Annotated in this window: 48 protein-coding genes and 1 pseudogene (1 of these 49 running past the window's edge); 24 read left to right on the forward strand and 25 right to left on the reverse strand. The window is 73.9% G+C overall.

Annotated elements, in window-relative coordinates; all coding sequences use genetic code 11:
• Positions 1 to 85: 85 nt before the first annotated feature.
• Positions 86 to 1960, reverse strand: coding sequence for a flavin monoamine oxidase family protein (locus ACZ3IL_RS15505; RefSeq protein ID WP_467391330.1), 1875 nt, complete (start codon positions 1958 to 1960; stop codon positions 86 to 88).
• Positions 1961 to 2270: 310 nt separating this feature from the next.
• On the opposite strand from ACZ3IL_RS15505, the gene ACZ3IL_RS15510 reads away from it, so the two are divergent.
• Positions 2271 to 2879: a response regulator transcription factor gene (locus ACZ3IL_RS15510; RefSeq protein WP_467390550.1), complete on the forward strand. Its 609-nt coding sequence runs from the start codon at positions 2271 to 2273 to the stop codon at positions 2877 to 2879.
• Here ACZ3IL_RS15510 and ACZ3IL_RS15515 read toward each other — a convergent pair.
• Positions 2812 to 4767, reverse strand: a complete 1956-nt coding sequence (locus ACZ3IL_RS15515; protein WP_467390552.1) for a histidine kinase — start codon at positions 4765 to 4767, stop codon at positions 2812 to 2814. The two genes, ACZ3IL_RS15510 and ACZ3IL_RS15515, sit on opposite strands and share 68 nt — an antisense overlap.
• Before the next feature lie 115 nt (positions 4768 to 4882).
• Between ACZ3IL_RS15515 and ACZ3IL_RS15520 the strand changes: the two genes are divergently transcribed.
• The 3 genes from ACZ3IL_RS15520 to tpg all read left to right on the forward strand — a co-directional run bounded on the left by ACZ3IL_RS15520 (position 4883) and on the right by tpg (position 9974).
• Positions 4883 to 6829, forward strand: a complete 1947-nt coding sequence (locus tag ACZ3IL_RS15520; protein ID WP_467390554.1) for a serine hydrolase domain-containing protein — start codon at positions 4883 to 4885, stop codon at positions 6827 to 6829.
• Positions 6830 to 7146: 317 nt separating this feature from the next.
• Entirely contained in the window at positions 7147 to 9405 is a 2259-nt protein-coding gene (gene tap / locus ACZ3IL_RS15525; protein WP_467390556.1) for a telomere-associated protein Tap, read from the forward strand.
• 11 nt (positions 9406 to 9416) lie between these two features.
• Positions 9417 to 9974 carry a telomere-protecting terminal protein Tpg gene (tpg, locus tag ACZ3IL_RS15530; RefSeq protein ID WP_467390558.1) on the forward strand — a complete coding sequence of 186 codons (558 nt, stop codon included), beginning with the start codon at positions 9417 to 9419 and terminating at the stop codon, positions 9972 to 9974.
• An 85-nt stretch (positions 9975 to 10059) separates the two neighbouring features.
• On the opposite strand, the gene iolD is transcribed toward tpg, so the two are convergent.
• The 11 genes from iolD to ACZ3IL_RS15585 all read right to left on the reverse strand — a co-directional run bounded on the left by iolD (position 10060) and on the right by ACZ3IL_RS15585 (position 23019).
• On the reverse strand, positions 10060 to 12045 hold the full coding sequence (iolD, locus tag ACZ3IL_RS15535) for a 3D-(3,5/4)-trihydroxycyclohexane-1,2-dione acylhydrolase (decyclizing) (protein ID WP_467390560.1): 1986 nt from the start codon (positions 12043 to 12045) through the stop codon (positions 10060 to 10062).
• Complete coding sequence (gene iolB / locus ACZ3IL_RS15540) at positions 12042 to 13007, reverse strand: 5-deoxy-glucuronate isomerase (RefSeq protein ID WP_467390562.1); 966 nt, start codon at positions 13005 to 13007, stop codon at positions 12042 to 12044. Before iolB ends, iolD begins: the two co-directional genes overlap by 4 nt.
• Positions 13004 to 13882: a Cgl0159 family (beta/alpha)8-fold protein gene (locus ACZ3IL_RS15545; protein ID WP_467391331.1), complete on the reverse strand. Its 879-nt coding sequence runs from the start codon at positions 13880 to 13882 to the stop codon at positions 13004 to 13006. The genes iolB and ACZ3IL_RS15545 overlap by 4 nt, the downstream gene beginning before the upstream one ends.
• Positions 13882 to 14856 (reverse strand): 5-dehydro-2-deoxygluconokinase, encoded by a 975-nt coding sequence (gene iolC, locus ACZ3IL_RS15550; protein WP_467390564.1) that lies wholly within the window; start codon positions 14854 to 14856, stop codon positions 13882 to 13884. Before iolC ends, ACZ3IL_RS15545 begins: the two co-directional genes overlap by 1 nt.
• Positions 14857 to 14860: 4 nt before the next feature.
• Positions 14861 to 15802: a TIM barrel protein gene (locus tag ACZ3IL_RS15555; RefSeq protein ID WP_467390566.1), complete on the reverse strand. Its 942-nt coding sequence runs from the start codon at positions 15800 to 15802 to the stop codon at positions 14861 to 14863.
• Between the two features lie 405 nt (positions 15803 to 16207).
• Positions 16208 to 17059 carry an HAD family hydrolase gene (locus ACZ3IL_RS15560; protein ID WP_467390568.1) on the reverse strand — a complete coding sequence of 284 codons (852 nt, stop codon included), beginning with the start codon at positions 17057 to 17059 and terminating at the stop codon, positions 16208 to 16210.
• The gene (locus tag ACZ3IL_RS15565) at positions 17056 to 17883 is read right to left on the reverse strand and encodes an inositol monophosphatase family protein (protein ID WP_467390570.1); all 828 of its coding nucleotides are present in this window, start codon (positions 17881 to 17883) and stop codon (positions 17056 to 17058) included. The genes ACZ3IL_RS15560 and ACZ3IL_RS15565 overlap by 4 nt, the downstream gene beginning before the upstream one ends.
• A gap of 82 nt (positions 17884 to 17965) precedes the next feature.
• Positions 17966 to 18751 (reverse strand): HAD family hydrolase, encoded by a 786-nt coding sequence (locus tag ACZ3IL_RS15570; RefSeq protein WP_467390572.1) that lies wholly within the window; start codon positions 18749 to 18751, stop codon positions 17966 to 17968.
• Complete coding sequence (locus tag ACZ3IL_RS15575) at positions 18739 to 19890, reverse strand: ABC transporter ATP-binding protein (protein ID WP_467390573.1); 1152 nt, start codon at positions 19888 to 19890, stop codon at positions 18739 to 18741. Before ACZ3IL_RS15575 ends, ACZ3IL_RS15570 begins: the two co-directional genes overlap by 13 nt.
• Before the next feature lie 6 nt (positions 19891 to 19896).
• Complete coding sequence (locus ACZ3IL_RS15580) at positions 19897 to 21753, reverse strand: ABC transporter permease (RefSeq protein ID WP_467390575.1); 1857 nt, start codon at positions 21751 to 21753, stop codon at positions 19897 to 19899.
• A gap of 66 nt (positions 21754 to 21819) precedes the next feature.
• Positions 21820 to 23019 carry an ABC transporter substrate-binding protein gene (locus ACZ3IL_RS15585; protein WP_467390577.1) on the reverse strand — a complete coding sequence of 400 codons (1200 nt, stop codon included), beginning with the start codon at positions 23017 to 23019 and terminating at the stop codon, positions 21820 to 21822.
• Positions 23020 to 23308: 289 nt separating this feature from the next.
• On the opposite strand from ACZ3IL_RS15585, the gene ACZ3IL_RS15590 reads away from it, so the two are divergent.
• From ACZ3IL_RS15590 to ACZ3IL_RS15600, 3 genes are all read left to right on the forward strand, one after another.
• Positions 23309 to 24586 (forward strand): phytase, encoded by a 1278-nt coding sequence (locus ACZ3IL_RS15590; RefSeq protein ID WP_467390579.1) that lies wholly within the window; start codon positions 23309 to 23311, stop codon positions 24584 to 24586.
• A 94-nt stretch (positions 24587 to 24680) separates the two neighbouring features.
• Entirely contained in the window at positions 24681 to 25655 is a 975-nt protein-coding gene (locus ACZ3IL_RS15595) for an inorganic phosphate transporter (RefSeq protein ID WP_467390581.1), read from the forward strand.
• Entirely contained in the window at positions 25643 to 26287 is a 645-nt protein-coding gene (locus ACZ3IL_RS15600) for a DUF47 domain-containing protein (protein WP_467390583.1), read from the forward strand. Before ACZ3IL_RS15595 ends, ACZ3IL_RS15600 begins: the two co-directional genes overlap by 13 nt.
• Positions 26288 to 26304: 17 nt before the next feature.
• On the opposite strand, the gene ACZ3IL_RS15605 is transcribed toward ACZ3IL_RS15600, so the two are convergent.
• The gene (locus ACZ3IL_RS15605; RefSeq protein WP_467390585.1) at positions 26305 to 27048 is read right to left on the reverse strand and encodes a GntR family transcriptional regulator; all 744 of its coding nucleotides are present in this window, start codon (positions 27046 to 27048) and stop codon (positions 26305 to 26307) included.
• Positions 27049 to 27213: 165 nt separating this feature from the next.
• Between ACZ3IL_RS15605 and ACZ3IL_RS15610 the strand changes: the two genes are divergently transcribed.
• A complete protein-coding gene (locus ACZ3IL_RS15610; protein ID WP_467390587.1) occupies positions 27214 to 28299 on the forward strand; it encodes a Gfo/Idh/MocA family protein in 1086 nt (361 codons plus the stop codon).
• A 174-nt stretch (positions 28300 to 28473) separates the two neighbouring features.
• On the opposite strand, the gene ACZ3IL_RS15615 is transcribed toward ACZ3IL_RS15610, so the two are convergent.
• The 3 genes from ACZ3IL_RS15615 to ACZ3IL_RS15625 form a co-directional block, all read right to left on the reverse strand.
• Entirely contained in the window at positions 28474 to 30138 is a 1665-nt protein-coding gene (locus ACZ3IL_RS15615) for a PP2C family protein-serine/threonine phosphatase (protein WP_467390589.1), read from the reverse strand.
• Positions 30139 to 30315: 177 nt separating this feature from the next.
• Positions 30316 to 31638 carry a PP2C family protein-serine/threonine phosphatase gene (locus ACZ3IL_RS15620; RefSeq protein ID WP_467390591.1) on the reverse strand — a complete coding sequence of 441 codons (1323 nt, stop codon included), beginning with the start codon at positions 31636 to 31638 and terminating at the stop codon, positions 30316 to 30318.
• Complete coding sequence (locus ACZ3IL_RS15625; protein WP_467390593.1) at positions 31638 to 32438, reverse strand: alpha/beta fold hydrolase; 801 nt, start codon at positions 32436 to 32438, stop codon at positions 31638 to 31640. The genes ACZ3IL_RS15620 and ACZ3IL_RS15625 overlap by 1 nt, the downstream gene beginning before the upstream one ends.
• A 131-nt stretch (positions 32439 to 32569) precedes the next feature.
• Here ACZ3IL_RS15625 and ACZ3IL_RS15630 point away from each other — a divergent pair, with 131 nt between their 5' ends.
• Positions 32570 to 32863: an ArsR/SmtB family transcription factor gene (locus tag ACZ3IL_RS15630; protein WP_467390595.1), complete on the forward strand. Its 294-nt coding sequence runs from the start codon at positions 32570 to 32572 to the stop codon at positions 32861 to 32863.
• Positions 32860 to 33252: a VOC family protein gene (locus ACZ3IL_RS15635; protein ID WP_467390597.1), complete on the forward strand. Its 393-nt coding sequence runs from the start codon at positions 32860 to 32862 to the stop codon at positions 33250 to 33252. Before ACZ3IL_RS15630 ends, ACZ3IL_RS15635 begins: the two co-directional genes overlap by 4 nt.
• A 112-nt stretch (positions 33253 to 33364) precedes the next feature.
• Here ACZ3IL_RS15635 and ACZ3IL_RS15640 read toward each other — a convergent pair whose 3' ends face one another.
• On the reverse strand, positions 33365 to 34132 hold the full coding sequence (locus ACZ3IL_RS15640) for a YqjF family protein (protein WP_467390599.1): 768 nt from the start codon (positions 34130 to 34132) through the stop codon (positions 33365 to 33367).
• A gap of 364 nt (positions 34133 to 34496) precedes the next feature.
• Here ACZ3IL_RS15640 and ACZ3IL_RS15645 point away from each other — a divergent pair, with 364 nt between their 5' ends.
• The 3 genes from ACZ3IL_RS15645 to ACZ3IL_RS15655 all read left to right on the forward strand — a co-directional run bounded on the left by ACZ3IL_RS15645 (position 34497) and on the right by ACZ3IL_RS15655 (position 37053).
• A complete protein-coding gene (locus ACZ3IL_RS15645; RefSeq protein ID WP_467390601.1) occupies positions 34497 to 34781 on the forward strand; it encodes a polyprenyl synthetase in 285 nt (94 codons plus the stop codon).
• The gene (locus tag ACZ3IL_RS15650) at positions 34774 to 35829 is read left to right on the forward strand and encodes a polyprenyl synthetase family protein (protein WP_467391332.1); all 1056 of its coding nucleotides are present in this window, start codon (positions 34774 to 34776) and stop codon (positions 35827 to 35829) included. The genes ACZ3IL_RS15645 and ACZ3IL_RS15650 overlap by 8 nt, the downstream gene beginning before the upstream one ends.
• A gap of 63 nt (positions 35830 to 35892) precedes the next feature.
• A complete protein-coding gene (locus ACZ3IL_RS15655; RefSeq protein WP_467390603.1) occupies positions 35893 to 37053 on the forward strand; it encodes an oxygenase MpaB family protein in 1161 nt (386 codons plus the stop codon).
• Positions 37054 to 37152: 99 nt separating this feature from the next.
• On the opposite strand, the gene ACZ3IL_RS15660 is transcribed toward ACZ3IL_RS15655, so the two are convergent.
• The 3 genes from ACZ3IL_RS15660 to ACZ3IL_RS15670 form a co-directional block, all read right to left on the reverse strand.
• Positions 37153 to 37431, reverse strand: a complete 279-nt coding sequence (locus tag ACZ3IL_RS15660) for a GlsB/YeaQ/YmgE family stress response membrane protein (RefSeq protein ID WP_467390605.1) — start codon at positions 37429 to 37431, stop codon at positions 37153 to 37155.
• Positions 37432 to 37586: 155 nt separating this feature from the next.
• Complete coding sequence (locus tag ACZ3IL_RS15665) at positions 37587 to 38450, reverse strand: DUF3592 domain-containing protein (RefSeq protein WP_467390607.1); 864 nt, start codon at positions 38448 to 38450, stop codon at positions 37587 to 37589.
• A gap of 28 nt (positions 38451 to 38478) precedes the next feature.
• A complete protein-coding gene (locus ACZ3IL_RS15670) occupies positions 38479 to 39582 on the reverse strand; it encodes a hypothetical protein (protein ID WP_467390609.1) in 1104 nt (367 codons plus the stop codon).
• A gap of 375 nt (positions 39583 to 39957) precedes the next feature.
• Here ACZ3IL_RS15670 and ACZ3IL_RS15675 point away from each other — a divergent pair, with 375 nt between their 5' ends.
• The 3 genes from ACZ3IL_RS15675 to ACZ3IL_RS15685 all read left to right on the forward strand — a co-directional run bounded on the left by ACZ3IL_RS15675 (position 39958) and on the right by ACZ3IL_RS15685 (position 43929).
• A complete protein-coding gene (locus ACZ3IL_RS15675; protein ID WP_467390611.1) occupies positions 39958 to 40932 on the forward strand; it encodes an ROK family protein in 975 nt (324 codons plus the stop codon).
• A gap of 145 nt (positions 40933 to 41077) precedes the next feature.
• Positions 41078 to 42262, forward strand: a complete 1185-nt coding sequence (gene manA / locus ACZ3IL_RS15680) for a mannose-6-phosphate isomerase, class I (RefSeq protein WP_467390613.1) — start codon at positions 41078 to 41080, stop codon at positions 42260 to 42262.
• A 347-nt stretch (positions 42263 to 42609) separates the two neighbouring features.
• On the forward strand, positions 42610 to 43929 hold the full coding sequence (locus ACZ3IL_RS15685) for a cellulase family glycosylhydrolase (RefSeq protein ID WP_467390615.1): 1320 nt from the start codon (positions 42610 to 42612) through the stop codon (positions 43927 to 43929).
• Between the two features lie 185 nt (positions 43930 to 44114).
• Here the strand turns inward: ACZ3IL_RS15685 and ACZ3IL_RS15690 are convergent, their stop codons facing one another.
• Both ACZ3IL_RS15690 and ACZ3IL_RS15695 read right to left on the reverse strand, forming a co-directional pair.
• Entirely contained in the window at positions 44115 to 45161 is a 1047-nt protein-coding gene (locus ACZ3IL_RS15690) for a LacI family DNA-binding transcriptional regulator (protein WP_467390617.1), read from the reverse strand.
• Positions 45158 to 47569, reverse strand: a complete 2412-nt coding sequence (locus ACZ3IL_RS15695; RefSeq protein WP_467390619.1) for a glycoside hydrolase family 2 protein — start codon at positions 47567 to 47569, stop codon at positions 45158 to 45160. The genes ACZ3IL_RS15690 and ACZ3IL_RS15695 overlap by 4 nt, the downstream gene beginning before the upstream one ends.
• Positions 47570 to 47839: 270 nt before the next feature.
• On the opposite strand from ACZ3IL_RS15695, the gene ACZ3IL_RS15700 reads away from it, so the two are divergent.
• From ACZ3IL_RS15700 to ACZ3IL_RS15710, 3 genes are all read left to right on the forward strand, one after another.
• Positions 47840 to 49162, forward strand: a complete 1323-nt coding sequence (locus ACZ3IL_RS15700) for an ABC transporter substrate-binding protein (RefSeq protein WP_467390621.1) — start codon at positions 47840 to 47842, stop codon at positions 49160 to 49162.
• A gap of 120 nt (positions 49163 to 49282) precedes the next feature.
• A complete protein-coding gene (locus ACZ3IL_RS15705) occupies positions 49283 to 50263 on the forward strand; it encodes a carbohydrate ABC transporter permease (protein ID WP_467391333.1) in 981 nt (326 codons plus the stop codon).
• On the forward strand, positions 50260 to 51135 hold the full coding sequence (locus ACZ3IL_RS15710) for a carbohydrate ABC transporter permease (protein ID WP_467390623.1): 876 nt from the start codon (positions 50260 to 50262) through the stop codon (positions 51133 to 51135). The genes ACZ3IL_RS15705 and ACZ3IL_RS15710 overlap by 4 nt, the downstream gene beginning before the upstream one ends.
• Positions 51136 to 51239: 104 nt before the next feature.
• Here ACZ3IL_RS15710 and ACZ3IL_RS15715 read toward each other — a convergent pair whose 3' ends face one another.
• Positions 51240 to 52280 carry a LacI family DNA-binding transcriptional regulator gene (locus ACZ3IL_RS15715; protein WP_467390625.1) on the reverse strand — a complete coding sequence of 347 codons (1041 nt, stop codon included), beginning with the start codon at positions 52278 to 52280 and terminating at the stop codon, positions 51240 to 51242.
• 442 nt (positions 52281 to 52722) lie between these two features.
• Here ACZ3IL_RS15715 and ACZ3IL_RS15720 point away from each other — a divergent pair.
• From ACZ3IL_RS15720 to ACZ3IL_RS15735, 4 genes and pseudogenes are all read left to right on the forward strand, one after another.
• A pseudogene (locus tag ACZ3IL_RS15720) lies at positions 52723 to 52998 on the forward strand (ABC transporter ATP-binding protein); the annotation flags it as partial.
• 249 nt (positions 52999 to 53247) lie between these two features.
• The gene (locus ACZ3IL_RS15725; protein ID WP_467390627.1) at positions 53248 to 53514 is read left to right on the forward strand and encodes a hypothetical protein; all 267 of its coding nucleotides are present in this window, start codon (positions 53248 to 53250) and stop codon (positions 53512 to 53514) included.
• A gap of 167 nt (positions 53515 to 53681) precedes the next feature.
• A complete protein-coding gene (locus ACZ3IL_RS15730) occupies positions 53682 to 54308 on the forward strand; it encodes a GOLPH3/VPS74 family protein (protein WP_467390629.1) in 627 nt (208 codons plus the stop codon).
• Positions 54309 to 54495: 187 nt separating this feature from the next.
• A complete protein-coding gene (locus ACZ3IL_RS15735) occupies positions 54496 to 54774 on the forward strand; it encodes a GlsB/YeaQ/YmgE family stress response membrane protein (RefSeq protein ID WP_467390605.1) in 279 nt (92 codons plus the stop codon).
• Between the two features lie 376 nt (positions 54775 to 55150).
• On the opposite strand, the gene ACZ3IL_RS15740 is transcribed toward ACZ3IL_RS15735, so the two are convergent.
• On the reverse strand, positions 55151 to 55684 hold the full coding sequence (locus ACZ3IL_RS15740) for a DoxX family protein (protein ID WP_467390632.1): 534 nt from the start codon (positions 55682 to 55684) through the stop codon (positions 55151 to 55153).
• 337 nt (positions 55685 to 56021) lie between these two features.
• Between ACZ3IL_RS15740 and ACZ3IL_RS15745 the strand changes: the two genes are divergently transcribed.
• Positions 56022 to 56181: the start of a winged helix-turn-helix transcriptional regulator gene (locus ACZ3IL_RS15745; RefSeq protein WP_467390634.1), read on the forward strand. The gene runs 212 nt beyond the window's last position; 160 of the gene's 372 nt are visible here — the first part of the coding sequence; the start codon lies at positions 56022 to 56024; its stop codon lies beyond the right edge, outside the window.

Here is a 56181-nt window from a genome sequence, read left to right on the forward strand (position 1 = left end):
GTACGGGGGGGGGGGGGGGGGGGGGGGGGGGGGGGGGGGGGGGGGGGGGGGGGGGGGCCGGCCCCCCCCCCCCCACGGCCGCTCGTCACGCCGAGTGGACCTCCAGGGCGGCCCGCACGGCGGATTCGACGGCCCCTTCGATCCACGCGGGCTTGACCGAGGTGTGGCACCCGGCGAAGTGCAGGTTCCCCTCGGCCTCGCGGACGTGCGGGAAGAGTTCGGTGTGCTGGCCGGGCAGCAGCACGGACGCCTCACCGTAGGCGTACGGGTCCCGCATCCAGGACTGGGTGCGTCCGACGCCGGTGTAGAAGACCTCGATCCGCTGCCCGAACACGTCCTGCACTCCGGCGAGGGCGCGGGGGTAGCGCTCCTCGTCGTCGAACGAGTCCCACTTCAGGGCGTCGTCGGCCCAGCTGTAGGAGGCGAGGAGCACGCCGCCCGGGCTGCCTTCGACGGGGTGGGAGGGCTGGAACACGAAGCGGTTGGGGTTGTCGGTGACCGAACCGCCGCCGATGACCCCGGCGGCCTCGGGCTGGTCGCGGGAGACCAGGCGCGTGGCGGCGTAGTGGACGCGCTGGGAGGCGGAGATGTGCCCCTTGGGCACGGAGGGGTGCGCGCCGAGCAGGCTGCCGTCCGTGGGGGCCTGCCCGAGCCGGTACTTCCGGTACAGGCCCGGCCGCACCGCTTCCAGCTCCCGTTCCCAGTCGGCTTCGTCGAACTCCCACCAGCGGCGGCTGAACTCCAGCAGCACCTTGGTCGCGGCGTCGTAGTGGAGTTCGGTGATCGCGCGCCGCTTGCCGTAGGAGAGCGCGGGGACGACCGGGATGTGCCGCAGTCCGGAGAAGGGGACGGTGATGATCGCGGCGTCCCCGGTGAAGGTCTCGCGCTCCACGGGTCCGGGGCCCCGGCCCTCGGAGACGGTGTCGATGGTGATCCTGCCGTCGCCGTGCGCGATCCGCGTGGCGCGGCGGTCCAGCCGCACGAGGTCCTTGACCCGGTCGTAGAGGGCGTCGGCCAGGGTGGCGGTGCCACCGGGCAGCTCGAAGAAGGCGGTGTCGGGGCTGATGAGCGAGGCCCCGATGAAACTGTGCACGAAGGCCAGGTGGAGACGGGAGGTGAGGTTCTCGACGGTGCCGATCAGGTCGACGGTCCGCTCGTCGAGCCCCGCCTCCTCCGTCAGGTACCGGAACATGGACATGTGGCCGTAGCGCTGGAAGACGCGGGCCCAGCCCTCGACCAGTTCCCTGTCCTTCTTGCCCTCGATCTCCCTGCGGACGGGAGCGAAGGCGTCGCGCACGATCTGCGCCGCGGGAACGGATTCGTAGGCCGCCGGGACGCCGAAGGAGCGGTTGACGGCCTGCGGGCCGCGCGCGTAGTCGGCCCGGCGGACGCGGACGCCGTTGACGAGGATCCACGTGCGGTGGACGGGACGGCCGGCCCCGTCGACGTCGACGAGGTGGAAGGGACGGCGTTCGAGGCCCAGGCTGTCGATCAGGCCGGTGACGAGCGGGTGGCTGCCGGGGATGCGCATGGCGCCGGCCTCGGCGTACTGCTTCGGGTCGGCGAAGGGTGCCGGGGCCTTCTCGTGCCCCCCGGTGCGGAAGGTCTTGATCCGGCCGCCCACCCGGTTGCCGTTGGCCTCGATGACGGTGACCCGGTGCCCGGCCCGGCGCAGCAGATGGGCGGCGACGAGCCCGGCGGGTCCGGCGCCGACGATCAGCACCTTGCGGCCCCTGCGGTCTCCTCCCCCGCCCGGCCGGGGCAGGCCCGTCCTCAGCAGGATGTCCGCGTAGCGCGGCACGAGGGGCAGGTCGTCGTCGTCCCGCACCAGGAGGGCCCGGGCGACGGTCAGGCAGGCGTCCCAGTCGGAAGGGGCGGCGGGACGGGGGGCCGCCGGGGAGGCCCCGGCACCGGGAGCGGTGACGGCGAGCGCGCCGGCTCCCGCGGCGGCGCCGGCGATGACGGTACGGCGGGAGGGCCGCCGGACGGGCCCGGGTTCGGGACCGGAATCGCCGACGGGGTCGGGAGCGGGAAGCGAGTTGGTGATCACGGGGCAACTCTCGCGGTTCCACCGGCCCCCGATGCCCAAAAGACACCGGGGAGCGCAACTGGCACCCGGACGTGTGGCGCGCCGCTCGTGGCTGACGAACTGGTCTTCGCCGTCGTGACCGGCGCACGCGAGCCGGCTCCGGCGCCGGGGCCGGCTCGCGTGCGCCGGGAGCCGGACGCTCCCCCGGCGGCCGGTACGATCCTCCGGGGAGGAAGCCACCATGATCCGCGTTCTGCTGGCCGAGGACATGCACATGATCCGCGGGGCGCTGACGGCCCTGCTGAACCTGGAGGCCGACCTGGAGGTGGTCGCCGAGGTGGCCCGCGGGGACGCCGTCGTGCCGGCCGCGCTCGCCCACCGGCCCACCGTCGCGGTCCTCGATCTGGAGATGCCGGGCGCCGACGGCCTGACGGCCGCCCGGGACCTCTCCGTCGCCCTCCCCGAGTGCCGGACCATGATCCTCACCGGGCTGGGACGCCCCGAGGCGCTGCGCTCCGCGCTCGCCGCGCGCGTCGGCGGGTTCGTCCTCAAGGACGCCCCGCCGGACCGGCTCGCCACCGCGATCCGCCGCGTGGCCGCCGGTGAGCACGTCATCGACCCCGGGCTCGCCGCCGCCGCGCTCACCGCCGGGAGGAACCCGCTGACCCCCCGGGAGACCGATGTCCTGCGGCTGGCCGCCACCGGTGCCCAGCTCGCCCAGATCGCCCGTGAACTGCACCTGTCCCAGGGCACCGTACGGAACTACCTCGGCGCGGCCGTCGTCAAGCTCGACGCCCGCAACCGGCTCGACGCCGTACGGATCGCGCGGGAGCAGGGCTGGGTGGAGTAGCGCGGCGCCGTCCGCCGGCGGGTACGGGCGCGGACTCCAGCCGGACGGTCAGGACGTAGCCGTCCGCGCCCGCCCCGCTCTCCAGCACCCCGCCGAGCGCCTCCGCGCGTTCCCGCAGGTTCCGCAGCCCGTTCCCGCCGGAACCGGTCTCCGCCGGAGCCCCGTTCCGGGGCGCGGCGCGCGTCGCGCGGCCGTCGTCCGCGACGCGCAGCAGGCCCGGCCCGATCTCCACCTCGCACCGGCGCGCCCCTTCGGCGTGCCGCAGCACGTTCGTCACCGCCTCGCGCACCACGACGGCGAAGAACTCCCGCCGCGCCGCGTCGGCGATCCGCGTCCCTCCCCGCACCTCCATGCGGACGCCCGCGGCCGCGAGCACGCCGCGGGCGGATTCCACCTCCTCGGACAGGACGAGCCGCGTTCCGTCCCCCGGGATCGCCCGGAGATCGGCCAGGGCCCGTCCGGCCAGGGCCGCCGCGTCGGCGAGGTGGGCGCGGGCCCGCGACGGGTCGGGGTCGCGGGCCGCCAGCTCGCCCTTCAGCGCGATCGCGGAGAGTCCGTGTCCCAGCAGGTCGTGCACGTCCCGGGCGATGCGCCGGCGCTCCCGTGCCACGGCCAGCGCGGCGAGGGCGTCCCGGGCCTCTCCCAGCCGGTGGACGAGGCCGGTGAACAGCGCCAGTCCGTAGAAGACCAGGGCGATCACCACGACGTCCAGGACCAGCAGCGCGGTGCCCCGGACGCCCGGCCCGTCCGTCCGCGCCAGGAGCACCAGGGAGACCAGGGCCGTCAGCGCTCCGGCCGCCGGCCGGGCGACGCGCCCGGGGAGGACGATCAGCAGCGACGCCACCGCGAAGGCCGCCGGCTGGGGGTACGGGCCGTCCGGGGCCGCGAGCACGCCGAGGACGACGGCGAGTTGCGCGCCCAGCGTCCACGCCGCCCCCCGGGGCCGTGTCCCCGGGGGGCGTGGCAGCGAGTGGTACGCCTGCAGGCCCACGACCGCCGCCAGCGCCGCCGTGTACGCGGCGAGTCCGGCGCCCCGCGTCCCTTCGCCGAGCAGGAAGGTCACGCCCACGATCAGGTACTCGGCGTGGGTGACGACGACGACGGGCCACACCAGGCCGGGGGCCGGGGTGCCGGGGACGTCCGTCTCGCCGGCCGGCCGCACCGGGGGCACGGCCCGCACGCGCTCGGCCGCCTCCCGGGCCACGGTGACCAGTTGCCGCACCGCCCGTGTGCCACGGCCGGCCAGGCGGACGATCTCCGCCAGGGCCGTGCCGAGTTCCGCGTCGAGGGCCCGGCCCGCGCGTTCGCGCTCGTCGGCGACCCGGGCACGGGCCAACGCCTCCCGGGAAAGGTCGAGTTGGGCGTACAGGTCGGTGAGCCGGGTCAGGGCGTAGAGGATCAGTCCGTGGGCGAGGGCGTTGCCCGTGCCGTTGAGCACGGAGTGCGCACCGCCGTCGCCGGTCGCGAGCAGCCCGCCGGCCAGGACGACGACCGCGAACAGGGCCCACCGGACGCGGTGTCCGACGATCAGCAGCACGGAGGCGCCGAGGAAGCCGGGCAGGCCGGACCAGGGGGCGAGCAGGATCTGCGCGGCCAGGGTCCAGGCCCCTCGCAGCCGTCTCGTCGAAGGCAGGCAGACGACGATCTGGAGCAGCAGCATCGGCACGGCCGCCGGGCGCGGCAGGACCACGGCGGGTTCGAAGGAGAAGCCGAGGAGGACTCCGACGAGGACGACGGAGACGACTCCGGGCGTCGAACCCGGGGCGGGGTCGTCGACGGCGGGGTCGTCGGCGGCGGGTCCCGCCGCGCCGGTGTCCCCGGGGCGGGTGCGCGTGCCCCCGTGCCCGTGTGTCCGTCCGTGTCGTGCTTCCCCGCCCCGCTCGTCCATGGGATCACGGTAGACGCGGACCCGTGCGCCGCACCCGCCCCACCCGTGCAGAATGCACAAGGGGTGGTGCGTCCCGCACTGCCCCCGGGCACGGGCGGTGCGGGAGCGTCGTCCCATGCGTACGACACGGATGCGGGTCCTCGCCACGAGGGCCGCCACGATCCTGATGACGACCGCCGTCGCCGCGGCGTGCGTCACCGTTCCCGCTCACGCGGCCGGTCCGGCCGGTCCCGGCTCCCGCTCCGGCCCGCTCGGCTCCCTCGTCGGCACCGCCGTCGCGGAGTACCTGGCGGACGACCGCATCCCGGGGGCGGCCGTCACGGTCGTCGCCGGCGGCCGGACGGTCCTGGCCGAGGGGTACGGACTCGCCGACGTCGAGCGCCGGACCCCGGTCGACCCGGATCGCACCGGCTTCTTCCTCGGCTCGCTCGCCAAACTGTTCACGGCGCAGGCGGCCTCCCAGCTCATCGCCGGCGGCGAGGTCGACCCCGGGGCCGACGTCAACGACAGCCTCCGGGCGGTCACCGTGCCCGACACCCACCCCGGGCGCCCGGTGACCCTGCATCACCTCCTCACGCACACCGCCGGATTCGACAGCGACCTGGTCGGACGCACCGAAGCGCGCCCGGAGGACGTGGAACCGCTCGCCGAGAGCCTCGTGACGCGCCGGCCGCCCCGGGTCCGCGCCCCGGGCACGGTGGCGGCGTACGACAACTACGGTTACGCGCTCGCGGGTCAGCTCGTCGCCGACGTGTCCGGCCTGGCCTTCCCCGCCTACGTCGACGAGTACGTCTTCAGGCCGCTGGGCATGACGCGCTCCACGCTCGCCCAGCCGCAGCCGGACCCCGTCGCGGCGCACACGGCGCGCGGCTACCGGCCCGCCGGCGCCTCCGGCTGGACGGAGGACAGGGGCCAGTACGGGGCGTGGTCCCCGTCCGGTCCGGGCGCCGTCAGCACCGCCGCCGACATGGGCCGGTGGATGACCGGACAGCTGACCGGCGGGGCGGCGGCGGACCGCCTCATGCGGCGGGTGCAGTACCGGCAGGACCCCCGGCTGCCCGGCGTCGGCTACGGCTTCGAGGAGTGGCGGCGGGGCGGGCGGACCGGATGGTTCAAGGACGGTGACGTCTCCGGCTTCCATTCCCGTCTGCTCCTCGTCCCCGACCGGGGGATCGGGGTGTTCGTCGTGTTCAACGGCGACGGCACGGACGGCCGCGCCGTCCGGGACGGCGAGGAACTGGTCCACCGCGTCGTGGACGCGCTGGTCCCGGACGGCCCGCCGGCCGGGGCCCCGGCCGGCGCCGCCGACGCCGCCATCGACTCCTACACCGGCGCCTACCGCCCGGCACGGGTGAGCCGCACCGGCCTCATGGCGGTGGAGGGCCTGGTCTCGGGAGTGACCGTCGAGAGGGAGGGCGGGAACGGGCTGCGCACCACGGGGCTCTCCACCGACCCCGACCGGCCCGAGCAGAGCTGGACGGCCCTGGGCGGCGGACTCTTCCGGGAGCGCGGCGCGGAGGGCGGGACGATCGCGTTCACCCGGGACGGGCTGCTGGTGTCGTCGGCCACGCCGTCGACGGCGTACGAGAGGCTGTCGTGGCGCCGCTCGCCCTCCCTCCACATGGGGCTGCTCGTCTTCGGCCTGAGCGTGCTCGTCCCGGGTGCCGTCGCCTTCCCGGCGGTCGCCCTGCTGCGGCGTTCCCGGGGCCGGAGCCCGCATCCGCCGGCGGCCCGGGCGGCGCGGGCCGCCGGCGCGGCGGCCGGCCTGGTCACGGTGGCCTTCGCGACCGCGCTCGCGGCGGTCGTCGCCGACGGCAACAGGATGAGGGAAATGGTCCCCCTGGGATCGCCGCTCCTCACCGTCGTGACGGGGCTGGGTACGGTGCTGGGGTTCACGGCCCTGGGCGTGGTGGCGGGAGCGATCGCCTCCTGGTTCCGCGGGTGGTGGTCCCTCCCGGGCCGTCTCGTGTTCAGTTGCACGGCGGTGGCGGCGTTCGTGACGACCGGGGTGCTGGTCGAGTACCACATGGTGAGCGCGCCCCTCACCTGGCTGACCCCGTGACCACGCGCGCCGGACCGGAACGAGCTCCTCCCCCCGGGGTGTTCGGCACGGACCGGCGGTCCCCCGGACACGGACGGCGACGGGTCGCGGGCCGGAGTCCGTACGGACGGGGAGGCCCCCCGGGGGGATGGGGCGGGCGCCGTCGGCGGGCGAGCCGCGCACCCGCCCCTCGTGGCGGTCACCGGGGAATCCGTTTCCGGAAGTCCGCGCGTCCTCCTCCCTCTTCCCCCGCCGAACGCGATATGGACGCGACAAGCACGGCAGACGTACGGGAGAAGCGCGCTTCGCGGGATAGGCTGGGCCCAGGAGGTCCTTCCATGTCCGAGTTGTTCGACGCGGTCGACGCGTTGCTCGCGTCCCGTGCCGCACTGCCGCCGCCCGAGGAGCGCAAACGCCTGCGCCAGGCCCACGCCCTGACGGTCGACGAGGTCGCGGCCGCGCTGAAGGTGCGCCGGGCCACGGTCACCAGCTGGGAGTCCGGCCGGACCGAACCGCGTCCGCCCGAGCGTGACGCGTACGCGCGGCTCCTGGACGGCCTCGCCCGGCTCTACCCCGCTCCTGCCGGCGGCGACCCGGACGAGGCCGTGGCCGCTCCGGCACCCGCCGACGCCGCGGCCGCCCCGGGGACGCCCGCCGGCGCCCCCGCGCCGGACGCGCGGGCCGTTTCCGCGGAACCCGCCCGGCGGAACGCGGACACGACCGGGCACGACACCGCCCCGGCCGTCCCCGTCTCCCCCGCCTCCCCCTCCGCCCCGGAGGCCGCGCCGCCGGGTCCGCGTCCGGCGCGCGCCACCGGGAAGACGACGCCGGGAGCGCCCCCGGCGCCGGGCGAGGCCGACCCCCGGTTCGCCAACGGGCCGCTGGCGGTCGTCGACGCCGACGGAACCGGACAGGTGCTGGCGTACTGCACCGGTGGCACGATCCTCGACGTACCCGCCAGGACCCTGCCCTCCCTCGTGGAATGGACCCTGAAGGAGGCCCGGCTCGGACAGCCGAAGCTGTCCGGCCCCGGCAGGCCGGCGGACCCCCTCCTCGTCCTCACCGTCGCCGCGTGCGAGCGCTACGGCCTGCCGGCCACGCTCACCGACGAGCAGCGGAACGCCGGACGGCTCCCGGAAGGGCACAAGGCCGTCAAGCAGCTCGCGCGGGCCGACTGGAAACTGACCAAGCGCGGTTTCGGACCGTGGGCCCGGATCTACCGGCCCGCCCAAGGATCGGAACGGCAGTGCGTCCAGGTGTGCGTCCCGTCGTGGAACGCGCTCGACGCCCGCCACTGGGGCCACGCCGCCGAACTGCCGCCGGCGGAACTCGCCCGGGTGCTGGGCGTGTACGCGGCGCGGGTGACGACGCCGCGCGGCTCGACGGCCGTGACCGGCCTGGAGCTGATGACCGCGCTGCACCCCCCGACCCACGCCGTGCGCGACCCGGAGACCGGTGCCCTCCGGCAGGCCGACGGGAAGAACCCCGGCTCCCTGGGCAAGGACCCGGTGGACCCGGCGCCGTGCGAGGCCCCCGACGGCCACCCCCTCCTCGCCGGTCTGCCGCGTTTCCACGTCCGGGGCCCGGCCGAGAAGCTCTTCGAGGAGGCGTACGACTGGGCGCGGCCGATGACGGACGAGGAGTGCACCCGCCGGTTCCTCGTCGGCATCGACGTCAACATGGCCTTCGCGGCCGGCGCCAACGGCCTGGTCGTCGGTCTCGGCGCGCCGACACACGTCAAGGAACCGGTGTTCGACCCGAAACTGCCCGGCTCCTGGCTCGTCGACCTCTCCCACGTCGACCTGTCGAAGGTGCGGGTCGGCAAGGACGGGTGGACCGAGCTGAGGGGCGACCTGCTGCCGAGCCCGTTCACCCCGGACGGCGAGCGTCCCGGGGGCCCGGCCTGGTACGCCACCCCGACCGTCGCCTACGCGGCCGAACTCGGCTACGAGGTGCGCCCGGTCGAGGCGTACGTCCGCCACGACAACGGGCGTTACCTCGACGGCTGGTACAACCGCCTCCGCGACGCCTACCTCGCCACGATGGCCGACCTCGGCGTCCACGCCGGCACCGGCCCGGAGCGGTTCCTCGCCGAGATGGAAGGCCACAGGGACCGCGATCCCGACCTCGCCGTCGTCGTCTCGGCCGTCAAGGCGACGGTGAAGGGCGGCATCGGCAAGCTCCGCGAACGGCCCCGGGGCGAGAACTGGCGGCCGGGGGAGCCCTGGCGCGCCCTGTCCCGGCCCACCTGGCGGCCGGACATCCGCGCGGCCGTCATCTCCCGCACCCGGGTCAACCTGCACCGCAAGATGGTCAAGCACGCCGCGTTCACCGGCCAGTACCCCGTCGCGGTCCTGTCGGACTGCGTCGTCTACGCCTCCGACGGCGAGAGCCCGCTGGACTTCCTGCCCCACCGGGACGGCAAGGCCCTGCCGGGCGGGTTCAGGCTCGGGGTGAACCCGGGCCTGGTCAAGCACGAGGGCACCCAGACGGTCCTGTGGGGCGAAGGGGTGCGGGAGCGGTTCCGGGCGCCCGCGCTGAACCTGGCCCGGTACATCAAGGACGGCACCGTCACCGACGCCGACAACGGGGAATAGGGAACAGGGCGATGGGTCTGATCGGCGACAGCCTCGACAAGGCGGTGCACAAGGCGTTCACCCGCCCCGCCCCGAAGTCGGCCGGCGCGCAGATGCGCTACCTCGTCAAGCGGCTCGGCGGCACCAAGGAGGCCGCCCGGCTGCTGCGGGTCTCCCGGCGCACCGTCGAACGGTACGTGAAGGGCGAGATCAGGAAGCCCCGGCCGGACCTCGCCGCGCGCCTGGAGCGGGAGGTGAAGGCGCGGTGGCAGCCGCAGGTCAGGGCCAGGGCCCGCAGGAGGGCGGCCGCCACCGACGGGATCGTCATCGACACCCGCGCCCGCCTGGGCTACACGGCCCCGATCGGCTCCACCGACCAGGACCGCGTCCGTCACCTGACCCTCGCCCTGCCCCCGCGGTACGCCGCCCGGCTCTTCGACGCCCAGGACGCCGGGGCGGGCGACGAACAGCTCCGGCGGATCGCGGCCGACGCGCTCAGGGAGGTCTACTTCCAGGACGGCGGCAGACGGGCCGGCAGCCTGGAGGAGGTCCGCTTCACCGACATCCAGCACCTGGAGTTCGATCTGTAGCGTCCCCGCGAGGACGGCGGCGCCCGTCCGGTGACGGCCACCGTGCTCCGGCGCGTCCTCCCCGGCGGGAGCGCGGGCGGGTTCCTCATCCGTCGGCGGGGCCGGCGGGCGCGGGGGTGGGGGCGAGCAGGGGGAGCTGCGTCCTCTTGCGCGCGGCGTAGGCCGCGTACGCGTCGCGGGTGGTGTCCAGTTCCGACACCTGGCTGACGGGAACGTCCCACCAGCTGTCGCTGTCCGGCGCGTGCACCAGCGGGTCGGTCTCGACGTGGATGACCACGGGGCCCGCGTCGTCGGGCAGTTCCTTGGCGCGGGCGACGGCGTCCGCCAGTTCCGCGCGCGTGCGGACCTCGATGACGTGCGCGCCGAGGCTGCGGGCGTTGGCGGCGAGGTCGGTCGGCAGCGGCGGGCCGTCGAGTCCGCGGCCGGGCGTCCGGTAGCGGTAGCTGGTGCCGTACCGCTGCGATCCGAGCGACTCCGACAGCGAGCCGATGGAGTGGAAGCCGTGGTTCTGCACCAGGACGACGACGACCTTCAGCCGCTCCTGGACGGCGGTGGCCAGTTCGGTGGGCATCATCAGGTAGCCGCCGTCGCCGACGAGCGCGAACACGTCGCGGGTGGGGTCCGCGAGCCGGACGCCGAGCGCGGCGGGGATCTCGTAGCCCATGCAGGAGTAGCCGTACTCCACGTGGTAGGCCTTGCGGTCCCGGACGCGCCACAGCTTGTGCAGGTCGCCGGGGAGCGAGCCGGCCGCGCACAGCACCACGTCGCGCGGGTCGGAGCGTTCGTTGAGGCAGCCGAGGACGGCGGCCTGTGTCAGGGTTCCCTCCGCGAGTCCGCCGGTGACCTCCTCCGGCGGGTCGAGGGCGACGGCGGCCCGCCCCTCCCAGTCCGCGAGGAGGTCCGCCTGCCGTCGCAGATGGGCGTCCGGCACCCGGTGGCCGCGCAGGGCGGCGGTCAGCGCCGTGAGCGCCTCCCGCGCGTCGGCGACGACGGACAGGCCCGCGTGCTTGCCCGCGTCGAAACCGGCGACGTTGATGTTGACGAAGCGGACCCCCGGGTGCTGGAAGGCGGTGCGCGAGGCGGTGGTGAAGTCGCTCCACCGGGTGCCGACGCCGATGACGACGTCGGCCTCCCGGGCGAGGGCGTTGGCGGCGGTGGTGCCCGTCGAGCCGACGGCGCCCATCAGCCGGGGGTGGCCGTGCAGGAGCGAGCCCTTGCCCGCCTGGGTCTCGGCCACCGGGATGCCGGTCGCGTCGGCGAGGGCGCGCAGCGCGTCCTCGGCCCCGGAGTAGTGGACGCCGCCGCCGGCGACGAGCAGGGGGCGCTCGGCGCCGCGGACGATCCCGGCGGCGGCGGTGACGCGCACGGCCTCGGCGGGTGGTCTGGCGACGTGCCAGCACCGGGGCGCGAACAGTTCGGCGGGCCAGTCGTGGGCTTCCGCCTGGACGTCCTGCGGCAGACAGACGGTCGCCGCGCCGGTTTCGACGGGGTCGGCGAGCACCCGTGCGGCGCCGAGGAGCGCCGCCGGCAGCTGCTCGGGCCTGTCGACCCGGTCGAAGAACCTCGACAGGGGGCGGAAGGCGTCGTTGACGGTGACGTCGGCGGCGTGGGGCTGCTCCAGTTCCTGCAGGACGGGGGCGCTGACGCGGGTGGCGAAGGTGTCCGACGGCAGCAGCAGGACCGGGAGGCGGTTGACGGTGGCCAGCGCGGCGCCGGTGAGCATGTTCGTCGAGCCGGGGCCGGTGGAGGCGGTGCAGGCCCAGGTCGACAGCCGGTCCAGGTGGCGGGCGTGGGCGACGGCGGTGTGCACCATGGCCTGTTCGTTGCGGGCCAGTACGTACGGCAGGTCCGGCCGGCCCGAGGCCTGCCGTTCGTGCTGGAGCAGGGCCTGTCCGAGGCCCGCGACGTTGCCGTGCCCGAAGATCCCGAGGACGCCGGCGAACATGCGCCGTCGTTCGCCGTCGCGTTCGGTCCACTGGTTGGCCAGGAACGCCACCGTCGCCTGGGCGACCGTCAGCCGGACGGTCCGGGGCCCGTCCGGGGGCCGGTTCGGGGGTTCGTACGGGTTCATGCGCCGCCTCCTTCGGGGCAGGTGTCCCCCGTCCCGCCGGCGAGCGGCAGCCGCGGGTCGAAGGGCGTCCGGGGCCAGGTGTCGCGGACCCACGCGTGGGCGGGGTCGTCGTGGATCAGCCAGGCCCGTTCGGGGCCGGGGCCGGCCATGACGTTGAGGTAGTACAGGTGGGTGTCGGGGGCGGCGATCGCGGGGCCGTGCCAGCCGTGGGGCACCAGCACCACGTCGCCGGCGCGTACCTGGGCGAGCACGTCGACGGGCCGGTCCGGGTCGGCGGCGTACACCCGCAGGCAGCCCGTCGGGTCGGTGGCGCGCGGGTCGGCCGGGGCGGTTTCGACGTAGTAGATCTCCTCCAGGCGGGTCTCCTCCCCCGGGCGTTCGGTGTCGTGCTTGTGCGGCGGCCAGGAGCTGAAGTTCCCGGCGGGGGTGACGACCTCGCAGACGATGAGCGCGTCGGCGTCGAGCACTCCGGGCGCGCCGAGGTCACGCACCTCGCGGGAGGCGTTGCCGGTGCCGCGGCGCTCGACGGGGACCTCGTCCGCGGTCAGGTGCCGGAACGGGTGCCGTACGGTGCTCCGGCCGGTCACCGGGGCGCCGGCCACCGCCACCCGGGCCGGGCCGTCGGGGGCCGTGACGGTGAGCCGCGATCCGGCCGCCGCGTACGCGATGTCCGTGGGCCCGGCGAAGACGTCCCGCCGGCCGGCGAGCGGGGCCCGGTGGGTGCGGCCGTCCGCGTCCTCGGCGGTGACGTGGACGCGGCCCGCCAGCGGGACGACGACGTGCTCCCAGCCGTCGGCCCGGAGCCGGCGGGTCTCCCCCGCCGCGAGGTGGGCGACGCGCAGCCCGGTGTGGTGCCAGTGTTCCCCGTCGGGCACGATCACCACCTCCCAGCCGTCGGCGCGGGCGGTGCCGCGCGGGCGCACCCAGCGGGGTTCCGCCGGGGTTCGCGGCGCGGCGTTCACCGGCGGCTCCCGTGGACGAGTTCGGCGGCGATGTCGACGGCGGCGGCCACGTCGCCGTCCTGCGGGTAGAGCAGGGTGCGGCCGGCGACGAGGCCGCGCACGGTGGGCAGCGCCATGGCGTCGCCCCACGCGGTGTAGGTGTCGTGCGGGTCGCCCCGCGGGTCGCCCCCGAGGAGGAGCGTGGGCAGGGTGGTGGCGTCCAGCACGCGTTCCAGGTCGGCGACGATCGGCAGCTTGAGCCAGGTGTGGGCGCTGGTGGAGCCGAGCGCGGTGGCGATCTGGATGGACTTCACCACGCTGGCGGGGTCGAGCAGGTTGCGCACGCCGCCGGCGTCGCGCACCGAGAGGAAGGGTTCCACCATCGCCATCAGGCCGTGCTCGGCGAGGCCGGTGACGGCGGCCGCGGTCGCCTCCAGGGTGGCGACGGTCCCGGGGTCGTCGAGGCAGATCCGGGTCAGCGCCTTGCCGCCCTCCAGGCCCTGGGCGGCGATGGCCTGCGGGGTGTACGCGGTGAACCGGTCGTCGAGTTCGAAGACCGCGCCCTGCAGGCCGCCGCGGTTCATCGAGCCGATGGCGTTGCGGTCTTCGAGCGCGCCCATCAGGAGCAGGTCGTCGAGCAGGTCGGGGGTGCCGAGCACGCCGTCGACCCCGGGGCGGGAGAGGGCCGTGGCCATCCGGTCCAGGAGTTCGGTGCGGCTGGCCATGGCGCCGTCGTCGCCGCGGACGCCGAGCGCGCCGCGGGCCGGGTGGTCGGCGGCGATGATCAGCAGCCGGCCGTCCTCTCCGGCCAGGGGGCGGCGGGAGCGCTTCCGCCAGGCGCGGGCGATGAGTCCGGGCTCGCGGGCCCGGAGGTCGGTGATCTCGGCGGCGTGCATCATGCGGTTCCTCCGGCGTGGTCCGGCTGCCGGGAGGCCAGGGCCGCCTCCACCTCGGCGGTGGTGGGCATGGCGGTGGAGCAGGCGAGGCGTGCGGCGACGAGCGCGCCGGCGGCGCCGGCGAAGGTGAGGACGCGGGTGAGGTCCCAGCCGCTGAGCAGGCCGTGGACGAGCGCGCCGCCGAACGCGTCGCCGGCGCCCAGGCCGTTGACGACCTCGACCGGGTGCGCCGGCACCTCGACCCGTTCGTCCCGGGTGGCGGCGAGCACTCCCCCGGGGCCCTGTTTGACGACGGCGAGGTCGATTCCGCGCGCGAGGAGGGCGTCGGCGGCGCGGTGCGGGTCGCTCTCGCCGACGGCGATCCGGCACTCCTCCTGGTTGCCGACGGCGACGGTGCTGTGTTCCAGGGCCCGGCCGGCCTGGCGGGTGGCCTCCTCGGGGGAGTTCCAGAACACCGGCCGGTAGTCGAGGTCGAGGACGGTGTGCGGGCGGCGGTCCCGGGCCCGCCAGGCGGCGAGGTGGGCGGAGCGGCTGGGTTCGGCGGAGAGGCCGGTGAGGGTCGTCCAGAACACGCGCGCGTCGCGGATGGCGGCCAGCGGCAGGTCGCCGGGCTCGATCATCAGGTCGGGGGCGGTGGGGTAGCGGTAGAAGTACAGGGGGAAGTCGTCGGGCGGGAAGATCTCGCAGAAGGTGACCGGTGTGGGCGGCCCGTCCGGCGCGGTCAGGGGCTGGATGTGGGTGGGGTCCACGCCGAGCCGCGCGGCCTCCTGCCGTACGTACCGGCCGAAGGGGTCGCGTCCGACGCGGGTGACGAGGGCGGCGGCGCGGCCGTGGCGGGCGGCGGCCACCGCGACGTTGGTCGCGCTGCCGCCGAGGAACTTCTGGAACGTGTTCACCCGGTCGAGGCCGACGCCGTGGTCGAGGGGATAGAGGTCCACTCCGGTGCGTCCGAGGGCGATCAGGTCGTGGGCCACCGGTTCACGCCCCGGCGCGGCGGGAGGGCTCGCCCACGGGGGCGGCGAGGGCCAGGAGGCGCTCCAGGGAGGCCTTCGCGTCGTCCAGCGGGTCGTGGGCGCCGTCCTGTCCGGGCGGGGCGGTGAGGACGGTGTCCTGTTCGAGGACGTACCAGCCGGAGTAGCCGTGCGCTTCGAGTCCGCGGACGATCGCGGCGATGTCGATGTCGCCGTCGCCCAGGGGCGCGTACATGCCCTCGGCGACGCCCCGGGTGTAGGTGATCTTCCCGGAGCGCACCTGATCGGCGAGGTGGCGGCGCACGTCCTTCAGGTGGACGTGCGCGATGCGTCCGGGGACGCGTGCGGCCAGGGCGACCGGGTCGCCGCCGCCGATGAGGCAGTGCCCGGTGTCCAGGCAGAGGGCGATGCGGCTGCCGTCGAGGACGCGCCGGGTCTCTTCGGCGGTCTCGACCAGGGTGCCGACGTGCGGGTGGAGGGCGGCGGTGAGGCCGGCGCCGGTGGCCGCCGCGTCGATCCGGTCGAGGTTGGCCAGCAGGGTGTTCCAGCCGTCGTCGTCCAGCGCGGGGCGGTCGTCGTAGCCGTCGCCGCCGCCGACGGCCGCGACGACGACCGTGGTCGCGCCCGCCACGAGCAGGTCCGCCATCGCGGCCTCCACCCGGGGCAGCGGATCGTGGCCGGGGTCGTGGAGGACGGCGGGGACGAACTGGCCCACCGCCCGCAGTCCGTACGCGGACAGGAGCTCGGCCTTCGCCCCGGGGGCGTCGGGCAGGAAACCGTCGGGGCCGAACTCGGTGGCGGCCAGGCCGATGTCGCGCATCTGGCACAGCACCGTGTCCGGTGCCAGCTGGTGGCCCCAGCCGGGGACCTCGCACACGCCCCAGGAGATCGGTGCGCCGGCGATGCGCCTGACGAGGGGCGTGTCCGCGCCGGACGGCGTATTACGCATACCTGGTCCTTCTTCCGGTGTGGGGTGCGGGCCCGGGGCCCGGTTCGTCTGCAGAGAGCCTGCCCCGATGCACGATACCTGTCAACAGTATGTCAGGACATTACGTCGTCCTGCGCTTAACGGGTTCGTGGTGCGGTCCGGGCGACCGGGGCCGCGCCGTCACCGGGCGTCCGGGCCCCGGGCCCCGCCCCGCGCGGGGGTGCCACCGGCCGGGCACTCTTGCCGGCCGGAAGGGTTCCGGTCGGCTGGAAGGGGGCTGGTCGGCGGGAGGGGAGCTGGTCGGCCGGGGCGTTCTCACCGGCCGACGGCCCCCCGTCCGGCCGTGACCGGGGGCCCCGCGTCCGGGCGGACGAACGGAGCCGGGGGCCACGGCCCCCGGCTCCGGACGCGGTGCACCGGGGCCGGTCACGGCAGCCGGAACCGCTCCCCCAGGATGTGCTCGACCAGATCCGCGACCGCGCCCTGCGCGCATCCGCCGACCACCAGGTCGGCGGCGCGGCGGACCTGCTCGTGGCCGTCGCCGACCGCCGCGCCGAGGGCCGCGGCGCGCACCATGCCGGTGTCGTTGGGGTTGTCGCCGATCGCGGCCACCCGCGCCATCGGGACTCCGCAGCGCCGCGCGAGGTGGCGCAGCGCGGCTTCCTTGCCCGCGCCGGCCGGAAGGATCTCCAGATAGGTGTCCTCGGACTGCACCAGCGTGGCGTCGGGGCAGTGGCGCGCGGTCAGTGCCGCCAGGGGGCCGAGCCCCGGCCGCTCGGCGAAGAGCATGACCTTCGTGGGCGCTCCGGCGGGCGGGTCCGGCAGCAGCTCGATGCGGTCCCGCGCGGCGTAGGCGGCGAGCACGGGGGCCGGGCGCAGCACGTAGGCGTCCTCCCCGAGGAAGGCGACCGCCCCCGTGCCGGCGGGGAGGGCGGGTACCAGCCCGTCGCGCACCGCCGGCCAGAACGCGCCCAGGTCCAGGTCGAGCAGGCGTTCGCCGGTGCGCGGGTCGACGACGCGCGCGCCGTTGTAGACGATCATCGGCGTGGTCAGGCCGAGTTCGCGGTGGTACCGGCCCGCGGAGACCTCGTTGCGGCCGGTGGCGATGACGACGGTGCCGCCGAGTTCCTGGTAACGGCGCAGCGCCCGGGCGCTGCGCCCGACGACGCGCAGCCGGCGGTCCACCAGGGTGCCGTCGAGGTCGGTGACGAGCCACCGGTAGCGCGGACCGGGGCCGGTGGCGGCCTCCGGGACCGGCGCGGCGGGTCCGGCGCTCACCGGGTGCTCCCGCCGGGGAGCCGGGACAGGTACCAGTCCACGAACTCCTCGGCGGCCGGCACCGGGCCCGGGCGGTGGGCGAGGTAGCCGGGCTGGTCCCATCCCCCGGCGCCGGCGAACGGCCGGTACACCGCGCCCGCGCCGCGCACCAGGACCTGCGCGGCGCACACGTCCCAGGCGTTGACGGAGGTCCCGAGCGCGGCGTCGCACCAGCCGGCGGCCACGTGGGCCAGGGTCAGCGCGGCGCTTCCGGTGCGGCGCACGGTGCCGTAGCGGGCGACGAGCCCGCCGAAGCGCGGCAGGGTCTGCGGATCGTTCCGGGCCAGTTCGCGGCTGTTGGGGAAGCTGGTGATGAGCAGGCCCCGGGCCTCGTCCCGCGCGCCGGCGGCGCGCAGCCGCTCGCCGCCGAGGTAGCCGCCGCGGGTGTCGGCGGTGAAGACGTGGCCGGTCACCGGATCGACGATCGCCCCGGCCACGGGTTCGCCGTCGACGGTCGCGCCGACGGAGGTGCAGAAGAAGGCGAGCCCGCGGGCGAAGTTGGCGGTGCCGTCGATGGGGTCCACGTACCAGGCGACCCGTCCGCCGCCCTTCCGCCGACCGCCCTCCTCGCCCACGACGGTGCTGTCCGGCACCCGTTCGAGCAGCAGTTCCCGGATGCGTTCCTCCGCGCGCTCGTCGTGCACGGTGACCGGATCGTGTTCGTCGCGCTTGAAGTCCACGTCCATCGCACCGCGGAACGCCTTCAGGAGGCCGGGCGCGACCGCGAGCGCCGCCTCCGCGGCGATCTCCCGCAGGCGGGTGGACAGGTCGTCGAGTTCGCTCATGCGGTGGCCGCCTCCTCGGGGCGTGTTCCGGAAGTCCCGTCCGGCCCGCGCCGTGCGGGGGCCGGGGTGCGGGAGGGGGTGCTCATCGGCCCTCGGGCGGTACGGCGCCGGTCAGCAGACGGCGCAGCTCGTGCGGGTCGGCCACCACCCTGTCCGGTTCGGCCTGTACGACGTAGGGCCGGTCGTAGGTGCCGCGGGCCTCCATGAGGACGGCCGCGCCCACGCCGGCGCGGCGGCCGCACAGTACGTCCCGGTCGTAGTTGTCGCCCACGTACCAGCACGCGGCCGGCTCCGTGGCCAGGGCGCGGGCGGCGATGCGGATCAGTTCGGGGTTGGGTTTGCGGACACCGACCTCGTCGCTGTAGACCTGCACGGCCACCCTCTTGTCGAGGCCGTGCTCGGACATGTACGCGCGGTGCACGGACCCGGCCAGCGCGTTGGAGACGATGCCGACCCTGATGCCGTACTCGTCGCAGGTGTCGAGCAGTTCGCCGACGCCCGGCCGGGTGGTGCGGTCCTGCTTCAGCCGGCCGAGCCGGTGGCACAGCGGCTGGGCGTGGGCGGTGACCCAGGCCAGCGCGGAGTCGGGCCAGTCGGCGGCGACGAACTCGGTCCAGAAGCGCCGGTGCGTCATCTCGCGCGGTGCGGACGGCCGGCTCATGGCGTTCTTCCAGTGCGAGTCGGCGGCGGAGCCGGCCTTCAGGTCGGCCTCGATGTGCTCGGCGGTCAGCCCGTGGCAGCCGGCCGCGGTCAGCGCGTCGTGCAGTTCGGCGGCCATCTCCCGGGCCCACGAGGGACGGCCGGCGGTGGTCACGACCACTCCGCCGAAGTCCAGCAGGAGGGTCGTGGGGCGGGTCAGCTGGTCCATGGGGCGGCGTTCTCCTCGGTCGGTGCGGGTGCCGGTACGGGGGTCGCGGCGTCGGGCAGCCGGCCGCCCTCCTCGTCGAACAGGTGGAGGTCGGCCGGGCGGACGGCGCAGCGCACGGTGGTGCCCGGTGCGGCGTCCACCTTGCCGTACGCCAGGAGGTACAGCTCGGTGTCCACGGCCGTGACCAGTACCGTCGTGCTGGAACCCGTGGGCAGCGCGGCCTTGACGACGGCTTCGAAGACGAACTCCGCCCCCGTCGTCCGTTCGGCGTCGCCGAGCAGGCGCAGGGCCTCCGGCCGCACTCCGACGGTGGCCGTCCGGCCGGCCAGGTCGGGGCGCTCCTCCTCCACCCGCGCGCGCACGACGCCGGTGAAGGCGTCGTCGCCCACGTCGAAGAGGTTCATCGGGGGGCTGCCGACGAAGCGGGCCACGAAGGTGTTGGCCGGGCGGGAGTAGACCTCCATGGGCGGGGCCATCTGCTGTACGACGCCCTTCTCCATGACCACGACGTGGGTGGCCATGGTCATGGCTTCCAGCTGGTCGTGGGTGACGAAGACGATGGTGTGGCCCGTCTCGTCGTGGATGCGCTTCAGTTCGGCGCGCATGTCGAGGCGCAGCTGGGCGTCGAGGTTGGACAGCGGCTCGTCGAGGAGGAGCACGTCGGGGTTGACGGCGAGCATGCGGGCGAGGGAGACGCGCTGCTGCTGTCCGCCGGACAGCTCCGCCGGGTACCGGCCGGCGGCCCATTCGATCTGCATCATCCGCAGGGCGGCGAGGGCGCGTTCGGTCCGTTCCGCCTGCCCGGTCTTCCGGACCTTCAGGCCGAATTCGACGTTCTTGGCCACGGTCAGGTGGGGCCACAGCGCGTAGTTCTGGAAGACGAGGCCCATGCCGCGCTTCTCGGGCGGTACGAAGACGCCGTCGCGGACGGAGTCCACGGTCCGTCCGCCGACGGTGATGCTGCCGGCGTCGAGGGTCTCCAGCCCCGAGATCATGCGCAGGGTGGTGGTCTTGCCGCATCCGGAGGGACCGAGCAGGCAGGTGAACGAGCCGGAGGGGATCTCCAGGTCCAGGTTGTCGACGGCGGGCGGGCCGGAGCCGTAGCTCTTGCGCACCGACGTGAGCGTGATGGTCGGCATGGCGGGTCAGCCTCCGAGTCCGGACGACAGGTTGGTCTTGGTCAGGCGCTGCGTGAGGTACGTGGCGAGGAAGGAGACCAGGGCGATGACCAGCACCACCGCGTTGGCCATCTGGTCGTACGCGTAGTCGACGAGGTTGATCGACAGCGTGGTCAGCAGTTCGGTGCCGGAGGTGGTGAGCATGATGACGATGCTCAGCTCCTTCAGGCCCGACACGAACGGCAGGATGACGCCCGTGACGAGCGCGCCGCGCTGGATCGGGATGACGATCCGGCGCAGCCGGGTGAACCAGCCGGCGCCGGAGATCTGGGCGGCCTCCTCCGGTTCGCGGCCGAGTTGCGTCATGGCGCTGATGCCGGACCGCGAGGCGTACGGCAGGTGGGTCACGGCCAGCACGATCACCAGCAGGCTGATCGAGCCGTACAGGGCCGGCACCGGTCCGCGGCGCACGGCGAAGAGGGACAGGAAGGCGGCGGCGAAGGCGATCCCGGGCACCATGTACGGCAGGAAGCTGATCTGGCGCAGCAGGGTGCCGACGCGGCTGTGGCCGGCGCGCACCACGACGTACCCGATGAGGAGGCCGACGACACCGCAGACGAGGGAGGCCAGGCCGACGATGCGCAGGCTGTTCCAGGCGGCCTCGTAGAGCTGCGTGCTGCGCAGCACGCCCTGGGGGAAGCCGGGGGTCCCTTCCAGGTGATCGGCGATCCAGTACTTGAGCGTGAAGTTGTCCGCGCGGAAGACGCCGGGCGTCTTGGTGACGGTGGTCAGCGCGAGACTGGTGACGGGGACGAGGACGGCGACGGCGAACACCGTGAGCGCGGCGCAGAACGCCGGCCGGCGCCACCGGCCGAGGGGGGCGCGGCGGTCCATGGCGCCCTTGCCGCCCACGGTGACGAACCGCTTCGCCTCCCGGGCGAGCCGGGTGTCGACGACGATGGCCAGGATGCCGATGACCACGATGACGCCGGCCAGCACGGCGGTGACGCCGCGCTGCTGGCTGTTGACCGCGCGGAACAGCGAGGTGGACAGCAGGTCGTAGTTGACCGGCAGGCCCAGGATGTACGGGGTGCCGAAGGTGCCGAGGATGCGGCCGAAGACCAGCAGGACCGACGACGACAGCGAGGGCAGCATCAGGGGCAGGGTGATGCGGGCGGCGACGGTGCGCCGTCCGGCACCGAGGACGCGGGCGGAGTCCTCCAGCTGGCTGTCTATGCGGCGCAGGGCGTTGCCGAACAGCAGCAGGACGAACGGGTAGTAGTGCAGGCCCAGGCAGATGATGATCGGCACCTGGCCGTAGGCCAGCCAGTCCGGGGTGTGCACTCCCCACGCCTCGAGGATGCCGATCTGGCCGCCGGAGGAGGAGTTCTTGAAGAGGGCCAGCCAGGCCAGCGCGAAGGTCCAGGAGGGCAGCATGTACGGGACGACCAGCGCGGTGGACAGCCATCTGCGGCCGGGCACGTCGGTGCGGGTCAGCAGCCAGGCCGTGGCGCCGCCGAGGAGCACGGCGAACACGGTGACGCCGAGGGCGACCACGACGGTGTGCAGCAGCGGCTTCCAGAACAGCAGTTCGGCGACCGGTGAGCGGAAGACCCGCCAGAGGTAGTAGCCGGTGAGGGAGCCGGGGTCCTGGCGGGCCTGGCCCTCGTCGCCGATCTGCACCCGTGTGGAGTCGGAGAGGACCGCGACGAGCGGGGCGACGACCAGGTAGAGCAGGACGGTGATGAGGAGGACGCCGAGCGGTCCGGTCGGCGCGTGCCGCACGACGCTCAGGCGGTAGCGCAGCCGGTTCGGCCGGGACGGGGGCGGACTGTCGTGCGGAGGGGGTGGTGCGTCGGCGGGGGGACGGGTGGCGGCGGCCATGCGCGGTCTCCGTAATGTGTCCGGGTGCGGGCCGGCCCGGTCCCGGAGGACCGGACCGGCGGACGGTCAGCCGTGGTTGAGGCGCCAGAAGTCCTGCATCGGCTGCAGGTCCTCGAAGTCCTTGCGGAGCCGTGCCGGGTCGAAGACGAACAGCTGGGTGTTCCAGTCCGTCAGGCCGGAGGGCATGAACGCGCCGGGCTTGAGCTTCGGGTTGCCGGGGAGACCGCCGTTGGCCAGCTGGGTGTCGATCCCCTCCTGGGTGAGCATGAAGTGGACGAAGAGCTTGGCGGCGTTCGGGTGCCCGGTCTTGGTGGCGATGGCCGAGTACTTGGGGTACTGGAAGCCCGCCCAGGGCCGCATCCCGGCGCAGACGCGCATGTGGTAGCCCTTGTCCTTCGCGTCGCGGAACTTCGCGTTGGAGACCAGGCCGATGCGGGGTTCCTTCTGGTTCGGCGCGGCGACCGCCGCGGCCGCGTCGTCGTCGGAGGAGGTGATGACGGGGGCGTTCTTCGCCAGGCCCCTGACCCAGGTCTCGGCGGCCGAGTCGCCCGCGGGCAGGTCCTTGCCGTACTTGGCCCGGTACGCCTGCCGAAGTTCGCCGTCGCCCCTGGTCTTCAGCTGGTTGAAGAACTCGACGATGTTCGGTTTGCCCAGCGGGTCCTGCAGGGCGACCTTCCCCTTCCACGCCGGGTCCGCCAGGTCCCACACGTTGCCGACGGGGCAGCCCCCGGGGAAGAGTTCGGGGTTGTAGATCCACAGGTTGCCCTTGGAGAGCACCCGCAGCGGGTTCTGCCCGGCGGACGGGATGTCGCCGGCGAGGGGGCCGGGGATGTAGGTGTAGACGACCTTCCGCGCCAGCAACTGGCCGACCAGGGAGGGGCCGTCCTCGTAGTTGGTGACGTCGATGGTGACGTTGCCGGCCTGGTTCTCCCTGGTCATCTTCTCCAGCGTCTCCCCGACCTTGCTCTTCACGCCGGTGGCCTTGACGCCGTACTTGGCGGTGAAGGCGGCGGCGGTCTTGGTGATGTCGCCGGTCGAGTCGTAGACGGTGACGCCGCCCTCCTTCCTGGCCGCCGCGACGAGCTTCTCCAGGTCGAAGCCGTCGTCGACGACCGGCCGGGTGTCGGCGGGGGCGCCGGAGCCGGGGGTGCCGCCGGCGCCGGAGGGCGCGCACGCGGCGGCGGCGACGAGGGCGCCGGCGATGAGCGCGGTGCTGATGAACCGGTGGCGGCGTGGAGGGCCGAACCCGGAAGAGGGGCGTGTCATGCCTGACCTCCCGCGATGTCCCGGCGGCAACCGGGTTCGAATGCAAGGGACTTGACGACCGGATGAGTACGGACCGGCGGTCGATGGCCGACAGCTTCGACCTGAATTCAGCCGTATGTCAAGACATACTGATGAGACGAGTCGACAACGGGCCGTTCACGTGTGCGTCACCTCGATTTCACCTCCCCGTCCCCAACTGGTCATCTCTGACGACCTCTTCCTTTGTCCGTACATACTTATGTAAGGTCCTCCGCAACATCGGCTGTCCAACCCTTCTCAGGGAGGAAGCATGCGCCGCCACACCCGCCTGGCCGCCGCGATCACCGTGCTCGTCACGGGACTGACCGCCGCCACGGCAACCGCCGCCACCACCCCGCCGCCGGTCTACGCGAAGACCGAGACGCCGCCGCTGTTCGACGACGCCGCCGGCGGGAACGCCAACGCCGACGACCCGGCCATCTGGTACAACTCCGCCCGGCCGAGCGCCAGTCTGGTGATCGGCACCGCCAAGGAGGGCGGCCTGCAGGTCTACGGCCTGAACGGCGGGCTGGTCCAGAGCCTGCCCGCCCCCGCCGCCCCGGGGCCCGACGCGGCCCCCGGCCGCTACAACAACGTGGACCTGCTGCCGAACGTGCGGTTCCCCGACGGCCGCCGCTCGGCGGTCGCCGTCGCCACCGACCGCGGCCGCGACCGGCTCCGGCTGTACCGGGTCGACGGATCGAACCCGGCCGCGCCCCTCGCCGACGTCACCGACCCCTCCGCCCCCCGCGCCTTCGCGGCCACCGAGGGCGAGGTGGACGACCAGTTCACCGCCTACGGGCTGGCCACCTGGCGCGACCCCGACAGCGGCGCCTCCTACGCCCTGGTCAGCCGGCGGAACACGTCCGAGGTGGCGCTCTTCAGGATCACCGCCACCACCGGCGGCACCCTGACGTACCACAAGGTGCGCACCCTGACCCTGCCCAGCACCTTCGACACCCCCGGCGGCCGGTGGAGCCCCTGCGAGGACCCCGGCGAGGGACCGCACATCGAGGGCATCGTGGTGGACCCGGACCGCGGAGTGGCCTATCTGGGGCAGGAGGACGTCGGCGTGTGGAAGGTCGACGCCGACCTCGACGACGACCCCGAACTGGTGGACACCACCAAGCAGTTCGGCACACCGGCCACCTACGACCCGGTGACCGAGGAGTGCGTGGCGGGTGAGGACCCCGGCTACGGCGGCGAGCACCTGACGGCCGACACCGAGGGGCTGACCCTGTTCCGCGCGCCTTCCGGCGACCAGTACCTGATCGTCTCCAGCCAGGGCGACAACACCTACAGCGTGTACGACACCTCGGACGACGACGAGTGGGAGGGCTCCTTCCGCCTGGCGGCGGGCGGCACCGTCGACGGTTCCGAGGAGACCGACGGGATAGCCGCCCTGGGGACCCCGCTCGGCAGCGCCTTCCCGGGCGGGCTCTTCGTGGCCCAGGACGGCCACAACGCGCCGGCCGACGGGGACCGGGAGAACACCAACTACAAGTTCGTCGACCTGCGTCAGGTCCTGGACGCCGCCGGCCTGGACTGAGCGCAAAGGCGGGTCCCGGACGCCCCGGCGTCCGGGACCCGCCCCGCCGAGGGCAGTCCGCCCGGCCGACCAGTCCAGTAGGGAGGGACCCCCGATGGTCACCGTCGCCCTGTGCGTCACCGCCGTGGCCTTCGTCTTCATCTGCGGCGCCAACGACGGAGGGGCGCTCCTGGCGCTCGCCGTCCGTCACCGCGGCCGGTCGATCGCCTTCGTACTGGCGCTGCTCGCCGCGGCCGTCGGCCTGGGGCCGAGCCTGTTCGGTCTCGCCGTCGCCCGGACCTTCACCGGCCACCTGGGCGAGGGGCCGCCCGGGACGGCGCGGCTCGTCTTCCTCGCCGGCGCCGGCGCCGCCACCGTCCTCGTCCTGCTGCTGACCCGGGCGGGGGTGCCCACGTCGCTGACGCTGGCGACCCTGGGCGGGCTGGCCGGCGCCGACGTGGCGCTGGGGGTGCGGCCCGCCTGGGGGCTGCTGGGCGTCATCCTGCTCGTCGCGGCGGCGGCGCCGCTCGTCGGGGCGGCGGCGGGCTGGCTGATCGGCCGGACCGCGCGCCGCGTCCCCGCGATGCGCGGCATGCCCCGTCTGGTCCACGGCCTGCAACTGGTCGCGTTCGGCACCCAGTGCCTGGCCTACGCGGCCAACGACGGACAGAAGATGTTCGCCGTGGTCGCCGTGGCCTTCACGGGAGACGCCCTGATCTCCCGCTCCTCGCAGGCCGGTGACCTCGTGATCGCCGCGGTCTTCGCGGCCGGCGCGCTCGCCGGTCTGCGCCGCGTCGCCCACGGCGCCACGAGCCGGCTGGTCGTCACCCGGCCCTGGCAGGTGCTGTCCGCCGAACTCGCCTCCTCTGCCGCGGTCCTGTCCTCCGCGGGACTCGGCATGCCCGTGAGCATGACCCAGTCCGTGGCCGGCGGCCTTGTGGGCACCGGCGCCAGCGAAGGGGGCCGGCGGGTGCGCTGGCAGTACGCCCTCCCCCTGCTCGTCTCCTGGCTGGTGACGCTGCCCGGCAGTTTCGCCGCCGGCACGCTGGCCGGCCTGTTCCTGAAGGGTGTCATCACGTGGTCGCCGTGAACCTGCGCCGTGTCCTGCGGGACCTGTCCGGGCGTTCGTACCGCCGTACGCTCGATCTGCTGACCTCCCAGCTGGACGCCACCCTCAAGGGTGTCGACCTCGCCGCCGACCTGGCCGCCGGCCGCGTCCCGCCGGCCGTGGCGCGGGCGGGGATGGGGGAGGTCGAGCACGAGGGGGACAGCCGGCGGGCCGCCCTGGTGGCGGAACTGGCCGCCTCCCTGACCACGCCGATCGACCGCGAGGACCTGTACCGCTTCTCCCGCTCGGTCGACGACATCCTGGACAACCTGCGGGACCTGGTGCGGGAGACCGACCTGTTCGGCATGCCGGGCGATCCGGCGGACCTCACCACGCTCGGTGCCGTGCGCGACGGCCTGACCGAGCTGCGGAACGCGGTCGCCCACCTGGTGGACGACCCGCGCCTGGTGCAGGAGGGCGCGCTGGCCGCCCGCAAGGCGGCCGGCCGGGTGCGCCGGGAGTACCAGGAGGCGCTCGCCGCCCTGTTCCGCGAGGAGCCGCGGGCCGAGACGCTTCCCCGCCGCGAGTTGCTGCGGCGGCAGGACGTCATCGGCCTGCGGCTGAACACGGCCGCGGCCGACCTGTCCGACGCCCTGCTGAAGCGGGGCCACTGATGGCGGGGCGGGACGGTTCAGCGTGCGGCGATCGTCATCTCGAAGGAGTAGCGCGAAGCCCGGTAGACGTGCGTGCCGTACTCGACCGGCGCCTCGTTCCCGTCGTAGGCGACACGGGTCATGGTGAGCAGGGTGGCGCCCCGGGACTCCTCCAGGAGCGCGGCCTCCGCAGGGGTGGCCCGGCGGGCGCCGATGGTCTGCTGGGCGGTGATCAGGTCGATGCCGGACCGGCGCAGCAGCTGGTACAGGCCCGTCTCGGCCAGCTCCTCGGCGGTCAGTTCGACGCGGCCGGCCGGCAGGTGGTTGCGCATGAGCGCTATGGGCTGCCCGTCGGCGAACCGCAGCCGTTCGACCACCAGCACGGCGGCCCCCTCGTCGAGCCGCAGGGCGGCGGCGACCTCGGTCCCGGCGGGCCTGCTCTCCAGCGAGAGCACCTCGGTGTGCGGATGGCGGTCGTCGCGCTGCAGGTCGTCGAACAGACTCGAGAACTCGATCTGCCGGCGGATGCGGTTGGTGACGACCTGGGTGCCCACCCCGCGCTTGCGGGCCAGCAGGCCCTTGTTGACGAGGTGCTGCATGGCCTGGCGCATGGTCGGCCGCGAGAGCCCGAACTGCTCGGCCATGGCGATCTCGTTGCTCAGCCTGGTTCCGGGCGGCAGCACACCGTTCTCGATGAGCTGTTGCAGCTGCTGGGCGAACTGGAAGTACAACGGGACCGGGCTGCTCCGGTCAATTTTGATCAACTTCGCGACCTGCTCCACGTCACCCTCCTGGGCGCGGCTCGTGCGCACACATACTATGCCGCGTTCTACTGAGTTGAGTACATCCGCATATTCTCACGTCCTTATGTAATAACAATACGGAGTCACTCCTGTCGGTGGTCGTCCCCGGACGCCCTCTCCTCCCGTACGAAAGGCTCATCCAGCATGCGCATAGGACTCATCGGCACGGGCCGGATCGGTGCCTTCCACGCCGCGACCCTCGTCGGCCTCCCCGCGGTCGACGGCCTCGTCGTGCACGACACCGACGAGCGTTCCGCCCGCGCGGTCGCCGACCGGACCGGCGGCGAGGTGGCCGGAGACCTCGACGGCCTGTTCGGCGCCGGCCTCGACGGGGTCGTCATCGCCTCCCCCACCTCCACCCACGCGGACCTGATCCTGGCGGCCGGACGCGCCGGGCTCCCCACCTTCTGCGAGAAGCCGGTCGCCGGCGGCCTCGCGGAGACCGACGCGGTGCTCGACGCCCTCGCCGGCTCGGCCGTGCCGCTGCACGTGGGCTTCCAGCGCCGCTTCGACGCCGGCTACCGGGAACTGCGCGAGGCGGTCGCGAGCGGACGCCTCGGCTGGACCCACACCCTCCGCGCCTGCACCGCCGACCCCACCCCGCCACCGCCCGCCTACGTCCCCGGTTCCGGCGGCATCTTCCGCGACTGCTCGGTGCACGACTACGACGCCGTCCGCTGGGTCACCGGGCGCGAGGTCGTCGAGGTGTACGCCACCGGGGCCAACCGCGGCGAGGACTTCTTCGCAGCCGCCGACGACATCGACACCGGGGTCAGCGTCCTCACCCTGGACGACGGGACGCTGGCCGTCTGCACCGCCACCCGCTACAACGGCGCCGGCTACGACGTGCGGCTGGAGGTCTGCGGCTCGAAGGGCTCGCTGGTCGCCGGCCTGACCGAGCACGCCCCGCTGACCCCGGCCGAGGACCCCGGCCGGGCCTCCGGCACCCCGTACCCCGGTTTCATGGAACGCTTCCGGGACGCCTACCGGGCGGAACTCGTCGCGTTCACGGAGCTGGTCGCCGGGCTGCGCCCGAGCCCCTGCACCGGCCGGGACGCGCGTTCGGCCCTCGCCGTCGCGGAGGCGGCCGCGCTTTCACGGGCGACGGGACGCCCGGTGCGGGTGGACGCGGCCGGTCCGGCCGGGGCCGCCGGACCGCACGGGGGCCCGTCCGGCGAAGGCTCCCGGACGGCGGGCGGGACCGAGGGGGTGAGCGGAAGCGAGGGGTGAGCGGAAGCGAGGACGGTCGAGCCGGGGGCGGGGGCGGTCGAGCCGGGGGCGGGCGGAACCGAGGGGGCGGGGCAGCCGGCGTCCGTACGGGGCCGGACCGCCCCCGCCGGTCCCCGCCCGGTCACCGGTGTCCGCGACCGTTCCGGTACCCGGCGGCGCGCGCCGCGCCGGAGGTCACCACCGCTCCTCCCGGCGCGGGCGGAAGTCCTCCTCGCCGTCCGGGAGGTGCGGCGCCCCGGGCCCGCCGACCGGGTTGGTGATGGCCAGGGTGGCCATGTCGTCGTGGCGGCCGTCGCCCAGCCACTGCGCGGCCAGCATCTGGACCCGCTCCACCACGGCCTCGGCCGGCAGGCGCGCGCACTCCCCCAGCGCCTCCCGCAGCCTCTCCTCGCCGTAGAGCCGGTCCCCCAGCGGCCCGCCGCGGGCCTCGGTGATCCCGTCCGTGTACAGCAGGCACGTCTCCCCCGGTGCCAGGGTGACCTCCGCGCTCCGCGCCCGGACCTCGGGCAGGACGCCGACGAGCGTGCCGCCGGTGGCCACCTCCTCCACCCGCCCGTCCGCGCGGATGACCAGCGGGGGCAGGTGCCCGGCGCTGGTCAGCCGCAGCCGCACCAGATCCGACCGGCGCCGGACGGAGGCCAGGACCAGGGTGGCGAAACGGGTGTGGTGGGAGTTGACGATCGTGTCGTTGAGGAGGCCCAGGACGCGCTGGTGGTCCCCGGACAGCGGCAGCAGCGCGTGCAGCACGCTGCGGATCCTCCCCGTCAGGACGGCGGCCTCCAGCCCCTTTCCCGCCACGTCCCCCAGGACGGCGAAGGTCTCCTTCGACGGGTCCGCGCCGGGGTGGACGTCGTAGAAGTCGCCGCCGACCCGTTCGTGCTCCTGCGAGGTCCGGTAGATGCCGGCGTACTCCACCCCGTGCACCCGTCCCAGCCGGGGCGGCAGCAGCTCGCGCAGCAGCGTGGCCGTGATCGACGTCTGCTCCGCGTACAGCCTGGCCGCCGACAGGGCGGCGCCGGCGCGCGCGGCGAACAGCCGGGCGAAGGCCTCCTCGGCGTCGGTGAACGTCCGGTGCCCGCCGGACCGCAGGACCAGCGCTCCGTGCCCGGGCAGCGGTGCGACGATCACCGAGCCGGCGGGGCCCGTGAGACCGGGCGGCACCGCTCCCTCGGGGATGTCCTCGGGGTCGATCCACCGCGTCGGCACCGGCGGCAGCCCCCGCAGCGCCTCGGTGAGGCCCGGGACCGTCCCGGTGTCGAGCGCCACCACCTGCCGGGTGACGCCGCCGCCCGCCCGCGCGTGGGTCAGGGTGTGGCGGCGCCCCTGGGCGGGGATGACGACGACGGCCGTGTCGGCGAGGTGGTCCGCGGCCGTGCGGGCCGTCACCTCGGCGCACCGTTCGGCGTTCAGGGACGAGAACAGCGCGCCGGAGACGTCCGCGAGGAGGGCGGTGCGCTCGCGCTCGCCGCGCAGCGCCCGCTCGGTGGTGCGCGGGCCGGTGTTCTCCACGAGCCACCACACCACGCGCCCGTCCTCCCCGGGCGAGGGGTGCGCCTCGAACGCGCGGCCGGCCACCGTGCCCGAGACGGCGTCCGGCGGCTCCCCGGCCGGCCGGGGGCGCCGGTGGGACCGGGCGAGCCAGTCCGGCAGGCCCCGGACCGCCGGACTGCCGCCGTCTTCCGCGGTCCGGACGAGCAGACGGCAGGCGGCCTCGTTGGTCTCGACGACGTTCCCGTCCGCGTCGGCGACGAGGACGGGCCAGGGGGCGTCTCTCCACGCCGGGCCGGTGCGAACGCCACCGCCGCGCGGACTGTCAGGGGTTCCCGGGGAAGGGATCACAAGCCGGGGGACGCATCGTGCGCACCCCACCACCTCTCTGCCGTTCGAAAAAGATTGCCTCCTACAACCATTGCGCATCCCCCGGCCGGGTGCAACGCCGAATCGGCTTCGGTCGACTTCCTCACACGCCGGCGCGCCGGCCCCGGTGCGCCGGGCCGGTCTCCGGGGCCGGGGGGGTCAGGCGGCGGGGGCGGGGACGCCGAGGGCGAGCAGCGCGGTGTCGTCGTCGAGGCCGTCACCGAACCCGTCCAGCAGCCCGGTCAGCGCGGTGACCACCTCCCGGGGACCCGCGGGGGCGTGGGCGGTGGCGAACGCGCGCAGCGCGTCTTCGCCGTACAGGCTGTCCCGGGTGGGTCCGGTGCGCGCCTCGGTCAGACCGTCGGTGTAGAGGAGGAGGGTGTCGCCGGGCGCGAGGACGGTCTCGGCGGTGACGAAGGGGGCGTCGGGCAGGATGCCGACGAGCAGGCCGCCGGGGGTGGGCAGGAACTCGGCGCGTCCGCCGGCCCGCAGGACCAGGGCAGGGGGGTGGCCGCCGGAGGCGAGGCGGACGACGGGGCGGCCCGGGTCCGCGCCGGTGTCGACGACGCCGAAGACGGCGGTGCAGTAGCGGGGGTCGCCGCCGGCGGCGTACCGCTCGTACAGGACGGTGTTCAGCGTGGCGAGGGCGGCGGAGGGTTCCGGGTCGTGGAGGGCGGCGGCGCGCAGGGTGTAGCGGGTCAGGGAGGTGACGGCCGCGGCCTGCGGCCCCTTTCCGCACACGTCGCCGAGGAAGAAGCCCCAGCGGGTCCCGTCGATGGGGAACAGGTCGTAGAAGTCGCCACCGAGGCGGTCGGCGGAGGCGGTGTGGTAGTGGACGGCCGCCTCCAGGCCGGGCACGGCCGGCAGCGAGACGGGCAGCAGGGACTGCTGCAGCACGGCGAGGGCGTCGGTGAGCCGTGCCCGGTCCGCCTCCGCCCGCCGGCGCGCCTCCTCGGCCTCCGCGCGGGCCCGTTCGGCCTCCGCGCGGGCCCGTTCCGCCTCGGCGCGGGCCTGTTCCGCCTCCTTCTTGCGGTGCAGGAGTTCTTCCTCGTAGGCGCGGCGGTCGGAGGCGTCGAAGACGGTGGTGCGGATCAGCAGCGGCTCGCCCCCGTCCCCGTGCTTGACGGTGGAGGAGACCAGGACCGGCAGCCGGCCGCCGGTCCCGGTCCTCATCTCCAGGGCGATGCCGCTCAGACTGCCCCGCATGCGCAGCAGGGGGGCGAAGTGGGTCTCGTGGTAGAGCTTGCCGCCGACGGTGAGCAGGTCGGGGAAGCGCAGCCGTCCCACCACGGCGCCGCGCTCCATGCCGAGCCAGTCCAGCAGGGTGGTGTTGATCCTGGCGATCGTGCCGTCCAGGAGCGTCGAGAGGTACCCGCAGGGCGCGGACTCGTACAGTTCCTCGGCGCTGTCCTCCAGCAGGGCGATGAACGCCGCGCCGGTGTCGGTCCCCGGCCGTTCGGGCTCCTCGCCCACCCTGCACATCACAGGGATTCCAGGAAGTCCAGGATCGCCCCCGCGGTGGCCTCCGGTGCGCTGAGCTGCGGGCAGTGGCCCGTGGCGTCCAGGGTGACCAGGCGGGAGGAGGGGATCGCGGCGTGCACGTACGCGCCGACCTCGCGGGGGGCGATGACGTCCTGGGCGCATTCGAGCACCAGCGTCGGCACCGTCACGTCCTTCAGGTCCCGGCGGCTGTCGGACAGGAACGTGGTGCGGGCGAAGACGCGCGCGATGTCCGGGTCGGTGGCGCAGAAGCTGTTGGTCAGCTCCTGCCCGAGTTCGGGGCGCTCCGGGTTGCCCATGATGACCGGGGCCATGGCGGACGACCAGCCCAGGTAGTTCGATTCCAGGGAGGTGAGCAGCTCGTCGATGTCCTCGGCGTCGAACCCGCCGCGGTATCCGGCGTCGTCGATGTAGCGGGGCGAGGGGGCCACCATGACCAGCGCCCCGATCCGGGCGGGCGCCGCCCGTGCGGCCAGCACCCCGGCCATGGCGCTGACCGAGTGCCCCACGAACACCGCCCGGTCGAGGTCCAGCGCGTCGCAGACGTCGACCACGTCCTGGGCGTAGCCGTCGAGCGACCCGTAGCGCTCCTCGCTCCAGGCCGAGAGGTCCGACCCGCCGGAGCCGACGTAGTCGAACAGCACCACCCGGTGACGCTCCGCGAGGGCGGGGACGATCAGGCGCCACATGTTCTGGTCGCAACCGAAACCATGGGCCAGCACGACCGTCGGCCCGGTGGGCGGTCCGGTCACCGTCACGTTGTTCCTGCTGCGTATGTCCACGTCTCCATCCTCCCATTCGGCCGTGGAGGCGGGGCGTCCGGACCGGGCCGCCGGTCATGGAGGGGGGTCCCGGGCCGCGGTCCGCGCCGCCCGGCTTGATGGGCAAGTCGATGCTTGCCTATGGTGGAGGGGTGGCAGACGATGTTTTCAAGGCGTTGTCCGACCCGACCCGCAGGACGATCCTCGACGAGCTGACGGAGCGGAACGGCCAGACGCTGTTCGAGATCTGCGCGCGGCTCTCCACGAAACACGGACTGGGATCGTCGCGCCAGGCGATCAGCCAGCACCTCGCCGTCCTGGAGGCCGCCGGGCTGGTGCGGACGCGGCGCGAGGGCCGCTACAAGTTCCACGACCTCACCCCAGAACCGCTCGAGCAGATCGTCGCCCGATGGCTCGGGCCCCGCACACCGGAGACCGGAACATGAAGATCTACCTGACGCAGGTGTTCGTCGACGACCAGGACGAGGCCGAGCGCTTCTACACCGACGTGCTGGGCTTCGTGAAGAAGAACGACGTCCCGCTCGGCGGCGGCGCCCGGTGGCTGACCGTCGTCTCGCCCGAGAACCCCGGGGGCACCGAGCTGCTCCTGGAGCCGTCCGGCCACCCCGCGGTCCCGCCGTACAAGCGGGCGCTGGTCGAGGACGGCATCCCGGCCGCCTCCTTCGAGGTCGCCGACGTGCACGCGGAGGCCGCCCGGCTGCGCGGGCGGGGCGTGGAGTTCACCCAGGAACCGGCCGACATGGGCCCGGTCACCACCGCGGTGTTCGACGACACCTGCGGCAACCTCATCCAGATCGTCCACCCCAACGCCTGACCCGGACCGGCGGCCTCGGCCGTCGCGGGCGACCCGGCCGCCGGGCCGCCCGCGACGGCGCGCCCGCGGCTCCCGCTCCCCGGGGAGGAACGGGCCGCGCGCGTCCGGTGGTTCAGGGGGTGGGGATGCCGCCGGGGGCGCGCGGCGGGCGTCCGAAGCGGACCGGGACGCCCGGGGAGTAGAGCACGCTCACGGGCTCCCCGACCGGCTCGGGGAGCCCGGCCGCCGCCACGAGGTCCTCGTCGCAGTGGAGGAGTTCGGCGTGGTGCAGGGGCCAGCGGGGATGGGTGTTCGGCAGGTAGGCCGCCCGCCCGAAGAACAGGCGGTGCATGCCCCAGCGGGCGGTCAGGAAGTGTTCGAGCGCGGTCGGCTCCCCGAGGGGGGCGCCGACCCGTACGGCGATCCGGCTGTGCGCGCCCCGGGGGCCGGGCAGGCGCCTGCGGCTGGTGTAGGCGACCGTGTCCCCCTCCCGGCGCACGCTCATCCCGGACCAGAAGTACGGCAGGCGGAACACGGTCCGGGCGACGGCCACGGGGATCAGCCGGGAGGCGTCCAGGGAGCGGAAGACCACGCCGCGCCGGCCGTGGGCGTCCACCGAGTACAGGCGGACGTTGGTCTCGGGGAAGGACCCGAGGTAGGGGACGCCGGGGAGGCCGAACCATCCCACGCGGTGCATCCGGAAGGCGACGAGTCCGACGTAGGTGAGGCCCTCCAGCGTGTCCGGCACGGTGCCGGCGGGCAGCAGCGGCGCGACGGCGGACGGATCGGCCGGCCAGTGCAGGAAGGTCAGGTCGAGCCAGGACTGGGTGAGCAGGGCCCGGCCCCCCGCGCGGGGCGGGTCGGCCGATAGGGGCTCGGGGGCCGGGTCCGGCGACGGCATCGCGCCAGTATGGCACGGCGCCCTCCGGGGAGCCGGGGCGGTGGGGGTGCGCGGCGGTCCCGTGCCGGGGGTACGGGCGTCCGCCGGGGCCCCGCCCGTCCCGGTCACGGGGGCGGGGTGCGGCCGTGGGCGCGGACGTGGCGGCGGGACGTTCCGGACCCGCCCGTCCGCCCGCCGTACCGTCCGGTACGCGCACCGGGGACACCGGCGGGCATCGGCCCGGGACAGGTGTTCCCCGTGTCACTCGTTGCGGTACGGAGGGCACGCATCCGGCGGGTGCGCGGCGGGACGGCTCCATGATCGGGGCAGCGGCGCCGCGCACCGGCGCCGCCGTCCGACACACGCGATCACGGGGGTTCAGGGTATGACGCCAGCTCCACGACCGGGCCGGCGCCTCGACGAGCAGGCGGTCCTGCTCGCGGCGGGCCTGGTCGATCTGGCGGTGAGCACCGTCGGTTCGGCCGCCGGGACGCTCCGGCAACTGCTGCGCCGCGCCGACGGCGCCGACCTCGTGCGGGAGGCGGGAGAGGACCTGACGGCCCGCGGCCGGATCGCCCTGGACCGGTACGCGGCCACCTCCCCGGCGCACCTGGAAGTGCTCGCCCAGCACGTGCTCAGCCGGCGCGAAGCCGCCGGTGACGATGTCTGACCAGGAGGAGCGGGCCGCCGCCTTCAGGGCGCGCGTCGACGACGTCCTGAGCGCCTTCCTGGCGGAGGAGGCCGAGCGCCTGCGCGCGATCGACGACCTCCTGGAGCCCGTCGCGGAACAGTTGCGGTGCGCGGCCGGACGGGGGAAACGGCTGCGGGCGGCGTTCTGCCACTGGGGCTGGCGGGCGGCGGGACAGCCCGACAGCGACGCCCTCCTGCGGGCCGCCGCCTCGATGGAACTGGTCCACGCGGCGGCGATCGTCCACGACGACCTCATCGACGACAGTCCGCTGCGCCACCACCGGCCCACCGTCCACGTCGCCCTGCGCGCCCCCCTGGCCGGACGGCCCCGGGCGTGCGCCGACGCCCGCGCGCTGGCCATGCTGGTCGGCGACCACCTGATGGCGCTCGCGGGGCAGTTGTTCGCCACCAGCGGCCTGCCCGCCGCCTACCTGGCGCGCGCCCGGCCGCTGTGGGCGGACCTGGCGCGCGAACTGATCGCGGGCGAGTGCCTGGAGATCCTGCGCACCGGCGCCCTTCCGGACACGGACGCCTCCCTGAAGGTGATCCGCTACAAGACCGCCAAGTACACCGTGGAGCACCCGCTGCTCATCGGCGCCCTGCTCGCCGGGGCCGCGCCGCGCCTGCGGGAGGGACTGTCCGCGTACGGGCTGCCGCTCGGGGAGGCCTTCCAGCTCCGCGACGACCTGCTGGGCCTGTTCGGCGAGCCGGAACGCACGGGCAAGGCCGGCCTGGACGACGTCCGGGGCAACCGTCCCACCGCCCTGCTGGCCGAGGCGTGGAGGGCCGCCACGCCCGTGCAGCGCGACCGGTTGCGGGAGGTGCTGGGACGCCGGGACGCGGACCACCGGGACCTGATCCGCTTCCGGGAGCTGCTGGTGACCCTCGGAGCGCCCGAACGGGTCGAGGAGATGATCCGCTCGCGCGTACGGGAGGCCCTTCACGTCCTGTCCGGACTCGACGTGCCCGCGCACGCCCGGCGGGCCCTGAGCGACCTCGCGCGGTCGGCCACCGACCGGCGGCACTGACCCCCTCCCCCGCCGCGGCGCCACGGGCCGCCGCGCGGGGCCCGCAGAGAAGGACGTTGTCTGATGATCCACACCCGGGCGTCGATGGACGCCCTGCGCCAGTCGGGAGACGAACTCGCCGACGCCGTCGTGGCCACCCTGTTCGAACGGGGGGAGGTGGGCAGGTTCAACGCCCTGATGCGTTACGTCTCCACCGCGGGCGCCCCCCTGCCCGAAGGCCTGCCCGACGTCGCCCGCGAATACCTCCGGGCCACCGGCGCGGCGCCGGACTGGGTGGACTGGGAGGAGATGGAGAAGGCGCGGTTGTTCTTCATCGACAACAACGTGCACATCTCCACCGCGCTGTCCTTCGCGTCCATGCCCGCCTGCTACGTCGTCCCCCACGTGGCGAAGCTGCTGTCGGCCACCCACGGCCTGAACTACCCGTCGAAGCGGATGGCGGAGACCGGCCAGTTCACCGTCTACCTGATGCAGCCCGACGCCTTCGAGGCCGGCGGCCGTTTCGTCCCGGCCGCGCAGAAGGTCCGCCTGCTGCACGCCTCCATCCGCCACCACCTGAAGCGGGAGGGCCTCTGGGACACCGCCGCGCTCGGGACGCCGATCTGCCAGGAGGACGTGATCGGCGGGCAGATGTTCTTCTCCCTGCTCGTCCTCGACAGCCTGCACCGCCTCGGCATCCACATGTCGGTCGAGGGCGCGGAGGCCTACTTCTACGCCTGGCGCGTGGTCGGCGCCATGCTCGGCGTCGACCAGGACGCCGTGCCCCGGACCCTGGAGGAGGGCCGGCAGTTCCTCGACCTGTACATGATCCGTCACATGGGCCCCTCCGAGGAGGGCGCCCATCTGACCCGCCAGCTGATCGACCTCTACGAGGAGGTCGTCCCCGGCACCTTCTTCGACCCCGTCGTCTCCGCCCTCATCCGCTATCTGATCGGGGACACCTGCGCCGACTGGCTCCGGGTCCCCCGCACCGCGTGGGACGGCGTCGTCAAGGCCGTACCCGGCCTGCTGGGCGTCCTGGAGAGCATCGAGGACAGCTCACCGCTGGGCGCCTGGGTCCTGGACCGCCTCGGCCACCTCACCACCGTCCTCGAACTGTCCTCCCTGACGCGGGGCCGCGTCATGCACTACGCCATCCCCGAAGAGCTGAAGAAGGACTTCGGTGTTTCGGGGGGTGTGTCGGGTGGTGGTCGGTGGGTTCCGCCGGGTGCGGTGGTGGGGTGATGCGGGTGTGTGTCGGGTGGGTGTGGGTGTGGTGACGGCTCCCGTCCCGGGGGTGGGAGGGGAGCCGTCGGTGGTGGTGCGGGGTGTGTGGGGTGCGGGTCAGGCGTGGCGGTGGGTGTGCCGGTTGCCGGTGACCAGTCGGTAGAGGGCGAGGAGGATGACGGAGCCGACGATGGCAGCGATCCAGGTGGAGATCTCGAAGAAGCCGTCGACGGAGTCGACACCGAAGATCACCTTGCCGAGCCAGCCGCCGAGGAGGCCGCCGGCGATGCCGATGAGCATGGTGATGATGATGCCGCCGGGGTCCTTGCCCGGCATCAGGGCCTTGGCGATGGCGCCGGCGATCAGACCGATGAGGATCCACGCGATGATGCCCATGACGACTCTCCCTTTTGTCACATAAAGACTGTGTCAGTTCATCGTCTGCACCGAACCCGCCCGCCTAAACACCCCCACCACGAAGAAACACTCCGCTACGGAGAAACCCCCACCACAAAGAAACCCCCACCGGGGCGGGAGGGCGCCGCCGGGGCTCACCGCAGGAGGACCGCTCCCGCCGCGGCCGTCCCCGCGAGCACGAGGACCACGACGGCGTGGATCGTCACGTCCAGCTTCCCCGAAGACGATTCGGCCGCGCGGTCCAGGATGAAGTCGGCCGGGTCGGTGGGGGTGTAGTGGACCGTGACGTCCCGGCCGTACGCGTCGGCGGGACGCGGGAACGCCGGGTCGCAGTGGGCCGTGACCACCGCCCCCTCCCGGGTGGTGAAGGACACCACCGGCGTGAGGGTGGTGGAGGTGTAGCCTTCCAGGTCGGTGCTGACGTCCTTGAGCACCGCGACGATCCGGCCCCGCGCGGTGTCCATCGCGGCCAGCCGGGCGGCGCGACGGCTTCCGGCGCGTACGGTCCCGGGCAGGTGGGCGGCGGCGACGACCGCCCACGGCCCGCCGGACCCGATCAGCGCCCAGGGCCAGCCCCGGTCGATCGCGAGGAGGGCCACCAGCCCGGCGTAGACCAGGAAGACCGCGAAGTTCGGCGGACCGAGCCCACGGCTCGGCTTCTCGGGGGCGGAGGAGAAGCGGTAGGCGTGCGGCCTGCCCCGCGGATGGCTGACCCCGATCTCGCGACCCGTCCACGCCGCGGTGATCGGCTCGCCCCGGTCGCCGTCGTTCGTCACGACGACCTCCTGGCCGGTGACCGGGTCCCGGTAGGAGACGACCACCGGTATCCCGCCCCTCCGGGAGCCGCCGTGCCGGGGTGCGCGCACCCGCACGATCCGCCCCGTCAGCCGGACCGTCCGCTGGGCCCCGGTCGTCCCGGCCAGCGAACGCCCGTAACCGACCAGCGCCACCACGCTCCATGCCGCGCACCACAGCACCAGGCAGTCGTGCCAGTCCACGGTCCCCCCCCTTCCACGAGTCCTCGGGTCATCCGGCGGTGCGCCGCAGGACCCTCCCCCGCCCGTCCGCCTCCAGTGATCTCGTGCCCCCCTCGCCGGTCACGGAGACCCTGAGGACGAGCGAGCCGGTGACGGCGTCGGCGGTGATCCGCCAGGTGCCCGGAGCACCGGCGCCGAGGGTGGCCCGGGCCTCCTCCACCAGGGCGGGAAGGCGCTCGTGGGGCAGGGAACGCGGGTCGAACCCGGGTGCCCGGGTCCCGTCGGGCACGAAGACGACCGTCAGCAGGCGCTCCTGGACGACGACGGCGAGCGCCCGGCGGCCGCCCCCGCTCCCGGCGAGCGAGTCGAGGGCCCTGCGCAGTTCGCCCCGGTCGAGCATCGACCGGCCCGGCCCCGGGACGACCGTGCCGGTCGACGAGGTCACGACGGTCGTGGACACCGAGACGGAGGCGGAGACGGAGACCGAGACGGAGACGGACGGCTCCGGGGAGGCGCCGGCCCCGCCGGGGCCGAACAGGTCCGCGCGCAGCGGCAGGAGCACGGCGGCCGCGCCGAGCAGCAGGCCGAGGAGCGTGAGGAAGCCCCGGGCGGAGTCCGCCGGGACGTCGTCCTTCATCACCGGACCGGAGGCCGGTTCCAGGACGGCCCCGGCCGCCCGCTCCTCCCACCGGGGCGTCGGCCGCTTCACGATCCGCACCCGCCACGGGCGGCCGGGCGGGTACTCGACCACCAGGGTGCCGCCCGGCCTGTGGTCGGGGAATTCGGAGAGGTGCAGGTCCTGCCGGATCTCCACGCGGTACGCGGGCGCGTCGTCCGGTACGACGGTCAGCACGAACCGCACCGGTACGTCGCTGTCCTCGCCCCTGTCCGCCTCCAGGCTCTCGATCACCGCGAGCGCCGTGCGGGGCGCGACGGCCGCCTCCCGGGCGCGGCGCGGCGCTCCCGCGAGGAAGAACACCAGTCCGTACACGGCGGGCAGGGCCAGGCCCGCGACGATCAGCGGCGCCCTCCCGAGGACACAGCCGGCGACGAAACCGGCCGGCGACGCCCCGACGACGACGCCCGTCAGGAACCCGAGGGCGAGGCGCGTGGGCGTGCCGTGCGTGGGCGGCGCGCCCGCGGTGGTCACCATGCGGATGATTGTGCACGCCGTGGAGGACGGCGGACAGACCCCGGAACGGTCTCGTGAGCGCGACGGGACCGCGCCGGGCCGCACTCGGAACCGCCGGCCCGGCGGCCCGTGTCGGCCGGGCGGCGGCCCGTGTGGGCCGGGCGAGCGGCGGCCCGTGTCGGCCGGGCGAGCGGCCCATGTCGGCCGGGCGGCGGCCCGACGGTCCGCCGGAGGTCTCCGCACACGCGGACCCCCGGTCGGCGGGCGCGGGCGCCTGTTCCGCCGCCGCTCCCCCACTGAACGCCGGCTGAACCGGACCACCCGGCTAGACAACGTTGTCAAAGACCGTGCACAGTGTGGTTCCGCTGTTCGTTTCGTTCTGGAAGGCTGGGCGTGATGGTGTACGGAGCACTGGACATCGGGGGCACGAAGATCGCCGGGGCCCTCGTCGACCCCGGGGGGCGCCTGGTCGCGCGGGCGCAGCGGCCGACTCCCGCCCGGGAACCGGCCGACGCGCTGATGGCCGCGGTCTCCGCAGTCCTCGACGACCTGGCGGCGCGTCCGGAGTGGGCCGCGCTCTCCTGCCTCGGGATCGGCAGCGCGGGGCCCGTGAACACCGCGACGGGGACCGTCAGCCCGGTGAACATCCCCGCCTGGCGCGCCTTCCCCCTCGTCGACCGGGTGCGGAGCCATCCGGCCGTACCGCCGGGCATCCGCCCCGTACTGATCGGGGACGCCGTCGCGATGACGGCGGCCGAGCACTGGACGGGTGCCGCGAAGGGGGTCGAGAACGCCCTGTGCATGGTCGTCTCCACCGGCGTGGGGGGCGGCCTGGTGCTGGGCGGGAGCGTCCACGCCGGAAGGACGGGCAACGCGGGCCACATCGGCCACATCACCGTCGACCAGAACGGCCCGGTGTGCCCGTGCGGGGCACGCGGCTGCGTCGAGCGGTACGCCAGCGGCACGGCCATCGCGGCCCACGCCCTGGAGTCCGGCTGGACTCCCCCGGAGGGCTGCCCCGCCTCCGCCGGGGAGGTCGGCCTCGCGGCCCGCGCGGGCGACGCCAGGGCGCTCGCCGCCTTCGACCGGGCCGGACGGGCCCTGGCGGCGGCCGTCGCCGCCACCTCCGCGCTCGTCGAACTCGACCTGGTGGTGATCGGCGGCGGGGTCGCCCAGTCGGGCGAGACGCTCTTCGCGCCGCTGCGCCGCCACCTGAAGTCGTACGCCGTCCTGGACTTCACCCGCGACGTCCCGGTGGTGCCCGCCGGGCTCGCCCTCGACGCCGGCCTGATCGGGGCCGCGGCCGCCGCGGCCGCCGCGACGGGCTCCTTCCCCGCGGGCGCCGCCGCGACGGGCCTTCCCGCCTCCTGACGCCCGGCGACGGCCCCGGCCACCGGCGCCCGGCGGACCCGCCTCCCGCCGTGTCGCGCCCGCGGAAGGAGGTTCGCGCCTCCTCCCCGCGGCGTCCGCCCGGCCTCCCCTCCCTCTCCCTCCGCACCTCTTCCCAGGACACGAAGTGGACCTCCTCCAGAACACCGTCCGGCCCTACGACTGGGGCTCCGTCACCCTGCTGCCCGGCCTCATGGGCGTGCCGCCCACCGGCGAACCCCAGGCCGAACTGTGGATGGGCGCCCACCCCGCCGCCCCGTCCCTGGTCCGCAGGGGCGGGACGGAGGTCCCGCTCGACCGGGTCATCGGCGCGGACCCGGAGGGCGAACTGGGGCCGGCCGTCCTGCGGCGGTTCGGTCCGCGACTGCCGTTCCTCCTCAAACTGCTGGCCGCCGAAGCCCCGCTGTCCGTACAGGTGCACCCCGACGCCGCCCGGGCCCGGGCCGGTTTCGAACGGGAGAACGCGCTCGGCGTCCCCCTGGACGCGCCCCACCGCACCTACCGGGACCCCCAGCACAAGCCCGAGATGATCGTCGCCCTGACCCCGTTCCGGGGACTGTGCGGGTTCCGGGCGCCCGGACAGTGCGCCGAACTGCTGGACTCCCTCGGCGTCCCCGCACTGCGGCCCTACGCGGAGACGCTGCGCACCGCCCCCGGGGAGGAGGCCCTCGCCGGGGTGTTCCGCGCCTTCCTCCGCCCGCCGGCCGGGCTGCTCGACGCGGTCGCGGAGGCGCTGGCGGCGGCCGGCGGGCCGCACGGGAGCGACATCGCCGCCTACGACCGCGTCGCCCGCGCGCACCCGGGCGACCCGGGCCTGCTGTCCGCACTGCTGCTCCGGTACGTCGAACTGGCTCCGGGAGAAGCCCTGTTCCTGGGGGCCGGCGTTCCGCACGCGTACCTCTCGGGGCTCGGCGTGGAGATCATGGCGGGCTCCGACAACGTGCTGCGCTGCGGACTCACCTCCAAGCACGTCGACGCGGACGAACTCCTCGAGGTCGTCCGCTTCTCCTCGCCGCCGGCGCGGGTGCTCACCCCGCGCGAGGAAGGGGGCGAGGAGGTCTACCCGGCGCCCGTCGACGACTTCCGGCTGTCACGGCTCCGGCCCGGCCCCGGCGGGCCGCCGCACCCGCTCGCCCTCGACGCCCCGCAGATCGTCCTCTGCACCGAGGGGAAGGTCTCCGTCTCCGGCGCCGGGAGGACGCTCCGCATCGGTCCCGGCCGTTCGGTCTATCTGCCCGCGGGCGCCGAAGCCGTCCTCGGCGGTGCCGGCACGGTCTACCGCGCCACGACCGGAACCGCCGCCCGCCCTTGACGGAAAAGCCTTCCGTGAACAAAACCGAAACTAAACTTAACCGGTTATGTACGGTCTCTTGTTATCGGCCACATCACCCCTCTAGCCTCAACTCGGCCGCAAGGCACCGGTGAAAGGCGTTCCGGTCGTTCGGAGGAACGGAATTTCACCCGCGCCGACGGCTGCTCCCCCCTGTCCGGCACGAGCCGCGGCAATGCGCCGGACAGCGGGGCCGACGGCGGTCCGCCCGTCGCCCGACGGGCCCGCCGGGGCACACCGCCCCGGCGGACCGCCGCTCCACCCCCTGTCAGGAACGGTCGCGCCGGCTTCTTCCGGCCACGGGCGCGGCACCGAGTTGGGAGTACCCCATGAACAGGACACCGGTCTTCTCGGCCGCGGCACTGCTCGCCGTCGCCGCCACCCTCACGGCGGCCCCCGTCGCGGCGCACGCCGCCGACCCCGCCCCGGGTTTCCACGTCGTGAACGGAAGGCTCGTCGACGCCACGGGCCAGGACTTCGTCCTCCGCGGGGTCAACCACGCGCACACCTGGTACGCCGACCGGACGGAGCGGTCCCTGTCCGACGTCAAGGCGCTCGGGGCCAACTCGGTCCGCGTGGTCCTCGGCACCGGCACCCGGTGGACGAAGAACGACGTGGCGGACGTCGCGAACGTCGTCGCCCGCTGCAAGGCCAACCGACTGGTCTGCGTCCTGGAGGCGCACGACACCACCGGCTACGGCGAACAGGACGGCGCGGCCTCCCTCTCCCAGGCCGTCGACTACTGGCTGGAGGTGGCGAGCGCCCTCAAGGGCCAGGAGAAGTACGTCATCGTCAACCTCGGCAACGAGCCGTACGGCAACAGCGGTTACGCCGCCTGGACGCAGGACACCAAGAACGCCGTCGGCCGGCTGCGCGCCGCCGGCTTCGATCACACGCTGATGGTCGACGCGCCCAACTGGGGCCAGGACTGGTCGCACACCATGCGCGACAACGCGCCCGCCGTCTTCGCCGCCGACCCCGACCGCAACACGGTCTTCTCCATCCACATGTACGGCGTGTACGACACCGCCGCCGAGGTCGAGGGCTACCTCGGCAGCTTCGTCGACCGCGGTCTGCCCGTCGTCGTGGGCGAGTTCGGCCACGAGCACTCGGACGGCAACCCGGACGAGGACGCCGTCATGGCCACCGCGCGCCGGCTCGGCCTCGGTTACCTGGGCTGGTCCTGGAGCGGCAACGGCGGCGGCGTCGAGTACCTCGACCTCGCCGAGGGCTTCGACGCCTCCCGGCTCACGGCCTGGGGCCGGCGGCTGTTCGACGGCCCGGACGGCATCCGCTCGACCTCGCGCGAGGCCGGTGTCTACGGGGACGCCCCCGCGGGCGGCTGCTCCGTCGCCTACCGCCTCCACAGCTGGGGCACCGGCTTCAACGCCGACGTCACCGTCCGCAACACCGGTGCGCTGCCCCTCAAGGGCTGGAAGCTCGAGTTCGCCCTCCCGGACGGCAACACCGTGAACTCCTCCTGGAACGCCGTCGTCACCCAGGACGGCCGGCAGGTCCGTGCCACCAGCCGGCCCTGGACCGAGGTCGTCCCGGCCGGAGGAGCCGTGAGCTTCGGTCTCAACGCCACGGGCCCCGGCGCCGTGCCCGCCGCCTTCAGCCTCGACGGGGTCGCCTGCGCCAAGGGCTGACCCGGGGTCGCGCCCGCGTGCCGGGTGCGCGACGGGGCGGGTTCCCGGGCGCGTCCCCGCCCGGGAACCCGCCCTCTCCTTCCGCCCCGCCGGTCCCGCGCGGAGGAGCGTGACGGCGAGGGCCGTACCCCCCGGGGGGTACGGCCCTCGCCGTTCCGGACCGGCCCGCCCGTACGGCGGCCCGGCTACCGGCGCCGGGGCGGGCCCGTGGAACCCCGTGGCGTCAGGGACGGCGTCGGAACCTGGACGGCCTCCTCCGGGGTGCCCTCGATGACTCCGAAGAGGGTGCGGGCGACCGCCTCCCCGAACTGGTGGACGTCGTGGCTCATGGCCGACAGGGGCGGGTGGGTGAGCCGGCACAGCTGGGAGTCGTCCCAGGCGAGCAGGGAGAGGTCGTCCGGCACCACGAGCCCCATCTCGGCCGCCACCGCGGCGCCGGCGACGGCCATGATGTCGTTGTCGTACACGATGGCCGTCGGGCGGTCGGGCGACATCAGGAGACCGCGGGTCGCCCGCGCGCCCTCCTCCCCCGCGAAGCCCGTCGACACCTGGCGGCGCCCGTCCAGGCCCAGTTCCGCCATGGTGGCCTCGAACGCCGCGGCGCGGATGCCGCTGTGCCCAAGGCCGGACGGACCGCCGACGCGGGCGATGCGCCGGTGGCCGAGCGCGGCGAGGTACCGCACCGCCTCGCCGGCGGCGGAGGCGTCGTCGGTCCAGACCGAGGGGAAGCCGCCGGTCAGGGAGGGGTGGCCGACGGCGACGATGGGCATGCCGAGGGCCCGCAGGGGCGGGACGCGGGGGTCGTCCCGGTGGAAGTCCACCAGGATCGCCCCGCCGACGGTCCGGCTGCGCCACCACCCCTCGTACAGCTCCGTCTCCTCCTCCAGGTCGCGGACCAGACGGAGCAGCAGCGAACAGGAGCGCTCGGCCAGGACGTCCTCGATGCCGGAGATGAACTCCATGTAGAACGGTTCCAGTCCGAGCAGCCGGGCCGGCCGGCAGAGCGCGAGCCCCACGATGCCCGCCCGCCGGCCGGAGAGGTTGCGCGCGGTCTGGTGGGGGGTCCAGCCGAGCTCCTCGGCGGCCCCGAAGATGCGCTCGCGGGTCGCGGGGGAGACCCCGGGCCTGTTGTTGAACGCCATGGAGACGGCTCCCTTGGAGACCCCGGCCCGCGCGGCGACGTCGTTGATCGTGACGCGCGGGCCGGAGACGCGGGGAGCCGGGGAACTCACGCCGCTCCCACGCTGAACAGGGCGCGGCGGACGGCCGCCACGTCGTCACCGCCCCATCCCGTGACGGCGATCCGTGCCTCGTCCCCGGGCAGCAGGGTGATCAGCCCCCGGTCGGCGCGGGCCCCGGGTGCCAGCCGGTCGGGCTGGAGGAGCAGGTCGCGCACCAGGCTCCGCGCCGTGACGACCACGTCGACGGCGTCGCCCCCGGCACGGGGTTCGAGCCGTACGTCGTACGCGGGCACCGGGTAGGCGAACTCCTTGTCGGGCACGGGGAAGTGGACCGCCCGCCGTCCGTCGGCGTCGGCGACGAGGAACTCCTTCGACGAACCGGGGCCGGGCAGCAGCGAGGCGGGCACCACCAGTCTGACCACCGTCCGGGGGGCGGCCTCCAGCTCGAAGGAGGCCTCCCGCAGGACGCCGCCGTCCGTGTCCACGCGGCGCAGGACGACCGTCGTGCGCCAGACGGAGGCGGACTGGTTGTCCAGGGCGAGCACCGGCCCCTCCCCGGCGGGGACGAGGCTGAGCAGCCGGTCCGCGTAGACCCGGCGCAGCTCGTGGTAGAGCGGCTTGAGCCGGCCGTCGCCGTCGATCGCGGCCCAGGAACTGACCGGCCAGCAGTCGTTGAGCTGCCACACCACCGAGCCGGCGCACAGGGGCCAGTGGGAGCGCCAGTGCTCGATGCCCGCGGCGACGGCCCGCGCCTGGACGACCTGGGCGAGGTAGTGCCAGCGGTCGAAGTCCCCCTCCGGCAGGGCGAAGTGGCGTTCGATGCCCCGGTTCAGCTTGCCGTTCCCGTCCTCGGCCTTCTGGTGGTGGAGCATGCCGGGGGAGTCCGGGGCGAGCTCCTCCCCTGGCAGCGCGCGGTGGAGGGTGGCGAGGGCGGGCGGGGCCTGCCAGCCGAACTCGGCGCAGAATCGGGGGACGTTGGCCCGGTACTCGGCGTAGTCCTGGCGGTTCCACACCTCCCAGGAGTGGTGGGTGCCGTGGGCCGGGTCGTTGGGGTGGTGGTCCCAGGAGCCGGACCAGGGGCTGCCCGCCGTGTACGGGCGGGTCGGGTCCAGTTCGGCGACGATCCTCGGCAGGACGCCGAGGTAGTAGCCCTCGCCCCAGGAGTCGCCGGCCAGCGGTGCCTCCCAGTCCCAGTCGCGGAAGCCCCAGAGGTTCTCGTTGTTGCCGTTCCACAGGACGAGGCTGGCGTGCGGCATGAGGCGGACAACGTTGTCTCTGGCCTCCGCCTCGACCTCGCCGCGCAGGGGCTGTTCCTCCGGATAGGCGGCGCAGGCGAAGAGGAAGTCCTGCCAGACCATCAGTCCCAGCTCGTCGCAGGCGTCGTAGAAGGCGTCGTCCTCGTAGATGCCGCCGCCCCAGACGCGGACCAGGTCGACGTTGGCCTCGGCGGCCTGGGCGAGCCGGGTGCGGTAGCGCTCCGGCGTGACCCGCGAGGGCAGCACGTCGTCCGGTATCCAGTTGACGCCGCGCGCGAAGATCCGCACGCCGTTGACGACGAAGGTGAAACCGGTGCCGTGCTCGTCGGCGGAACGGTCGATCTCCACCGTGCGGAAGCCGACGCGCCGCGTCCAGGTGTCGAGCGCGGCCCCTCCGGCGTCCAGGAGGGTCACGCCGAGTCCGTAGAGCGGCTGCTCCCCGTAGCCCCGGGGCCACCACAGTTCGGCGTCGGGCACCTCCAGGACGAGAACGGCCTCGTCCCCCTCGCACACGGCCTCCGCGTGCACGGCGGTCCCGTTCCCGTCCACCGACGCCCTGAGGGTCAGGGGGCGGCCCGTGCCGCTCTCCGTGCGGTCGAGGCGGACCCGCAGCTCGACGCGGCCGGCCGTGCCGTCGACGGTGACCAGGGGGCGGACCCCGGCGAGGCGGGCGGTCGACCAGTGCTCCAGGCGGACCGGCCGCCACATGCCGGCGGTGACGACGGTGGGGCCCCAGTCCCAGCCGAAGGAGCAGGCCATCTTGCGGATGTACTGGAAGGGTTCGGGATAGACGTTCGGCCGCTCGCCCGTCAGCGCGCGGACGCGGTCGGCCTCCTCGTACGCGGAGGCGAAGCGGACCTCCAGCGGGCCCGTGCGCCCCGTGACGTCGAAGCGGTGGACCCGGTGCATGTTGCGCGTGGTGCCGAGGGACTCGCCGGCGAGGAAGACCTCCGCGGCGGTGTCCAGGCCCTCGAAGACCAGCTCGGCGCGCTCGTGGCCGCTGTCGTGGGCCAGCTCCGTGACGTACGACCACGCCCGCCGGCCCACCCACGCGACCTCGGTCTCGTTGTGGCCGAGGAAGGGGTCGGCTATCACGCCGGACGCCAGCAGGTCGGTGTGGACGCAGCCGGGGACGGTGGCCGGAAGCAGTGCGTCCTCGTGACGCAGTTTCCAGCCCTCGTGCAGCTGAGTGACGTCCTTCATGGTGTGCGGCTCCAATCGCCTGGCAGTGGGCGGGTGCGCGGCGCCGGGTCGGCCGCGCCTTTGCGTGACGGTCCGTGAACCGATGGCCTCGGATCACTTGCGCGACGGTCACGGGAGGGGCGCGATGTCTTCGTGCCGTAACTTTCGAGTGGCGGCGGTAACGATTGGGCATCGCGCGGGAAATCAGCACTTTACCGGTTCACTTCCGGCTGGCATAGTGCCGACATCCCACCAGTAGGACCTGAGCCGTAACCCTGAAGGAGTTGGGCAATGGGCAAGAAGCCGATGGCGCTCACGGGCGCGCTGCTGACCGCCGCGATGCTGACCGTGGCCGGATGCGGCGGAGGAGGCGGCGCCGTCACGGGCGAGACGGCCGCCGCCCCGTCCGACCCGAAGGAGGTCTCGGGCGAGATCGAGGTCCTCACGCAGCGGACCGACCTCGTCAAGAACGGTGTCCTGAAGAAGTACGCCGCGGAGTTCAACAAGATCTACCCCAAGGTCAAGGTGACCTTCGACGGCATCACCGACTACGAGGGCGAGGTGAAGATCCGCATGAACGCCAAGGCGTACGGCGACGTCCTCCTCATCCCCGGCGCGGTGGCCAAGAACGACTACCCGAAGTTCTTCGCGCCCCTCGGCACGACCGCCGAGATGTCGAAGTACCGCTTCAGCGACAAGACCGAGGTGGGCGGCAAGGTCTACGGCATCGCCCAGTTCGGCACCGCCAACGGCTTCGTCTACAACAAGGCGCTGTGGAAGAAGGCCGGGATCACCGCCTGGCCGAAGACCCCCCAGGAGTTCCTCGCGGGCCTGAAGGCGGTCAAGGACAAGACGGGCGCCGTCCCGTACTACACGAACTTCAAGGACGGCTGGCCGCTGACCCAGTGGACCGGCAACCTCGGCGGCGTCGGCTGCGACGCGCAGGCGAGCAACGCCCTGGCCGGGGCGGTCTCCCCCTGGAAGGCCGGCGGCGAGCTGAACACCATCGACACCCTGCTCCACGACATCGTCGAGCAGGGCCTGTCCGAGAAGGACCCGACGACCACCAACTGGGAGGTGTCCAAGGCGCTGCTCGCCGAGGGGAAGATCGGCAGCATGATGCTGGGCTCCTGGGCGATCACGCAGATGCAGGGCGCGGCGAAGGAGGCCAACGTCAGTCCGGCGGACATCGGCTTCATGCCGTTCCCGGTCCAGAAGAACGGGAAGTTCTGCGCGGCCCTGGTCTCGGACTACCAGCAGGCCGTCAGCGTCCACTCCAAGAACAAGCCGGCGGCGCGCGCCTGGGTCGACTGGTTCACCGAGAAGTCCGGCTTCGCGGAGAAGGAGGGCGTCGTCTCGGCGCTGAAGTCCTCCCCCATGCCGGCCACGCTCAAGGAATTCGTTGACAACGATGTCACCTTCTTCGACCGCTCGGAGGCCAAGACGGCCGCGGTCAACGACATCGACGAAGCGGCGGAGATCGGCCTGAACAAGCAGGACTACCGCCAGAAGCTGGTCGACACCGCGCGCGGGGTGGAGAAGGGCGACCTCGAGGACTTCTTCGCCGACCTGAACAAGAGGTGGGACGAGGCGGCGAAGACCGTCGGCAACTGACGACCGGCGGAGCGGGTCCCGGCCGCACGACACCGGCCGGGGCCCCTGGACCTTCCGCAGTCGCGGACACGAAAGGCCGACATGACCGAGACAACCGACACCGCACCCGAGGGCGCCGTCATGACAGGGCGATCCACCACGGACAAGACAGACACGGGAAGCCGTGGCCGGACGGGGGTCCGGCCCGCGGGCCGCCGCCGCGCGCCCTCGGCCGGGCGGCCCCGCTCCTGGCGCGACTCGCCCCTCCGGCGGATCACGCCCTGGCTCTTCCTCGCGGGACCGCTCGCGCTGCTGATCACGTTCACCTACGTTCCGGTGGCGAGCATGATCTCGTACAGCTTCACGGACTGGGACGGGGTGAGCCCGGACCGGGAGACCGTCGGTCTCGACAACTACATACAGATCTTCACCCGCCCCGAACTGTTCCGGGTCTTCTTCGTCAGCGGCTACTACCTGGCCGCCTCCGTGGTCCAGATCGCCGTCGCGCTCTACTTCGCGGTGGTCCTCAGCTTCAACCTGAAGTTCCGGAACCTCTTCAAGGGAATCCTCTTCTTCCCCTACCTCATCAACGGTGTCGCGATCGGCTTCGTGTTCCTGTACTTCTTCCAGGACGGCGGCACGCTCGACTCGGTGCTGTCCTGGTTCGGCGTGACCACCGACCACCCCTGGCTCGGCGACCCCACCTCCGCCAACGTCTCCCTCGCGGGCGTCTCCGTCTGGCGCTTCACCGGACTGAACTTCGTGCTCTTCCTCGGAGCCATCCAGTCCATCCCCGGCGAACTGTACGAAGCGGCCGAACTGGACGGCGCCGGCCGGTGGAAGCAGTTCCGGCACATCATCGCGCCGAGCATCAGGCCCGTCATCAGCCTCAGCGTCATCCTGGCGATCTCCGGGTCCCTGTCGGTCTTCGAGATCCCGTACGTCATGACCGGCGGTGCGACCGGCACCCAGACCTTCGTCATCCAGACGATCAAGTTCGCGTTCCAGTTCAACAAGACCGGCCTGGCCTCGGCCGCGGCCGTGGTGCTGCTCCTGATCATCCTGCTGATCACCTGGATCCAGCGCCGGCTCGTGCCCGACGACAAGGTGGACCTCGTATGACCTCCGATCTCGCTCCCACCCCGGCGCCCGTCCGAGCCTCCGGGCGCCGCCGCCTCCCCGTCGGGAGCCTGCTGACCTATCTGTCGCTGATCGCCGCCTCGGTGGTGGTCCTGCTGCCTCTGGCCGTCGTCCTCCTCACCTCGCTCAAGACGTCGAAGGAGGTCGGCGAGGGCGGCGCGCTGTCACTGCCCGGGAACTGGCTGAACTTCGACAACTACGTCACGGCGTTCACCGACGGCCATCTGCTCATGGCCTTCGGGAACACCGCGTTCATCCTGTTCTTCTCCATCGGCGGCACCGTGATCATCGGCTCGATGACCGCCTACGCGGTGGACCGTTTCGACTTCCGGGCCAAGAAGCTCGTGATGGCGCTCTTCCTGGTCGCCACCCTGGTCCCCGGCGTCACCACCCAGGTCGCGACCTTCCAGGTGGTCAGCAGCTTCGACCTGGTCAACACCCGGTGGGCACCGATCCTGTTGTACATGGGGACGGACATCGTCTCCGTCTACATCTTCCTGCAGTTCATCCGGGGCATCCCGGTGTCCCTGGACGAAGCCGCCCGGATCGACGGCGCCAACGCCTTCACGATCTACCGGAAGATCATCTTCCCGCTGCTGAAGCCGGCGATCGCCACCGTCGTCATCATCAAGGGCATCACCACCTACAACGACTTCTACATCCCCTTCCTCTACATGCACTCCGAGGACCTCGACACGATGTCCACCGCGCTCTTCCGCTTCAAGGGCCCCTTCGGGGCCCACTGGGAGGCCATCTCGGCCGGCGCGATCCTGGTGATCCTGCCGACGCTGGTCATCTTCCTGCTGCTGCAGCGCTGGATCTACAACGGCTTCTCGCAGGGAGCCACGAAGTAGCCCGCGAAGGGGGAGACCGGGGCCGGGCCGTACGGGGGGGGGACGGTCCGGCCCCACGCCGTCCCCGGAAGCCGGGCCCGTGCCGCCCCCGGAAGCCGGGCCCGTCAGTCCGCGGCGCCGGACTCCTTCGCGGGAGGCGGACAGGTGCTGCCCCTGGGCACGAACCGCGCGTACCCCTCGCGGATGTCCCCCACCTCCCCGCCGTCGATCAGGGACAGGAGGGCGGCCGCGGACCGCGCCCCGTACGCCCCGATGTCCCTCGTGACGGCCGACAGCGTGGGCCGGACGACCTGGGTCAGCGGGGACTCGTCCCACGCCACGATCGACAGGTCGGCCGGGATGGAGAGGTTCAGCTCCTGCGCGACGGAGAGGGCCGCCACGGCCATGATGTCGTTGTCGAAGACGATCGCCGTCGGCCGCCGCGGCGCGATGAGCAGCGCGCGGGCCGCCCGCGCGCCCTCGTCCCCCGTGTAATCGGTGTGGATCACCTCCGCCTCGGGGATGCCGGCCTCCCGGCAGGCCTCGCGCAGGGCGGTGTCGCGCACCACCGTGTGCGCCAGCTCCGCGGGCCCGGCGACCCGGGCGACGTGCCGGTGCCCGAGGGCGGTGAGGTAGCGCACGATCTCGCGCATGCTCTCGCCGTCGTCCGACCAGACGGCGGGCAGGGCCCCCGAACTGCCGGGGGGACCGATGGCCACGGCGGGCAGCCCGAGGGAACCGACCTCGTGGATCCGGGCGTCGCCGTCGGCCCGCAGGTCCATCAGGAACACGCCGTCGACGCGGCGTTCGCCCCACCAGCGGCGGTACACCTCGATCTCGGCGTCCTGCGTGGCCACCATCTGCAGCATCAACGCGCAGGACTGCTCGGACAGGACGCTCTCCACGCCGCTGATGAACTCCATGAAGAACGGCTCCACGCCCAGGGTCCGGGCCGGGCGGCGCACGGCGAGGCCCACCGCCCGCGCCCGCCCTCCGGTGAGCGCCCGGGCCGCGCTGCTGGGGCGCCATCCCAGCTCGCCCGCGATGTCCTTGATGAGGGCGCGGGTCGCGTCCGAGACGCCGGGCTGGTCGTTCAGCGCGTACGAGACGGCCACCTTGGACACACCGGCGCGACGTGCGATGTCCGCCATGGTCGGCCGCTTCACGCGCCACCCCTGTTCTGTCCCGGGTCCTCGGTGACTCGACCTTACCGCCGACCCGCGGCGACCACCGAGGGAACGGCCGGGGCCGTCGCGACGGCCCCCGGGGGAAGCGCGCCCGGAGGTCCGGGTCCCGGACGCGGCCGCCGGAACTCCCCCGCACCCCGCACCGAGCCCCGCGTCCCCACGGTCGCGCCCCTCCCCCGTGACGGCCGACGTCATCGACGTCGTCGGCGAACACCGCGCGATCTCCGGACCGCGGGGGAACTGCGCCCCGATGCTCACGGTCCTCCTCCTCAACCCGCCCCCGCACCTGCTCTACGTCCACTGGACGCACGGCGCGGTTCGGCGGGCCGTGCGGGACCTGCGTTCCGCGCTCGTCACGCGCATGCAGCGGCTCTCCACCGGCTTCCACAACCGCACCCGTTCCTCCGTCCCGCACGCCGAGGTCGCCCGCGCCCTCATCCGCGACCCCGGGGTCCTCGTGCTCGACGAGGCCACGTCCGCCCTCGACGCCCGGTCGGAGGCACGGGTCCGGGAGGCGCCGGCGCGGCCGGTCGCCGGACGGACGGTCTTCGTCGTGACCCACCGGCTCTCCACGATCGGGCGGGCGGACCGCATCGCCGTGCCGGAGCGCGGGAGGCCGGTGGAGTGCGGCACCCACGCGGAGCTGCTCGCGCGCGGATCGGTGTGCGCCAGCCTCCAAGCGGGGCAGCGGGCCTGACCGCCGGTGCTCCCGCGCCGTAGCGGGGAGGGGCGCCCGGCCCCGTCCCGGGAACCGGCATCCGATCACAGGCGCATGGCGCCCACTCGCCAACTTTCCCAGGTCCCCTGGTGGAGCGGGGACACAGACCGTAGGTTGCTCTCGGTGACGATCCCGTTCACCTCCGTAACGACCCGGGAGGTTTCCATGCAAGCCCGTCAGCGTGTCACGAGGGCCGTTCTCGCTCTGGGTCTCGCGGCAGGTGGCCTGTTGGCCACCGTCTCCCCGGCTTCCGCCTCAGCCTCCGCCCCGTCCGCCCTCAACTGCTCGGCCCGGCTGATCACCGGCAGCGCCGGCCACCGGGGCGCCGCCATCACCTGCACCGGTTCCTCGTTCACCGGTGTCGTCGACTGCCGGCGGACCGACAACGGTTACGTCTACCGGCACTTCGGCAACCGGGTTCCGTCGGGCGGCACGTCCACCGTCTGGTGCGACCTCGGCGCCACGGTGATCCAGGCCTACGGCACACCGAGCTGATCCGGGGGGCCGTACCCTCGCCGGGACGGCCTGCGGCGGCGTGCGGCGATACTGGTCGTGACAGCCGTCCCGTCGCCGGGCCGGCTCCGGACGCGGACCGGCCCGGTGGACCGGGCGGGGGCCGGGGGGAGCCGGGCATCCGCCGACGCCTCCGAGGGGAGCCGTTCATGACCACGGCGAAAGACCTGTTCATCACCGCCATCGACCGGGAGCCGGAGCAGGCCGTGGGCCAGGGCGACCTGTCCCTCGCGCTCGCGGGGGCCGAGTTGGCCGATCTCATCGGGGCGGGGGCCGCCACCGTGGACGGCGACCGGATCGTGCCGGGCGGTTCACCGGCCCCCGACGACCCGCTCCTCGCCGCGTCCATGGCGCTGCTCGCCTCCCGGCCGTCCGGCGAGCGGGTCGAGGACTGGCTGTGGCGACGGGGCCGGGACCTCTCGGCCGCGTACCGGACCGCACTGGAGGAGGAAGGGGAGCTGACGCGGAAGCGCGGCGGTCGGCTGCCCTTCGGCCCGGAGCGCGTGGAGCCGGCCGACACGTCCGCCCGTCGCCGTGCGGCCTCGCGCTGGGAGGAGAGGGAACCCGTCCTGGTCGCCCTCGCCTCGGCCGTGGGCATCGACGCCGGCGGCGACAACGACGGCGAGGGGCGGCACGAGAACGAACCGGGTCTCGACGACGAGGCGGTGACGACCGTGGTGGCCGCCGTCCACGACGCGGTGATGGAGCTGGAGGCCGTACGCCAGAGGCGGACCATCGAGAACGCGGCCTTCGCCAACGTCTGGCGCGGGCCGTGAGCGCGGGCGGTGCCATGCCGGGGGGGTGCCGTCCCCCCGTCCTGGTCTCCCGCCCCGGTGGGGGTTTCTTTGTGGTGGGGGTTTCTCCGTAGCGGAGTGTTTCTTCGTGGTGGGGGTGTTTAGGCGGGCGGGTTCGGTGCAGACGATGAACTGACACAGTCTTTATGTGACAAAAGGGAGAGTCGTCATGGGCATCATCGCGTGGATCCTCATCGGTCTGATCGCCGGCGCCATCGCCAAGGCCCTGATGCCGGGCAAGGACCCCGGCGGCATCATCATCACCATGCTCATCGGCATCGCCGGCGGCCTCCTCGGCGGCTGGCTCGGCAAGGTGATCTTCGGTGTCGACTCCGTCGACGGCTTCTTCGAGATCTCCACCTGGATCGCCGCCATCGTCGGCTCCGTCATCCTCCTCGCCCTCTACCGACTGGTCACCGGCAACCGGCACACCCACCGCCACGCCTGACCCGCACCCCACACACCCCGCACCACCACCGACGGCTCCCCTCCCACCCCCGGGACGGGAGCCGTCACCACACCCACACCCACCCGACACACACCCGCATCACCCCACCACCGCACCCGGCGGAACCCACCGACCACCACCCGACACACCCCCCGAAACGGCGTCGGAGTCGTGGCACCGGCGGTCGGGTGAGCCGTTCCCGGTCCGCCGAGGTACCACGTGGACCGGGAGGACCGGGAGGACCGGGAAGACCGGGAGGGCCGGGGGCCGGCAGAACCGCCGGGACGGGGAGGACCGCCAGGACGGGGAGGACCGCCAGGACGGGGGGACCGGGGGGAGCCTTTTGCCGCCCCCCGTTCCGTACGCATGGTGCCGTTCAGACGCCCAGCTTGGCCCGGACGCCGCAGGTCGCCGCGGCGGGACGCGCCGCGACCCGGGCCGCGCGGCGCATCACGCGGGCGTCGTGCCGCAGGCCCTGAGCGGCGTGACGGCCGCGCCACAGCAGCGAGGGGGAGCCGCCGGTGTCGTCGGCGGCGATCAGCAGACCGCCCAGCATGGACACGTTCTTGAGGAAGTGGATGCGCTGCTGGGCCCGGTCGGATTCGTCCTCCGCCTCCCAGAAGCGGTGCCCCGCCAGTGTGGTGGGGATCAGCGTCGCGGCGAGGGCCAGCGCGCACAGCCGGGGATGGCGGCCGAGCCCGAGCAGTACGCCGCCCGCCACCTGCACGGCCCCGTTGAACCGGACGAGGTGCTCGGTGCGGTCGGGCAGCGCGGTGACGCGTTCCCTCAGGGGCCCGACGACTGCCTCGGCCACCGGGGCCACGTCCTGGGGACGACGCAGGGAGTTCATGCCGCCGGCGATGAACATCGAGGCGAGCATCGGGCGGCCGGCGATACGGAGAAGACTCATGACACTGCCTCCGGGAGCGGTCATAGACGTGGTGCCTGTCGAAATCATCGGGTGCCCCGCCGGGACGCCGCCATTCGGCAGACGGCTGAACCCGGACGCCCGCCGGCACCGTTGCGGCCGTGCGCGGCACGGACCGGTACCGGTGAGGCTCCTTCCGGGGGCGGGGAGTTGCCCTTCCGTGCTCCTCGCACGTCCCGGTGCGCGCGGGCGGGCCCGTTCCCGTGAACGGGGGACGGGAGGATCGGCCGAATGGCAGGGCGGACGCGGCGGGCACGACGAGGGCTGGTATACCTTCGACACTTGGAAGACGCGGGAAACCCCAACGAGACCAGGTGTCATGAACCACGACGTCACGGCCCACGACGACGCACTGCGCGTCTCGGCGCCGCACCGCGAACTGCTCGACCAGGTGCTGGACAAGTGGTCGTTGAGCGTGCTCGGCGAACTGTGCGAAGGACCGCGCCGGTTCAACGACCTGCGCCGCGCGATTCCCGCGG

The sequence above is a fragment of the Streptomyces sp. NPDC014907 genome (assembly GCF_055562975.1).

Excerpts from the sequence above, each read along its gene's own strand:
- ACZ3IL_RS15510 (WP_467390550.1), top strand. The coding sequence starts at position 2,271 with ATGATCCGCGTTCTGCTGGCCGAGGACATGCACATGATCCGCGGGGCG.
- ACZ3IL_RS15515 (WP_467390552.1), bottom strand. The coding sequence starts at position 4,767 with ATGGACGAGCGGGGCGGGGAAGCACGACACGGACGGACACACGGGCAC.
- ACZ3IL_RS15520 (WP_467390554.1), top strand. The coding sequence starts at position 4,883 with ATGCGTACGACACGGATGCGGGTCCTCGCCACGAGGGCCGCCACGATC.
- tap (WP_467390556.1), top strand. The coding sequence starts at position 7,147 with ATGTCCGAGTTGTTCGACGCGGTCGACGCGTTGCTCGCGTCCCGTGCC.
- tpg (WP_467390558.1), top strand. The coding sequence starts at position 9,417 with ATGGGTCTGATCGGCGACAGCCTCGACAAGGCGGTGCACAAGGCGTTC.
- iolD (WP_467390560.1), bottom strand. The coding sequence starts at position 12,045 with ATGAACCCGTACGAACCCCCGAACCGGCCCCCGGACGGGCCCCGGACC.
- ACZ3IL_RS15545 (WP_467391331.1), bottom strand. The coding sequence starts at position 13,882 with ATGCACGCCGCCGAGATCACCGACCTCCGGGCCCGCGAGCCCGGACTC.
- ACZ3IL_RS15555 (WP_467390566.1), bottom strand. The coding sequence starts at position 15,802 with ATGCGTAATACGCCGTCCGGCGCGGACACGCCCCTCGTCAGGCGCATC.
- ACZ3IL_RS15565 (WP_467390570.1), bottom strand. The coding sequence starts at position 17,883 with ATGAGCGAACTCGACGACCTGTCCACCCGCCTGCGGGAGATCGCCGCG.
- ACZ3IL_RS15570 (WP_467390572.1), bottom strand. The coding sequence starts at position 18,751 with ATGGACCAGCTGACCCGCCCCACGACCCTCCTGCTGGACTTCGGCGGA.
- ACZ3IL_RS15575 (WP_467390573.1), bottom strand. The coding sequence starts at position 19,890 with ATGCCGACCATCACGCTCACGTCGGTGCGCAAGAGCTACGGCTCCGGC.
- ACZ3IL_RS15580 (WP_467390575.1), bottom strand. The coding sequence starts at position 21,753 with ATGGCCGCCGCCACCCGTCCCCCCGCCGACGCACCACCCCCTCCGCAC.
- ACZ3IL_RS15585 (WP_467390577.1), bottom strand. The coding sequence starts at position 23,019 with ATGACACGCCCCTCTTCCGGGTTCGGCCCTCCACGCCGCCACCGGTTC.
- ACZ3IL_RS15590 (WP_467390579.1), top strand. The coding sequence starts at position 23,309 with ATGCGCCGCCACACCCGCCTGGCCGCCGCGATCACCGTGCTCGTCACG.
- ACZ3IL_RS15595 (WP_467390581.1), top strand. The coding sequence starts at position 24,681 with ATGGTCACCGTCGCCCTGTGCGTCACCGCCGTGGCCTTCGTCTTCATC.
- ACZ3IL_RS15610 (WP_467390587.1), top strand. The coding sequence starts at position 27,214 with ATGCGCATAGGACTCATCGGCACGGGCCGGATCGGTGCCTTCCACGCC.
- ACZ3IL_RS15620 (WP_467390591.1), bottom strand. The coding sequence starts at position 31,638 with ATGTGCAGGGTGGGCGAGGAGCCCGAACGGCCGGGGACCGACACCGGC.
- ACZ3IL_RS15635 (WP_467390597.1), top strand. The coding sequence starts at position 32,860 with ATGAAGATCTACCTGACGCAGGTGTTCGTCGACGACCAGGACGAGGCC.
- ACZ3IL_RS15640 (WP_467390599.1), bottom strand. The coding sequence starts at position 34,132 with ATGCCGTCGCCGGACCCGGCCCCCGAGCCCCTATCGGCCGACCCGCCC.
- ACZ3IL_RS15645 (WP_467390601.1), top strand. The coding sequence starts at position 34,497 with ATGACGCCAGCTCCACGACCGGGCCGGCGCCTCGACGAGCAGGCGGTC.
- ACZ3IL_RS15650 (WP_467391332.1), top strand. The coding sequence starts at position 34,774 with ATGTCTGACCAGGAGGAGCGGGCCGCCGCCTTCAGGGCGCGCGTCGAC.
- ACZ3IL_RS15655 (WP_467390603.1), top strand. The coding sequence starts at position 35,893 with ATGATCCACACCCGGGCGTCGATGGACGCCCTGCGCCAGTCGGGAGAC.
- ACZ3IL_RS15660 (WP_467390605.1), bottom strand. The coding sequence starts at position 37,431 with ATGGGCATCATCGCGTGGATCCTCATCGGTCTGATCGCCGGCGCCATC.
- ACZ3IL_RS15670 (WP_467390609.1), bottom strand. The coding sequence starts at position 39,582 with ATGGTGACCACCGCGGGCGCGCCGCCCACGCACGGCACGCCCACGCGC.
- ACZ3IL_RS15675 (WP_467390611.1), top strand. The coding sequence starts at position 39,958 with ATGGTGTACGGAGCACTGGACATCGGGGGCACGAAGATCGCCGGGGCC.
- ACZ3IL_RS15685 (WP_467390615.1), top strand. The coding sequence starts at position 42,610 with ATGAACAGGACACCGGTCTTCTCGGCCGCGGCACTGCTCGCCGTCGCC.
- ACZ3IL_RS15695 (WP_467390619.1), bottom strand. The coding sequence starts at position 47,569 with ATGAAGGACGTCACTCAGCTGCACGAGGGCTGGAAACTGCGTCACGAG.
- ACZ3IL_RS15700 (WP_467390621.1), top strand. The coding sequence starts at position 47,840 with ATGGGCAAGAAGCCGATGGCGCTCACGGGCGCGCTGCTGACCGCCGCG.
- ACZ3IL_RS15705 (WP_467391333.1), top strand. The coding sequence starts at position 49,283 with ATGACAGGGCGATCCACCACGGACAAGACAGACACGGGAAGCCGTGGC.
- ACZ3IL_RS15710 (WP_467390623.1), top strand. The coding sequence starts at position 50,260 with ATGACCTCCGATCTCGCTCCCACCCCGGCGCCCGTCCGAGCCTCCGGG.
- ACZ3IL_RS15730 (WP_467390629.1), top strand. The coding sequence starts at position 53,682 with ATGACCACGGCGAAAGACCTGTTCATCACCGCCATCGACCGGGAGCCG.
- ACZ3IL_RS15735 (WP_467390605.1), top strand. The coding sequence starts at position 54,496 with ATGGGCATCATCGCGTGGATCCTCATCGGTCTGATCGCCGGCGCCATC.
- ACZ3IL_RS15740 (WP_467390632.1), bottom strand. The coding sequence starts at position 55,684 with ATGAGTCTTCTCCGTATCGCCGGCCGCCCGATGCTCGCCTCGATGTTC.